60 protein-coding genes, 3 tRNA genes and 1 pseudogene (1 of these 64 cut by a window edge) are annotated in these 54,928 nt (G+C 71.5%); 32 read left to right on the top strand and 32 right to left on the bottom strand.

Going from position 1 to position 54,928, the window contains the following annotated elements:
• From GEV28_RS12470 to GEV28_RS12425, 9 genes are all read right to left on the bottom strand, one after another.
• Positions 1-667, bottom strand: the beginning of a protein-coding gene (locus tag GEV28_RS12470; protein WP_291411844.1) for a PQQ-binding-like beta-propeller repeat protein. The gene continues 953 nt to the left of window position 1, outside the view; 667 of the gene's 1,620 nt are visible here — the first part of the coding sequence; the start codon lies at positions 665-667; its stop codon lies off the left edge, out of view.
• A 117-nt stretch (positions 668-784) separates the two neighbouring features.
• Positions 785-1,252 carry a hypothetical protein gene (locus GEV28_RS12465; RefSeq protein WP_291411843.1) on the bottom strand — a complete coding sequence of 156 codons (468 nt, stop codon included), beginning with the start codon at positions 1,250-1,252 and terminating at the stop codon, positions 785-787.
• A 13-nt stretch (positions 1,253-1,265) separates the two neighbouring features.
• Positions 1,266-1,604 carry an antibiotic biosynthesis monooxygenase gene (locus GEV28_RS12460; RefSeq protein WP_291411841.1) on the bottom strand — a complete coding sequence of 113 codons (339 nt, stop codon included), beginning with the start codon at positions 1,602-1,604 and terminating at the stop codon, positions 1,266-1,268.
• Positions 1,601-2,830, bottom strand: a complete 1,230-nt coding sequence (locus GEV28_RS12455; protein WP_291411839.1) for a beta-ketoacyl synthase N-terminal-like domain-containing protein — start codon at positions 2,828-2,830, stop codon at positions 1,601-1,603. Before GEV28_RS12455 ends, GEV28_RS12460 begins: the two co-directional genes overlap by 4 nt.
• A complete protein-coding gene (locus tag GEV28_RS12450) occupies positions 2,827-4,107 on the bottom strand; it encodes a beta-ketoacyl synthase (RefSeq protein WP_291411837.1) in 1,281 nt (426 codons plus the stop codon). The genes GEV28_RS12455 and GEV28_RS12450 overlap by 4 nt, the downstream gene beginning before the upstream one ends.
• Entirely contained in the window at positions 4,104-4,994 is an 891-nt protein-coding gene (locus GEV28_RS42270) for a cupin domain-containing protein (protein ID WP_367115094.1), read from the bottom strand. Before GEV28_RS42270 ends, GEV28_RS12450 begins: the two co-directional genes overlap by 4 nt.
• A gap of 13 nt (positions 4,995-5,007) precedes the next feature.
• Entirely contained in the window at positions 5,008-5,253 is a 246-nt protein-coding gene (locus GEV28_RS12435; RefSeq protein WP_291411835.1) for a phosphopantetheine-binding protein, read from the bottom strand.
• A 13-nt stretch (positions 5,254-5,266) separates the two neighbouring features.
• Complete coding sequence (locus GEV28_RS12430; protein ID WP_291411831.1) at positions 5,267-5,584, bottom strand: TcmI family type II polyketide cyclase; 318 nt, start codon at positions 5,582-5,584, stop codon at positions 5,267-5,269.
• Positions 5,585-5,810: 226 nt separating this feature from the next.
• Positions 5,811-6,830, bottom strand: a complete 1,020-nt coding sequence (locus GEV28_RS12425) for a medium chain dehydrogenase/reductase family protein (protein WP_291411829.1) — start codon at positions 6,828-6,830, stop codon at positions 5,811-5,813.
• A gap of 170 nt (positions 6,831-7,000) precedes the next feature.
• Between GEV28_RS12425 and GEV28_RS12420 the strand changes: the two genes are divergently transcribed.
• The 3 genes from GEV28_RS12420 (at position 7,001) to GEV28_RS12410 (ending at position 10,092) form a co-directional block, all read left to right on the top strand.
• Positions 7,001-7,489: an ester cyclase gene (locus tag GEV28_RS12420; RefSeq protein ID WP_291411827.1), complete on the top strand. Its 489-nt coding sequence runs from the start codon at positions 7,001-7,003 to the stop codon at positions 7,487-7,489.
• Positions 7,489-8,400: an NAD(P)-dependent oxidoreductase gene (locus tag GEV28_RS12415; protein WP_291411825.1), complete on the top strand. Its 912-nt coding sequence runs from the start codon at positions 7,489-7,491 to the stop codon at positions 8,398-8,400. The genes GEV28_RS12420 and GEV28_RS12415 overlap by 1 nt, the downstream gene beginning before the upstream one ends.
• 153 nt (positions 8,401-8,553) lie before the next feature.
• Positions 8,554-10,092, top strand: a complete 1,539-nt coding sequence (locus GEV28_RS12410; protein ID WP_291411824.1) for a hypothetical protein — start codon at positions 8,554-8,556, stop codon at positions 10,090-10,092.
• Positions 10,093-10,095: 3 nt separating this feature from the next.
• Here GEV28_RS12410 and GEV28_RS12405 read toward each other — a convergent pair whose 3' ends face one another.
• The 4 genes from GEV28_RS12405 to GEV28_RS12390 form a co-directional block, all read right to left on the bottom strand.
• A complete protein-coding gene (locus GEV28_RS12405; RefSeq protein WP_291411822.1) occupies positions 10,096-12,672 on the bottom strand; it encodes an ABC transporter permease in 2,577 nt (858 codons plus the stop codon).
• A 2-nt stretch (positions 12,673-12,674) separates the two neighbouring features.
• On the bottom strand, positions 12,675-13,454 hold the full coding sequence (locus GEV28_RS12400) for an ABC transporter ATP-binding protein (protein WP_291411820.1): 780 nt from the start codon (positions 13,452-13,454) through the stop codon (positions 12,675-12,677).
• Positions 13,455-13,617: 163 nt separating this feature from the next.
• Entirely contained in the window at positions 13,618-14,184 is a 567-nt protein-coding gene (locus GEV28_RS12395; RefSeq protein WP_291411818.1) for a hypothetical protein, read from the bottom strand.
• Positions 14,181-14,696, bottom strand: coding sequence for a DUF1707 domain-containing protein (locus tag GEV28_RS12390; RefSeq protein ID WP_291411816.1), 516 nt, complete (start codon positions 14,694-14,696; stop codon positions 14,181-14,183). Before GEV28_RS12390 ends, GEV28_RS12395 begins: the two co-directional genes overlap by 4 nt.
• A gap of 172 nt (positions 14,697-14,868) precedes the next feature.
• Between GEV28_RS12390 and GEV28_RS12385 the strand changes: the two genes are divergently transcribed.
• The 3 genes from GEV28_RS12385 to GEV28_RS12375 all read left to right on the top strand — a co-directional run bounded on the left by GEV28_RS12385 (position 14,869) and on the right by GEV28_RS12375 (position 17,767).
• Positions 14,869-16,101, top strand: a complete 1,233-nt coding sequence (locus tag GEV28_RS12385; RefSeq protein WP_291411814.1) for a sensor histidine kinase — start codon at positions 14,869-14,871, stop codon at positions 16,099-16,101.
• Positions 16,098-16,763 carry a response regulator transcription factor gene (locus GEV28_RS12380; RefSeq protein ID WP_291411813.1) on the top strand — a complete coding sequence of 222 codons (666 nt, stop codon included), beginning with the start codon at positions 16,098-16,100 and terminating at the stop codon, positions 16,761-16,763. Before GEV28_RS12385 ends, GEV28_RS12380 begins: the two co-directional genes overlap by 4 nt.
• A 335-nt stretch (positions 16,764-17,098) precedes the next feature.
• Positions 17,099-17,767 carry a hypothetical protein gene (locus GEV28_RS12375; RefSeq protein WP_291411812.1) on the top strand — a complete coding sequence of 223 codons (669 nt, stop codon included), beginning with the start codon at positions 17,099-17,101 and terminating at the stop codon, positions 17,765-17,767.
• A 42-nt stretch (positions 17,768-17,809) separates the two neighbouring features.
• Here GEV28_RS12375 and GEV28_RS12370 read toward each other — a convergent pair whose 3' ends face one another.
• The 5 genes from GEV28_RS12370 to GEV28_RS12350 form a co-directional block, all read right to left on the bottom strand.
• Complete coding sequence (locus GEV28_RS12370; RefSeq protein WP_291411811.1) at positions 17,810-18,481, bottom strand: response regulator transcription factor; 672 nt, start codon at positions 18,479-18,481, stop codon at positions 17,810-17,812.
• Positions 18,478-19,179 (bottom strand): histidine kinase, encoded by a 702-nt coding sequence (locus GEV28_RS12365; protein ID WP_291411810.1) that lies wholly within the window; start codon positions 19,177-19,179, stop codon positions 18,478-18,480. Before GEV28_RS12365 ends, GEV28_RS12370 begins: the two co-directional genes overlap by 4 nt.
• A 113-nt stretch (positions 19,180-19,292) precedes the next feature.
• The gene (locus tag GEV28_RS12360) at positions 19,293-20,192 is read right to left on the bottom strand and encodes a hypothetical protein (protein WP_291411809.1); all 900 of its coding nucleotides are present in this window, start codon (positions 20,190-20,192) and stop codon (positions 19,293-19,295) included.
• A gap of 294 nt (positions 20,193-20,486) precedes the next feature.
• A complete protein-coding gene (locus tag GEV28_RS12355) occupies positions 20,487-22,424 on the bottom strand; it encodes a BTAD domain-containing putative transcriptional regulator (RefSeq protein ID WP_291411808.1) in 1,938 nt (645 codons plus the stop codon).
• Positions 22,425-22,579: 155 nt separating this feature from the next.
• Entirely contained in the window at positions 22,580-23,572 is a 993-nt protein-coding gene (locus GEV28_RS12350; protein WP_291411807.1) for a methyltransferase, read from the bottom strand.
• A gap of 323 nt (positions 23,573-23,895) precedes the next feature.
• Between GEV28_RS12350 and GEV28_RS12345 the strand changes: the two genes are divergently transcribed.
• Positions 23,896-24,033: a hypothetical protein gene (locus tag GEV28_RS12345; RefSeq protein ID WP_291411806.1), complete on the top strand. Its 138-nt coding sequence runs from the start codon at positions 23,896-23,898 to the stop codon at positions 24,031-24,033.
• Positions 24,034-24,226: 193 nt separating this feature from the next.
• On the opposite strand, the gene GEV28_RS12340 is transcribed toward GEV28_RS12345, so the two are convergent.
• A complete protein-coding gene (locus GEV28_RS12340; RefSeq protein WP_291411805.1) occupies positions 24,227-25,420 on the bottom strand; it encodes an FAD-dependent monooxygenase in 1,194 nt (397 codons plus the stop codon).
• A 54-nt stretch (positions 25,421-25,474) separates the two neighbouring features.
• Here GEV28_RS12340 and GEV28_RS12335 point away from each other — a divergent pair, with 54 nt between their 5' ends.
• Positions 25,475-26,089: a PadR family transcriptional regulator gene (locus GEV28_RS12335; protein WP_291411804.1), complete on the top strand. Its 615-nt coding sequence runs from the start codon at positions 25,475-25,477 to the stop codon at positions 26,087-26,089.
• On the opposite strand, the gene GEV28_RS12330 is transcribed toward GEV28_RS12335, so the two are convergent.
• A complete protein-coding gene (locus GEV28_RS12330; RefSeq protein WP_291411802.1) occupies positions 26,086-26,988 on the bottom strand; it encodes an NAD-dependent epimerase/dehydratase family protein in 903 nt (300 codons plus the stop codon). The genes GEV28_RS12335 and GEV28_RS12330 overlap by 4 nt on opposite strands.
• 113 nt (positions 26,989-27,101) lie before the next feature.
• Between GEV28_RS12330 and GEV28_RS12325 the strand changes: the two genes are divergently transcribed.
• Both GEV28_RS12325 and GEV28_RS12320 read left to right on the top strand, forming a co-directional pair.
• Complete coding sequence (locus GEV28_RS12325; RefSeq protein ID WP_291411800.1) at positions 27,102-27,806, top strand: TetR/AcrR family transcriptional regulator; 705 nt, start codon at positions 27,102-27,104, stop codon at positions 27,804-27,806.
• Positions 27,807-27,920: 114 nt separating this feature from the next.
• A complete protein-coding gene (locus GEV28_RS12320) occupies positions 27,921-28,088 on the top strand; it encodes a hypothetical protein (RefSeq protein ID WP_291411798.1) in 168 nt (55 codons plus the stop codon).
• On the opposite strand, the gene GEV28_RS12315 is transcribed toward GEV28_RS12320, so the two are convergent.
• Positions 28,061-28,690 (bottom strand): DUF5134 domain-containing protein, encoded by a 630-nt coding sequence (locus GEV28_RS12315; RefSeq protein WP_291411796.1) that lies wholly within the window; start codon positions 28,688-28,690, stop codon positions 28,061-28,063. The genes GEV28_RS12320 and GEV28_RS12315 overlap by 28 nt on opposite strands.
• Positions 28,691-29,145: 455 nt before the next feature.
• Between GEV28_RS12315 and GEV28_RS12310 the strand changes: the two genes are divergently transcribed.
• Together GEV28_RS12310 and GEV28_RS12305 are read left to right on the top strand one after the other, a co-directional pair.
• Entirely contained in the window at positions 29,146-30,441 is a 1,296-nt protein-coding gene (locus tag GEV28_RS12310) for a hypothetical protein (RefSeq protein WP_291411793.1), read from the top strand.
• The gene (locus GEV28_RS12305) at positions 30,438-31,424 is read left to right on the top strand and encodes a glutamate ABC transporter substrate-binding protein (protein ID WP_291411791.1); all 987 of its coding nucleotides are present in this window, start codon (positions 30,438-30,440) and stop codon (positions 31,422-31,424) included. Before GEV28_RS12310 ends, GEV28_RS12305 begins: the two co-directional genes overlap by 4 nt.
• A 406-nt stretch (positions 31,425-31,830) precedes the next feature.
• Here the strand turns inward: GEV28_RS12305 and GEV28_RS12300 are convergent, their stop codons facing one another.
• On the bottom strand, positions 31,831-32,352 hold the full coding sequence (locus GEV28_RS12300) for a hypothetical protein (RefSeq protein ID WP_291411789.1): 522 nt from the start codon (positions 32,350-32,352) through the stop codon (positions 31,831-31,833).
• Positions 32,353-32,454: 102 nt separating this feature from the next.
• Here GEV28_RS12300 and GEV28_RS12295 point away from each other — a divergent pair, with 102 nt between their 5' ends.
• Complete coding sequence (locus GEV28_RS12295) at positions 32,455-34,746, top strand: serine/threonine-protein kinase (protein WP_291411787.1); 2,292 nt, start codon at positions 32,455-32,457, stop codon at positions 34,744-34,746.
• Here the strand turns inward: GEV28_RS12295 and GEV28_RS12290 are convergent.
• Genes GEV28_RS12290 through GEV28_RS12280 form a run of 3 tightly spaced genes read right to left on the bottom strand, consistent with a single transcriptional unit; the run spans position 34,653 to position 37,324 of the window.
• A complete protein-coding gene (locus tag GEV28_RS12290; RefSeq protein WP_291411785.1) occupies positions 34,653-35,510 on the bottom strand; it encodes a GDSL-type esterase/lipase family protein in 858 nt (285 codons plus the stop codon). The genes GEV28_RS12295 and GEV28_RS12290 overlap by 94 nt on opposite strands.
• Positions 35,507-36,733 (bottom strand): metallophosphoesterase, encoded by a 1,227-nt coding sequence (locus GEV28_RS12285; RefSeq protein ID WP_291411783.1) that lies wholly within the window; start codon positions 36,731-36,733, stop codon positions 35,507-35,509. Before GEV28_RS12285 ends, GEV28_RS12290 begins: the two co-directional genes overlap by 4 nt.
• 12 nt (positions 36,734-36,745) lie before the next feature.
• Entirely contained in the window at positions 36,746-37,324 is a 579-nt protein-coding gene (locus GEV28_RS12280) for a PaaI family thioesterase (protein ID WP_291411781.1), read from the bottom strand.
• 68 nt (positions 37,325-37,392) lie between these two features.
• Here GEV28_RS12280 and GEV28_RS12275 point away from each other — a divergent pair, with 68 nt between their 5' ends.
• The 6 genes from GEV28_RS12275 to GEV28_RS12250 all read left to right on the top strand — a co-directional run bounded on the left by GEV28_RS12275 (position 37,393) and on the right by GEV28_RS12250 (position 41,100).
• A complete protein-coding gene (locus GEV28_RS12275; protein ID WP_291411779.1) occupies positions 37,393-37,608 on the top strand; it encodes a hypothetical protein in 216 nt (71 codons plus the stop codon).
• A gap of 108 nt (positions 37,609-37,716) precedes the next feature.
• On the top strand, positions 37,717-38,190 hold the full coding sequence (locus tag GEV28_RS12270; protein ID WP_291411777.1) for a hypothetical protein: 474 nt from the start codon (positions 37,717-37,719) through the stop codon (positions 38,188-38,190).
• The gene (locus GEV28_RS12265) at positions 38,187-39,410 is read left to right on the top strand and encodes a PPE domain-containing protein (RefSeq protein WP_291411775.1); all 1,224 of its coding nucleotides are present in this window, start codon (positions 38,187-38,189) and stop codon (positions 39,408-39,410) included. Before GEV28_RS12270 ends, GEV28_RS12265 begins: the two co-directional genes overlap by 4 nt.
• A 21-nt stretch (positions 39,411-39,431) precedes the next feature.
• The gene (locus GEV28_RS12260; protein ID WP_291411773.1) at positions 39,432-39,728 is read left to right on the top strand and encodes a hypothetical protein; all 297 of its coding nucleotides are present in this window, start codon (positions 39,432-39,434) and stop codon (positions 39,726-39,728) included.
• On the top strand, positions 39,725-40,510 hold the full coding sequence (locus GEV28_RS12255; RefSeq protein WP_291411771.1) for a putative T7SS-secreted protein: 786 nt from the start codon (positions 39,725-39,727) through the stop codon (positions 40,508-40,510). The genes GEV28_RS12260 and GEV28_RS12255 overlap by 4 nt, the downstream gene beginning before the upstream one ends.
• Positions 40,507-41,100 (top strand): hypothetical protein, encoded by a 594-nt coding sequence (locus tag GEV28_RS12250; RefSeq protein WP_291411769.1) that lies wholly within the window; start codon positions 40,507-40,509, stop codon positions 41,098-41,100. The genes GEV28_RS12255 and GEV28_RS12250 overlap by 4 nt, the downstream gene beginning before the upstream one ends.
• Here the strand turns inward: GEV28_RS12250 and GEV28_RS12245 are convergent.
• A complete protein-coding gene (locus GEV28_RS12245) occupies positions 41,097-41,267 on the bottom strand; it encodes a hypothetical protein (RefSeq protein ID WP_291411767.1) in 171 nt (56 codons plus the stop codon). The two genes, GEV28_RS12250 and GEV28_RS12245, sit on opposite strands and share 4 nt — an antisense overlap.
• A gap of 64 nt (positions 41,268-41,331) precedes the next feature.
• Between GEV28_RS12245 and GEV28_RS12240 the strand changes: the two genes are divergently transcribed.
• Positions 41,332-42,072: a helix-turn-helix domain-containing protein gene (locus GEV28_RS12240; protein WP_291411765.1), complete on the top strand. Its 741-nt coding sequence runs from the start codon at positions 41,332-41,334 to the stop codon at positions 42,070-42,072.
• Here the strand turns inward: GEV28_RS12240 and GEV28_RS12235 are convergent.
• The 3 genes from GEV28_RS12235 to GEV28_RS12230 form a co-directional block, all read right to left on the bottom strand.
• The gene (locus GEV28_RS12235; RefSeq protein WP_291411763.1) at positions 42,066-43,001 is read right to left on the bottom strand and encodes an AraC family transcriptional regulator; all 936 of its coding nucleotides are present in this window, start codon (positions 42,999-43,001) and stop codon (positions 42,066-42,068) included. The two genes, GEV28_RS12240 and GEV28_RS12235, sit on opposite strands and share 7 nt — an antisense overlap.
• 104 nt (positions 43,002-43,105) lie before the next feature.
• Entirely contained in the window at positions 43,106-43,432 is a 327-nt protein-coding gene (locus GEV28_RS42265) for a L,D-transpeptidase (RefSeq protein ID WP_367115093.1), read from the bottom strand.
• A complete protein-coding gene (locus tag GEV28_RS12230) occupies positions 43,429-44,316 on the bottom strand; it encodes an Ig-like domain-containing protein (protein ID WP_367115092.1) in 888 nt (295 codons plus the stop codon). Before GEV28_RS12230 ends, GEV28_RS42265 begins: the two co-directional genes overlap by 4 nt.
• A gap of 347 nt (positions 44,317-44,663) precedes the next feature.
• On the opposite strand from GEV28_RS12230, the gene GEV28_RS12225 reads away from it, so the two are divergent.
• Entirely contained in the window at positions 44,664-44,867 is a 204-nt protein-coding gene (locus GEV28_RS12225; protein WP_291411761.1) for a cold-shock protein, read from the top strand.
• An 82-nt stretch (positions 44,868-44,949) separates the two neighbouring features.
• Here GEV28_RS12225 and GEV28_RS12220 read toward each other — a convergent pair whose 3' ends face one another.
• Both GEV28_RS12220 and GEV28_RS12215 read right to left on the bottom strand, forming a co-directional pair.
• On the bottom strand, positions 44,950-45,285 hold the full coding sequence (locus tag GEV28_RS12220) for a hypothetical protein (RefSeq protein WP_291411759.1): 336 nt from the start codon (positions 45,283-45,285) through the stop codon (positions 44,950-44,952).
• Between the two features lie 704 nt (positions 45,286-45,989).
• Positions 45,990-46,202 (bottom strand): heavy-metal-associated domain-containing protein, encoded by a 213-nt coding sequence (locus tag GEV28_RS12215; protein ID WP_291411856.1) that lies wholly within the window; start codon positions 46,200-46,202, stop codon positions 45,990-45,992.
• A gap of 396 nt (positions 46,203-46,598) precedes the next feature.
• On the opposite strand from GEV28_RS12215, the gene GEV28_RS12210 reads away from it, so the two are divergent.
• From GEV28_RS12210 to GEV28_RS12195, 4 genes are all read left to right on the top strand, one after another.
• Positions 46,599-46,847 carry a hypothetical protein gene (locus GEV28_RS12210; protein ID WP_291411757.1) on the top strand — a complete coding sequence of 83 codons (249 nt, stop codon included), beginning with the start codon at positions 46,599-46,601 and terminating at the stop codon, positions 46,845-46,847.
• A gap of 112 nt (positions 46,848-46,959) precedes the next feature.
• Positions 46,960-47,032 (top strand) — tRNA-Glu (locus tag GEV28_RS12205).
• A gap of 13 nt (positions 47,033-47,045) precedes the next feature.
• Positions 47,046-47,119: transfer RNA gene (locus GEV28_RS12200), tRNA-Asp, on the top strand.
• A gap of 204 nt (positions 47,120-47,323) precedes the next feature.
• Positions 47,324-47,397, top strand: a tRNA-Phe gene (locus GEV28_RS12195).
• 58 nt (positions 47,398-47,455) lie between these two features.
• Here the strand turns inward: GEV28_RS12195 and GEV28_RS12190 are convergent.
• Positions 47,456-47,584, bottom strand: coding sequence for a hypothetical protein (locus tag GEV28_RS12190; protein WP_291411755.1), 129 nt, complete (start codon positions 47,582-47,584; stop codon positions 47,456-47,458).
• Between the two features lie 647 nt (positions 47,585-48,231).
• Between GEV28_RS12190 and GEV28_RS12185 the strand changes: the two genes are divergently transcribed.
• The 7 genes and pseudogenes from GEV28_RS12185 to GEV28_RS12155 all read left to right on the top strand — a co-directional run.
• Complete coding sequence (locus GEV28_RS12185) at positions 48,232-49,740, top strand: sugar transferase (protein ID WP_291411753.1); 1,509 nt, start codon at positions 48,232-48,234, stop codon at positions 49,738-49,740.
• Positions 49,737-50,972: a class I SAM-dependent methyltransferase gene (locus GEV28_RS12180; protein WP_291411855.1), complete on the top strand. Its 1,236-nt coding sequence runs from the start codon at positions 49,737-49,739 to the stop codon at positions 50,970-50,972. The genes GEV28_RS12185 and GEV28_RS12180 overlap by 4 nt, the downstream gene beginning before the upstream one ends.
• Positions 50,969-51,757 (top strand): glucose-1-phosphate cytidylyltransferase, encoded by a 789-nt coding sequence (locus tag GEV28_RS12175; protein ID WP_291411751.1) that lies wholly within the window; start codon positions 50,969-50,971, stop codon positions 51,755-51,757. The genes GEV28_RS12180 and GEV28_RS12175 overlap by 4 nt, the downstream gene beginning before the upstream one ends.
• Positions 51,754-52,401 (top strand): PIG-L deacetylase family protein, encoded by a 648-nt coding sequence (locus tag GEV28_RS12170; protein ID WP_291411749.1) that lies wholly within the window; start codon positions 51,754-51,756, stop codon positions 52,399-52,401. The genes GEV28_RS12175 and GEV28_RS12170 overlap by 4 nt, the downstream gene beginning before the upstream one ends.
• A gap of 3 nt (positions 52,402-52,404) precedes the next feature.
• Complete coding sequence (locus GEV28_RS12165) at positions 52,405-53,427, top strand: NAD(P)-dependent oxidoreductase (RefSeq protein ID WP_291411748.1); 1,023 nt, start codon at positions 52,405-52,407, stop codon at positions 53,425-53,427.
• Positions 53,427-54,686 (top strand): DUF4910 domain-containing protein, encoded by a 1,260-nt coding sequence (locus tag GEV28_RS12160; RefSeq protein WP_291411746.1) that lies wholly within the window; start codon positions 53,427-53,429, stop codon positions 54,684-54,686. Before GEV28_RS12165 ends, GEV28_RS12160 begins: the two co-directional genes overlap by 1 nt.
• Positions 54,687-54,691: 5 nt before the next feature.
• Positions 54,692-54,928 (top strand): annotated as a pseudogene (locus GEV28_RS12155) (hypothetical protein); the annotation flags it as partial.

Genomic DNA, 54,928 nt, shown 5'->3' with positions numbered 1-54,928 from the left:
CGACGACCTGGCCGCGGTGCTTGCAGCAGGCGTAGTTCGGGTCCCGTGCGAGTCCGGCCTCCAAGGTGGACACCCCGACGAACAGCCGGTTGCCGACGATCAGCGGCGAGCTGGTCATCGCCGACAGGTCCTGGGTGCTGACCTTCTTCGCCCACCGCAGCTTGCCGGAGCGCTTGTCCAGTGCGAAGATCCGGCCGGTCGAGTCGCCGAAGTACACCTTGTCGCCCGACACCGCCGCACCGTCGCGGATGCCGTTCGGCGCACCGTCGGGCAGCGGACCGGTGAGCTCGTTCGCGTCGTAGCTCCACCTCGTCTCGCCGGTCTTGGCGTCCAACGCCACGAACTCGCCGTCCGGTCCGCCGACGTACAGCACGCCGTCGGCCACCGCGGGCTGGCTGCCGACCCGGGCATAAGGCACGTTGCCGAACGTGTAGGCGTACTTCAGCTCCAACTGCCCCGCGTTGCGCGGGGTGATCTCCCGCTCGTTCGCGTTGTAGCGCGAGCCGACGGTGTCGAGCTGCCAGGTCGGCCAGTCGCTCGAGCGGTGACCGCGGTCGGCGGCGGCCTCCGGCTCGGACGAGGCGACCCCGCACGAGGCTGTCGTGAGCGCGGCGAGGCCGGCGGCTAACGCCAGTGCCTTCCGCCGCACGGTCGGAGAGAACTGCACGGCACCTCCCGGTGCTAGTCCAAAGTGGTCCAGTGAGATAGTCCCCGCCCGGAAGGCCCGGGCGGGGATTGCTCGACTGCCCCCAGGGGACGCCTGTCAGCGATCCTCGAGTCTCGTTCAGACAGTCAGGATCGCGGCGAGGTAGCCGGCCACCGCGAGGATGCCGCCGTAGGTGCGCACCACGTGGGCGAGGTGCCAGGTATGCCGCTTCTGGGCCCACCGCTCGTCGTCGACGGTGTCGGTGCTCCACTTCTCGATCTGGCGCCAGATCGGGCGGTTGACGCCCTCGGACGTCAGACCGACGACGAGCATGCCCACCGAGCCGACGATGAACAGCACGGCGGAGCCGACACCAGGAGCGGCGACCGCGGCGACCACCCCGATGCCGGCCGCGATCACGCCGTTCCACACCGCGATCGGGTGGAACACGTGCATCTTGATCCGCTGGCACGTGCTCACGTACCGGTCGTAGGGCAGGCCGTTGAGCAGCGGCAGGATCGACAGCTTCATGATCCACAAGGTGCCGAGCTGGATGCCGGAGGCGGCCAGCACCCAGACGCTCATGATGGTGAGGGTCTTGTCCATTTCTTCTCCTGTGTCAGCCGGCCAGCCGGGTGGTGGACTTGCTGGTCTCTTCGCGGATCTCGAACTTGATCGACCTCGCCTCGGTCATGCAGGCCCGCATCGGCCCGGCCAGGTCGCGGTGCCCGGGGCTCTGCTCCCAGGCGGTGAAGTGCCCGAGCGACTCCCACTCGCTGGTGATGAGCCACTGCTCCGGGTCCGTCGCGGACTGGCACACCTGGTCCAGGACGTGCCCCGGCACGCCGCCGGCCACCTCGTACCGGATTCGCTCGTACGCGGTGAGGAAGCGCTCGACGTTCTCCTCGGGCACCCGGACCAGGAACACGACCCGGGCCCGCGCCGCTGTGTTGCTCATGCCGCCTCCTCGTAGCGGCCGACGACGAGCGCGGTGTTGTACCCGTCGTAGCCCCGTGCGTTGACCAGTGCGGTCGACGTCCGCTGCGTGGTCGGCTCGGTGACGAAGTTGAGCTCGCACCCCGGCGCCGGCTCGGTGAGCCCCGGCGTGGCCGGCAGCGTGTCGTAGCGCATCGACTGCAGCGCGGTGGCCACGTCGACCGCCGCCCCGCCCTGGTACATCCGGCCGATGCGACCCTTCTGCGTGGTCACCGGCACCTCGTCGCCGAACACGTCGCGGATGGCCCGCGCCTCGACCCGGTCGGCCTCGGGCACCCCGACCGCGTCCGGGAACACGACGTCCACATCGGACGGTTCGCGCCCGGCGCGCTCCAGCGCCATCCGCATGGCCCTGGCGACCTGTTCGCCGTCGCCGCCGTCGCCGGGGCGGCTCGCCCGGCCGTCGTGCGTGGCGGCCCAGCCGAGCACCTCGCCGTGGATCTCCGCGCCCCGCTCGCGGGCGTGGTCGAGGTCCTCGACGAGCAGCACCGCACCGCCCTCGGCCGCCACGTACCCGGCCGCGCCGCCTTCGAACGGCCGGTACGCGGTCTCCGGGTCCGTGCCGGTCGCGAGGCGTCCGGTGGACAGCTGGCAGGTGAGTGCGTACGGCGAGAGGGGGCCCTCGGTGCCGCCGGCGAGCACGACCTTGGTGCCGCGCCGGATGGTCCGCGTGGCCTGCGCGAAGCTGTCCAGCCCGCCCGCGCTCTCCGCGACCAGCACGCTGCACTGGCCCTTCATCTGGTGCAGGATCGAGATCTGCCCGACGCTCGCCGCGTAGAACCAGGCGATCGACTGGTAGACGCTCACCTGGCCGCCAGGCTCGCTCCACAGCGCCTGCAGCTCGCCCTGGCCGAACTCGTTGCCACCGGAGGAGGACGCGAGCGCCACCGCGGTGTCGTAAGGGTCCATCGTGGACAGATCGATGCCCGAGTCGTCCAGCGCCTCCTGGGTGGCCGCGAAGCCGTGCCAGGTCCACCGGTCGGTGGCCACCTTCAACCGCGCCGCGATGTAGTCGTCGACATCGAACTCGGGCACCTCGCCGGCGAGCGTGACCGGGTAGGACGACGGGTCGAACCGGGTGATCCGGCCGAGCCGCGTCGTGCCGTCGAGCACGGTCTTCCAGTGCGCGTCGGCACCGATCCCGGACGGCGCGACCACCCCGATGCCGGTGACCACCGCGCGTGTCATGCCGCCTCCTTCAACCGACTGAACACCATGGCCGACTGGAACCCGCCGAACCCGCTGCCGACCGAGAGCGCCACGTCGACCTTCGCCTCGCGGGCGGTGTTCGGCGTGTAGTCCAGGTCGCACTCGGGGTCCCGCTGCGCCCAGTTGGCCGTCGGCGCGATCGTGTCGGTGTCGATCGTCAGCGCGCACGCGGCCATCTCGATGGCGCCGATCGCGCCCAGCGAGTGGCCGATCATCGACTTGATCGAGCTGACCGGCGTCCGGTACGCGTGCTCGCCGAGCACCCGCTTGAACGCCGCGGTCTCGTGCCGGTCGTTCTGCTTGGTGCCCGATCCGTGCGCGCAGATGTAGTCGACGTCGGTCGGGTCGGTCCGGCCCTGGTCCAGCGACACCCGGATGGCCTCGGACATCTCCAGCCCGTCCGGCCGCAGCCCCGTCATGTGGAACCCGTTGGAGCGGCTGGCATATCCGGTGACCTCGCAGTAGACCTTCGCGCCCCGGCGCAGCGCGTGGCCGAGCTCCTCGAGGACCAGCACCGCGCCGCCCTCGCCCATGACGAAGCCCTTGCGGGTCGCGTCGAACGGGCGGGAGGCGTGCTCCGGGTCGTCGTTCTCCGGCGTGGTCGCCTTGATCGCGTCGAACGAGGAGACGGTCACCGGCGAGATCGGGCTGTCCGACGCGCCCGCGATGATCACGTCGGCCTCGCCGTCCTGCACGAGGTGCCACGCGTAGCCGATGGCGTCGATGCCGGACGTGCAGCCGGTGGAGATCACCTGGGTCGGGCCGTGCGTGCCGTACCGGTGCGCGATGTCCGCCGCCAGCGACGAGGGCACCAGCGCCTGGTAGAGGAACGGACCGCCGTAGGTGTGGTCGACCAGCCAGTCCTTACCGGTGTTGCTGACCGCCACGTAGTCGTCCTCGAGCGCCATCGTGCCGCCGACCGCCGAGCCCATGACGACGCCGGTGTTGTCCAGCGTCTCCTCGGTCAGCTCCAGGCCGGAGTCCGCGAGCGCCTCGGCGGCGCACGCGAGCCCGAACTGGACGTAGCGGTCCGCGCGGCGGATCTCCCGCGCGGACAGGCCGGCGGCGACCGGGTCGAAGTCGGCCTCGGCGGCCACCCTCGAGCGGAACTTGGTGGCGTCGAAGAACGAGATCCTCCTGGTCGCCGTGCGGCCGGCGGTCAGGGTGGACCAGAACTGGTCCCGGGTGACGCCACCGGGGGCGACCACGCCGACCCCGGTGACGACGACCCGCCGTAACCCATTGCCTGGGCTCATGACTGCTTCTCCCGGGCGGCCAGGATCTTCGCGGCCACCGCGGCGGCCTCCTCGCGCGTCTCGGTGTCCACGTGCCCGAGCTCGGGGCGCGGTGCCAGCGGGCCGAGGTGGAAGACCGCGAAGACGTCCTCGGTGCCGACGTTGCGCAACCGGTGGCGGGTCTCCTTCGGCACCAGGATCGCGGTGCCGGCGGGGACCGGGACGACCTCGTCGTCGACGTCGGCCTCGAGCTCGCCGCGGATGCAGAAGACGAACTCCTCGCTGTACGGGTGGTAGTGCTCGGCGATGGCCTCGCCGGGCCGCAGCGTCGCGCCGCCCATGAAGCCCGAGGTGCTGCCGACCGTGCGCGGGGAGAGCAGGGTCTGGATGGTGCCGCCGCGCCGGTGGTCGGCCGGGCAGTCGTGAATGGACACCGTCCTGTGGTCCGAGGCCCGGCGCGAGTGGTACGCCTTCTCGATCTTGTCCTTGATGACCCGCAGCTGGACCGCGGAGTTCTTGTTGATGTTGTCGACCATCCACCCGTCGTCCACCGGCGCGGTGTCCTTCATGTGGAAGTCCTGCACCCAGCGCAGGATGACGCCGCCCTCGACCTCCTCGTAGTGCCAGTCGAGGTTCATGTACTCGAACGGACCGGTCTCGACCCGGTGGCTGTGGGTGCGCTTCTCGTCGAGGTAGCGGGTGCGCTCGCTGACCCAGCTCCAGGAGACGCCGTTGTCGTCGGGGAACATGGTGAGCCGGAACGTGATCGTGTCCCCGCCCTCGCTCACCACCTCGGTCGCGGCGTACTCGGTGAACAGGTTCGGCCAGTTCGGCACGTCGTTGGTGATGTCCCAGACGAGCTGGAACGGCGCCTCGATGCGGATCTGGTTGTCGGTGTGACCGGCCATGGCTCGACTCCCCTTACGCTGCTTGCTCGGCGTTCTTGTTGATGAGCTCCACGATGTCGCCGACGTTCAGCTCACCGGACTCGTCGGGGATCTCCACGCCGTACTGCTTGGTGATCACGATCTGCAGCTCGAGGACGGCCAGCGAGTCGAGGCCCAGATCCTCCAGCGAGTTGTCCGGGGCGTCGGCCAGCGTCTGCGGGGCCAGGCCGACCTTCTTCACCAGGATCGACTCGATGTCGTCGAACGACACGTTCGCCATGTTCGCGGGCTCCTTATTTCTCGTAGGTGTAGAAGCACTGAGCCTGGGCATCCTTCGGCGAACGCCAGGTCGACAGGTAGGGCGAGATGAAGGCGCTGAGCCGGTCGGAGATGTTCACGAACTCGGGGTGGCCCTTGATGCGGCTGATGGTCTCCTGACCGGGCTCGGCCGTCTCGAGGAGCTGGATGTAGACGTCACCGAGGGTCCACAGGGACCGGTGCTCCACCCCGGCGATGCGGGGCAGCTCCGTCGCGTCGGACTCCGCCCAGACCTGGGCGACCTTCTCCTGTGAGTCGGGCATCATTCGAGCGACAATCAATGATCGGTGCACGCTTGTCTCCAGCTTCGACAGCGCTCGCGCATGGGTCTCGCCATATGGTCGAGCGGCACATTTCGGATGGCTTTCTTCCCATCGAGGATGCGGTGCGCCGCGTCCCCAGGTCATGAGTCGGATGTCCCGGCCGGCCGGGCAGGGTGCCCGATTCGAGCGAAGTTCGAGCCGGGCACGAAAAAGCCGGCCCGATCTCCTTCGACCGGGCCGGCTCTCGTTTCCGCCCTTATTCCGTGCAGGTCAGTACGAGCTTTCCGGTGACCCCGCGCTCGAGCTGGGCGAAGGCCTCGGTGGCGTCGCGCAGCGGGAGCGTGGCGATCGAGCGGGGCGCGATCTTGTCCGCGGACAGCAGGTCGAGCACCTGGGCGAGGTCCTCGCCGTAGGCCCGCGGCTGCTTCTTCTCCAGCGCCCACGCGTTGTAGAAGCCGGTCCTGCGCCCGTCCGGCCGCAGGTTCGGCAGGATGATGCCGCCGAGGAAGCCCATCGCGCCCACCGCCATGTTCCGCTTGCCGCCGCGCAGCGCCTCGCTCTGCCCGTACGCGACGAGCCGGCCGCCACGGTTGCGCAGCACGCTGTAGGAGCGCCAGAAGTGCGGGCCGCCGATCGGGTCGAACGCGGCGTCGACCGCGCCCACCGAGTCGCGGATCGCGTTGGCGAAGTCCTCGTTGCGGTAGTCGACGGCCACCGCGCCGTGCCGGCGCACGACGTCGAGGTTGGTCGCGGACGCCGTGCCGAACACCGTCACGCCGCCGATGTGCTCCGCGAGCTGCAGGAACGCGAGGCCGACGCCGCCGGCCGCGCCCTGTACCAGGATGCTCTGCCCGGACCGGACCTTTGCCACCCGGTGCAACATCTGGTAGGCGATGAAGTAGTTCAGCGACACCGCCGCTACGTTCACCGGGTCGACGCCGTCGGGCACCGGGACCAGCCGCTCGGCCGGCAGCGTGATGCCGGTCGTGTAGCCGCCGGACACCACGAGCGCCGCCACCCGGTCACCGGGCCGCAGCGTCGTCACGCCGTCCCCGACGGACTCGACCACGCCGACGACGTCGCAGCCGGGCACGAACGGCGCCTTGGGCCCGCCGGGGATCACGCCACGCTGGAACAGCAGGTCACCGTAGGAGACGCCGGCCGCCTCGACCCGCACCCGCGCGTGCCCGGCCGGGGGTGCCGGCAGCTCCGTGGTGCGGACTTCCAAGCAGTTGGCCTGTTCCCGGTTGACGGCGTATACCTGGGTTGTCTGCATTTCCGCCTCCGTTGTTCACTGCGAAATCAAATGCAAGTCTAGATGTTGCCCGTTCCCGGTTCGCCCGGGAATTGTTCATCAATTACCGGGACGTTCGCGGGAAGACACCGGGAAGCACGCGTGAAACCGTGGCCAGGATGGTGTACTCGTTCTGTGCGCGGAGGTCGTAGATGTCCGAAGAGAACATCGAACTGGTCCGTTTCGCGACCGAAGAAGGACTCAACAAGGGGAACCTCGGATTCATCGACGACGTTTTCTCGGCCGACTACGAGGTGCACACCGCCGGGCTCGCCCTGCCGAAGGGTCCGGCGGCGTTCGCGATGGCGGTCGAGTTCTGGAAGCGCGCGTTCCCGGACTTCACCTGTGGCATCCAGGAGATGTTCGCCTCGGGTGAGCTGGTGGGCCTGCGGTTCCGCACCACCGGCACGCACACCGGGCCGCTGATGTGGATGCCGCCCACCGGCCGCACGTTCGTGGTCGAGGGTGTCGACCTGCACCGGGTGCGCGACGGCAAGGTCGTCGAGTCCTGGATCAGCGACGACTTCCCGCGGATCCTGTTCGAGCTCGGGATCGTGGAGGAGCCCGCGCCACCGGTCGGGGCGGGCCCGCCGGCGGGCGTGGCGATCCCCGGTGCCTTCCCCGAGGCCAAGGCGAGCTGATGGCACCCAAGATCGCCTTCATCGGCCTGGGCGCGATGGGCGGCGGCATGGTGTCGCGGCTGCTCGCGTCCGGCGCGAACGTGACGGTGTACAACCGGACCCGGTCGCGCGGCGAGGTGCTGGCCGAGGAGGGCGCGGTGCTGGCGGACACCCCGGCGGCCGCCGCTTCCGGTGCGGACGTCGTGTTCCTGTCGCTGGCCACCAGCGAGGTCGTCGAGTCGCTGCTGTTCGGTGTGGACGGTGCGGTCGACGGGCTGCCCGAGGGCGCGATCGTGGCCGACATGTCCACGGTGGCACCGGAGTTCGCCACGTCGTTGCAGGCTCGGCTCGCCTCGTCGGGGCACCGCGGCCTGGACGCCTGCGTGCTCGGCAACGCCCAGCACGCCAAGGATGGCGAGCTCCGGTTCATGGTCGGCGGCGAGGCGGAGGACGTCGAGGCGCTGTCGCCGGTGCTCGAGCCGCTGGCCAAGGAGATCGTCCACCTGGGACCTGGCGGCATGGGCGCGACGGCGAAGCTGGCGTTGAACCTGCTGATGGGCGTCCAGATGCAGGCGCTGGTCGAGGCGATCGTGTTCGGCGAGCGGGCGGGCCTGGACCGCAAGGCGCTGATCAAGCTGATCGCCGCGGGCGGGTACAGCAGCCCGATGATGAAGTTCAAGGCCGGCGTGATGGCCAGGCGGGCGTTCGAGAAGCCGGACTTCCGGCTGAAGCTGATGCGCAAGGACCTGGGCCTGGTGCTCACCGAGACCCAGCGCCTGGGCGTCCCGATGCCGACCACGGCCGCGAGCCACGACTGGCTCACGGCGGCGATGAACCGGGGCCTCGGCGAGCACGACGTGGCGAGCCTGCTGGCCTACACGGAGATCGTGTCGGGCCTGAACCAGTACCTCTGGCCCGGCGAGGCAGCCTGACCGCAAGCCCACTGACGGCCGCTCTCCCCTCGGGAGGGCGGCCGTTCGCGTCGCAGCAAGCGGTCGCCTCGGGACCCCTCCCAGCGCCGGTCCGAACAATGGTTACCGCACCTCGTTCGGCAGGTCTGCGAGTGAAGGACTCCGATGCGTCTGATGCCCGAACCGCCCGACGCCGCACCGCACGAGCCCGGCGCGCCCGAGGCACGGTCGCGTGACCCGTTCGCCGTCGCGCTGGGGAACGCGTCGCTGCTCGGGGTCGGGTACGTCCTGCTGGGCAGGCGGGGCCTCGCCGCCGTCGCCGTGACGGTGTCCCTGGGGCTGCTCGCCGTCCTCGCCTTCGTCGAGGGAGCCGGCTGGTTCCAGGGCGTGGTGTTCGCGTGGTGGGCGGCGGTCGCCGTGCACGGCTTCTATCTGGCGACGAGCTCGCGAACCCGACCGAGCGGGGTACGCGCGCAGCGGCTCGTCGCGGCCGCGGCCGCGGTCCCGGTGCTGGCGACGTTCGTGGTGCTGCGGGTCGACGCCGCGCAGAAGGAGAGCGCCGCCGACGAGGCGCACCGCGCGGGCGAGTGTGCGCAGGTTCTGTCCATCGTGGACGGGTTGGGGCCGGCGCAGCGGCTGGCCGACGCACCGCTGGTCGACCGGGCGAACGACGGCGCCGAGGCGTGCGAGCTGGTGGTGCGCGCACGGCGGCAGGCCAAGGACGACCGGCTGCTGGCCGCGCGGACGATCGCGCGCTACCAGGACCACCGGGCGGCGCGGTGGGCCGGTGCCGCCGACTACCGCGCCGACCTCCTGCTCGACCAGGCCGCCGAGAACCTGCGCGCGGCGCTGACCGGCGACGTCGACGCGCTGGGCGCCGGGTTCGACCTCCTGCGGAAGATCCGCGGCGAGTTCCGCGACCGCACCTCCGACGCCGACGGCGTGCTGGCCGACTTCCTCGGCGGCCTGCCGGTCGAGGACCCCTGCGTCACGCTGAAGGTCACGGACTGGATCGGCCGCCAGCAGGCCCGCGGCAGCACCGACCTGCGCCGCGCCGAGGGCATCGTCGACGAGGTGGCCCCCGCCGCGCTCGTCGGCTGCGCTGACCGGCTCCTGGCGGCGAACAACCCGTCGGAGGCGCTCAAGGGGTACCAGCGGCTGGTCACCGACTACCCCGAGCACACCCTCGCGGCTCGGGCCGAGAAGGGGATCACGGCCGCCACCTACGCGATCCAGCTGCGCGACGTGCGGACCCTGCTCACCCCGCCGTACGGCGGCGAGCTGCCCCCGTACTGCACCACCCCGAAGCCTTACGGGGGAGCGAAGCCGTACCGGGGTCGCGGGCCGCATCGCACGATGCTGTTCGGCCAGGACCACCACCGCGACAACCTGCCCGCACCGTGGCGCGCCACCGACGACGCCGCCGCGGTACTGGTGATCTGCGCCGGCGCCGAGCAGCTCGGTGACGTGGTGGAGACGTGCACCTACGAGCCGGTCGACATGCCCGGCGGATACCGGAGCGTCACGTTCCACAAGTACAAGGTCCCCGTGCGCGTGTACGAGGTGCGCACCGGCCGACTCGTGGCCAACACCACGGTGCAGATCGGCGGCACGAGCTGTCCCTACTTCCTGTACGGCTTGCCGGCCGACGAGTACGTCTCCCCGACCACGGCGGACATCCGCGCGGCCTACCAAGGGCTGATCACCCCGTGACGGCTACTCGTAGGCGATGGCCGACAGGACGTTCACCCGCGCGGCCCGGGCGGACGGCGCGAGCGCCGCGATCAGCCCGGCCACCACGGCGAGCCCCAGGAACACCGCCAGCGACGCCCACGGCACGGCCAGCACCGCCAGGTCCGCCACCGAGACGAACGCCGCGCCCGCCAGGCCGCCGAAGGCCAGCCCGAGCAGGCCGCCGAACACCGACATCACCAGCGACTCCGCCACGACCATGTGCACCATGTGCGATCGCCGCATGCCGATGGCCCTGAGCAGGCCCAGCTCACGCGTCCGCTCCAAGATGGACAGTGCCATCGTGTTGATGATGCCCAGGATGCCGATCACCACAGACAGTCCCAGCAGGACGTAGAGCATCGTCTCGGCGATGTCGACCCGGCTCGACGCGTCGGAGGCCAGCTGGGTCTGGTCGGCCACCGTCACCTCGGGGTTGTCGGCCACCAGGTCGGTCACCGCCCGCGTCACGGCCGCCCGGTCGGCGCCCGGCGCCATCAGCACGTAGCCGACGGCCGGCATCGCCGACACGAAGGACGTCTCGGCCGCGGCCGGCGACAGGACCGGGCCGCGCAGCAGGAAGTTCGGCTCGTAGCTCCCCACGATCCGGTACTCCTTCGTCCCGGCCCGCTGGGTCGCGACCTCCACGGAGTCACCGACGGCCAGCGTCAACGTCGACAGCGTGCCGGTGTCCACGGCGACCTCGTCGTCGGCCAGGCGGTCCAGCGAGCCGGCGACGCGCACCAGGCCGAGCACGTCGGACAGCGCGGGCAGGTCACCCGCGTTGGCCGGGCTCGCCGTGCCGTTGACCTGCACGGTGTCGGTGTACTGGTCGGTCGCCTCCGCCACCCCCGGCACGTCGCGCGCCTTCGTGATGACATCGGGCGAGAACGTCGGCATGATCCGGCCGTCCGCCGCGGTGGGCGGGCCGCCCTCCTGGCCGCCGGCCCGCGCGCTCACCCCGTCACCGGAGATCACGAGGTCGGCGGCGAGGTCCGAGGACACCACCGACGACACGTCCGCACGCAGCGACTCCGCCACCACGCCGACGCCGCCGACCAGGCCCAACGTCACCACCAGCGTTGCCACCGTGATCGCCGTCCGGCGCGGGTTGCGCGCCGCGTTCAGCCGGCCGAGCTTGCCCGGCATCGACCAGCTCAGCAGCCGCCCGACCGCCGGCAGCAGCGTCCGGCACGCGACCGGGGTCAGCAGCGCCACCCCGGCGAGGCCCAGCACGATCCCCGCGGCGAGCACGGGCAGCGGACCGCCGCCGACCACCGCCGCGACGATCCCGCCGCCGCCCAACACCGCCGGCACCGCGCCGATGACCGTGATCCGCTTCAGCGACCGCTGTTCCGCCGCCGCCGCGCGCATCGCCGCCACCGGCGGCACCCGCGACGCCCGGAACGCCGGGACGAGCGCCGCGACCAGCGTCACGACGATCCCGAGACCGAACGCCAGCAGCAGCTGCGGGAGCGGCACGGACAGCCCGACCGGGAACTGCGCCCCGCTCTGCGCCTCCATGATCGCTTGCAGCCCGGTCGACACCGCGATGCCCAGCCCTACGCCGACCGCGGACGCGACCACACCCACCAGCAGCGCCTCCACCAGCACCGAGCCGATGATCTGCCGCCGCCGCGCACCGAGCGCCGCGACCAGCGCCAGCTCTCCCGTGCGCTGCGCGATGAGGATCGAGAACGTGTTGAGGATCAGGAAGATCCCGACCAGCAGTGACAACCCGGAGAACGCGAGCAGCACGATCCGCACGATGTCCAGGAACGCCAACCCGTCCGCCGCTGTCTGCTCGGCCAGCTCGTCGCCGGTACGCACCACGTAGTCCGGGCCCACCACGGAAGCCACCGCGTCGCGAAGCTCGTCGGGCGACACCCCGGAGTCGGCGGTCAGCGTGATCGAGCTGAACACGCCGGTCTCACCGAGCATCAGCCGCTGCGCCACCGGCTCGGTGAACGCCACCTCGGTGCTGCCGCCCAGCGTGCCCAGCCCGTTCGTGAACCCGTAGACGCCCACGACCTCGAAGGACTGTCGCGGTTGGAGGGTCAGCACGTCGATCGTGCCGCCGACGGTGAAGCCGCCCTGCTCGGCCAGCCCGGCGTTGATCGCCACCTCGCCGTCCGCCGTGGGCCCGCGGCCGGAGCGCAGCTCGATCAGGCCGGTCTCACCCGGCCACGCGCGGCCCAGCCGCGGCGGTCCGGTCAGGCTGATCACCTTGCCGTCCGGCCCGACCGGCCGGGCACCGTCGGCCGAGACCTCGCCGACCACCGACGCCGCGCCCGGCACGTCCGCCAGCTCGTCGACGAGCGAGGCCGGCACCGGCGGGGTGAACGCCCGCCCGCCGGCCTCGGAGTCCACATTGGAGCGACCGCTGACCGACACGTCCACGTTCGAGGTCGTGGTCTGGAAGATCGCGTCGAAGCCGTTGCCGATCGTGGTGGTCGTGACCACGGCGGCGGACACCGCCATGACCCCGAGCACCACGGCGAGACCGGCGAGCATCAGCCGCAGCTTCCGCGCCAGCAGGCCCTTCAGGGTCGCCTTCAACATGACTACCTCGTCTCGGGCTCGGACCCTGTTGAGTCCAGCGCCTTCATCGTGTCGAGGACCTCGTCCGCGGTCGGGTCGGGCAGCTCGTGCACGAGCCGCCCGTCGAGCAGGAACACGACCCGGTCGGCGTAGGCCGCCGCGTTCGCGTCGTGCGTGACCATGACGATGGTCTGCCCGAACTCCCGCACCGACCGGCGCAGGAAGCGCAGGATCTCGGTGCCGGAGCGGGAGTCCAGGTTTCCGGTCGGCTCGTCGGCGAAGATCACGTCCGGCTTGGGCAGCAGCGCCCGCGCGCACGCGACCCGCTGCTGCTGGCCGCCGGAGAGCTCACTCGGCCGGTGGGTGAGCCGGTCGGCGAGCCCGACCGCCTCGACGACCGTGTCGAACCAGGCCGGCTCGGGCTTGCGGCCCGCGATCGCCAGCGGCAGCGCGATGTTCTCCTCGGCGGTGAGCGTGGGCAGCAGGTTGAACTGCTGGAACACGAACCCCACCCGGTTGCGGCGCAGGTCCGCGAGACCGCGGTCGGACAACCCGCCCAGCTGGACCTCACCTATCCACACCTCACCGGAGTCCACTGTGTCCAGTCCGGCGAGGCAGTGCATGAGCGTGGACTTGCCGGACCCGGACGGGCCCATGATCGCCGTGAACTGGCCGCGCCGGATGTCGGCGGAGATGTCGTCCAGCGCGGTGACCGCGGTGGCGCCGGTGCCGTAGGCCTTGGTCACGCCGACCGCGCGGGCGGCGAGGCCGGTGACGGTGTCCTGAGCGACGGTGCTGGTCATGGCTGGTCCGCCTCCCCGGAATTAACCCTCGTGGTCACCGTGCGTCCAGTTCGACACGTACCGGTGGCTGGGTCGCGTCCCGTTCCCCTTGGGTGCGGTTGGCCGGCAGGCGGTTCGTGCAGGTTCCGGGCTGCTCGACTAGCTGAGGTCGACACAAGGGGTGTCATGCCGACTCCTTGGCGTTGACGGTCCGGGTGCGGTTGCTGACCCGGCCCCACGGCTTGACCACCGACAGCACCAGCGCGAACAGGGTCAGCAGCGCGAGGACGGCGATCATGCCGACGGGTCCGATGCGTGCGCCGTACTCCATCGGCCAGGACCCGGCCGCGCCGGCGCTCTGCTCGATGGTCGAGCCGAGCGTCATCGTGCCGGCGACCACCATCGCGAGGCCGATCACCAGCTTCACGACCACCCAGTAGAAGCGGAACAGCCCCCACTTGGTGCCCAGCGCCAGCACGAGCCCGGTGAGCAGGGCGAGCAGGGTGGCCGGCGCGAAGAACGTGTCGGCGACCATGACCGCGGCGTCATATGCGGTGCGGGCCCTGGCCTGGCTGGCGGTGAAGAGGCCGATCATGCACAGCGCGAGCGTGCTCAGCAGGATGCCGAGCCACCCGACCGCGGCCGTGATGTGCGTGATCTGCCAGACGTGGCGGACGGTTCCGTGCAGTGGCGTGATCCGGATGCCCGGCCTGCTCGGCGTGCCCGTGGTAGTCGTGCGCGTGGTGCTCATGTCCGCCCCTCGGTGCCCTCGTTACTGCCCTCGTTCGTGTTGCCCGTCCATGGTGGCGTCCGGCGCTGACGAACCCATCGATCTCCGGCCCTGCTCGAGCGGGCCACGACCGAGGCGTGCACGGCGAGGCTGCCCCACAGCAGGAACATCGGCCCGGCCGGCCAGAAGAACTCGGCGCCGGAGGCGACGAACCGCATGATCAGGAACACCGACAGCACGACGGCCACGGCCGCGTGCACCCGCAGCCGGCTCGGCAGCCCGGCCGCACGCGTGGCGATCGACGACCGTGGCCCGGCCGCGGTCGCCCGCCCGTTCGGCAGGTCGGCGGTGAACCTGTCCAGCTCACCCCGGTACGTGACGACGTAGACCTGTTCCAGTCGCTCCTCCGCCTCGGCGAGGGTCAACCGACCCTCGCCCGCGGCTTCGCTGACCAGCTTCGCGACGTGCTCCCGCTCGGCGTCGGAGGCGCGCAGGGCGGGGGTCGCGGACTTCGACTCCCGGTTCTCGTTCATGGTGACCAATGTGCTCCCCAGCAGGGGGTTTCGTCGTCGCACAGCCGGCTGAACCCCGGCTACCCTCCCCGGCTACCCCGGCGGGCGGCGCCTGCGCCCCGGGGAGTATTTCGACCCTGGTTCGAGCCCTGTGCGCTGCCAGGGCCACCCAGGGTGATCTAACGTTCGTCTCATGGCAGCACCTCCGCGCGCGCCCAGGGGCCCGATGCTCCTGGCGGCCCTTCCGCCGTACGCGGTCGTGATCCCGCTCGCCGTCATCCAGGTGGGCGCGACCTTCCCTGCCGCCTACTTCCAGGAGCTCACCGGCCACGTCAACGCGCTGACCGTGCTGCTCACCCTGCTCGGCCCACTGTGCCTGCTGCGCAGGCGCAGCCACCCGCTGCCGACGCTCGCCGCGGTCGTCGTGGTGACCGTCGGCTACCTGCTGCTGCGGTTCCCCGTCTTCGGCCCGGTGTACCTGAGCGTCGTGGTGGCGGTGTTCAACGCGGTGCTGCACGGCCCCCGGCTGCTCGCCTGGCTGAGCGCGTGGTGGGGCGTCGCGGTCGTCCTCGTCGTCATGGACCTGGTGTCGGCCACGTACACCCTCGGCGTCGCGCAGGCCGCGTTCGCCTCGGCGTGGCTCACCCTGATCCTGGTGCTCGCGGAGATCGTCAAGGCCCGCAACGAGCGGATGGCGCAGGCCGAGACGGCGCGGGCAGAGCAGACCAAGCGGCAGGCCAGCGAGGAGCGGCTGCGCATCGCCCGCGAGGTGCACGACGTGCTCGCCCACCACGTGTCGCTCATCAACGTCCAGTCCGGGGTCGCGCTGCACCTCATCGACGAGCAGCCCGAACAGGCGCGGCAGGCGCTGTCGGCGATCAAGCAGTCGTCCAAGGAGGTGCTGGTCGAGCTGCGCAACATCCTCGGTGTGCTCCAGGACGTGGACGGCAACGGCCGGGACGACGGCTCCGCGCCTCGGCAGCCGGTCGCGAGCCTGGACCAGCTGGACCGGCTGCTGGAGCGGATGCGCGAGGCCGGGCTGCCGGTGAACCTCGACATCGAGGGCGACCGCAGGCCGCTGCCGAGCGGGGTCGACGCGGCGGCGCTGCGGATCGTGCAGGAGTCGCTCACCAACACCTACCGGCACGCGGGCCCGACACAGGCCACGGTCGTGCTGAGCTACCTGCCCGAGGAGCTGCGGATCCGGGTCGACGACAATGGCCGCGGCGATGCGTCCGCGGCGGCGTCGGCAGCGTCCACCGCAGCGTCGTCGATGGGTTCCGGCCACGGGCTGACCGGGATGCGGCAGCGGACCGAGGCGCTGGGCGGCACCCTGACCGCCGGGCCGCGGCCCGGCGGCGGCTTCCGGGTCGCCGCGGCGATGCCGACGCGCGGTGGACGCAGGACCGAGGGGGAGTCAGAGTGATCCGAGTTGTGCTGGCCGACGACCAGGCGCTGGTGCGCGCCGGGTTCCGCGCCCTGCTGAACGCCCAGCCCGACGTGGAGGTCGTCGGCGAGGCGGGGGACGGCAACGAGGCCGTCGCGGCGGCGCGCGAGCACCGCCCGGACGTGCTGCTGATGGACATCCGGATGCCGGGCCTGGACGGCCTCGAGGCGACCCGGGCGATCTCCTCGGACCCGTCGCTGGCCGACGTGCACATTCTCATTCTCACGACGTTCGAGGAGGACGAGTACGTCTTCGAGGCGATCCGGGTGGGGGCGTCGGGCTTCCTGGTGAAGGACACCGAGCCGGTGGAGCTGGTCCGCGCGGTCCACGTGGTGGCCGGCGGCGACGCCCTGCTCTCGCCCGGCGTGACCAGGCGGCTGATCGGCGAGTTCGCGATCCGCGCGAAGAAGGCCCCCGAGTCGTCCACTTTGGACGTGCTGACCGAGCGCGAGCGCGAGGTCGTCTCGCTGGTGGGCGAGGGCCTGACGAACGACGAGATCGCCGCGCGCCTGGTGGTCAGCCCGGCGACCGCGAAGACGCACGTCTCCCGCGCGATGATCAAGCTCGCCGCCCGGGACCGCGCCCAGCTCGTCGTCCTGGCCTACGAGTCAGGCTTGGTCCGCCCCGGCTGGGCCGAGTAACCCGCCCCGTACCACCCCGCGCCGCCCCCGTGTCGTCCCCTGGCGTGCCCGTGTCGCCCCGTGGCGTCGCTGTGTCGCCTGGTGGCGTGCCCGTGTCGCCCCGTGGCGTCGCTGTGTCGCCTGGTGGCGTGGCCGTGTCGTCTGGTGGCGTGGCCGTGTCGTCTGGTGGCGTGGCCGTGTCGTCTGGTGGCGTCGCTGTGTCGTCTGGTGGCGTGGCCGTGTCGCGTTGGTACTCCCGGCGCGGTAGTCGCGAAGCCTCCTCGGGGTTGAGGCGGTCGTCAGCGCGCGCTGTCAGGCTGAGACCGGCCACGGTCACACCGCAGAAGGGGAGTTCGATGACTGCCACGCAAGCCGCCCGCAGGGAGCTGGGGGTGCTGACCGGATCGTTGTTCGTCGTACTCTGGCTGGCCGGGACGTTCGTGCCGAGCGCGTCGGACGTGGCGTTCCCCAGACCGACCGACGACATGGAGACCGTGCGTGCGTCCGTCGAGGCGTCATCGTCCACTTTGGAGAAGGGCGCGGCGCTGCAGATCCTCGCCGGGATCGCGTTGCTGTGGTTCGCCGCGACGCTGGCCGGCTACCTGCGCCGCCGCGGCGCGAGCCCCGAGCTCGTGCTTGCCGGCGGCGTCACGGCGGCCGTCACGCTGCTGTTCAGCGCGGCCGGCAACGTCGCCATGGGCACGGACCTCGCGACCGACGCGGTGTCCGCGCAGCTGCTCTACCAGCTGTCGTTCTGGACCGGCGGACCCATCCACGTCGCCGCGCTGGGCACGATGATCGTCGCGGGTGCGCTGGGCAGCGGCCTGCCGAGGTGGGTCACCGTGCCCGGCATCGTGATCGGCGGGCTCGGCGTGCTCGCGTCGTTCTCCGCGCTGGTGTCCCCGATGACCATCCTCACCCCGATCGGCCGCTTCCTCGGTTTCCTCTGGATCCTGGTCGCCACGATCATGATCGCGACGAGGCGTCCGGCCACGGTGTCCACGGAGGACTCCGCACAGATCTGACCACGCACGACGAAGAGCCCGGCCGGCCCCGGGCTCTTCGGGTCAGTTGCCGAGACCGGCACGCCGCGCCTGCACCGCGGCCTCGGTCCGGTCCGCGATCTGCAGCTTCGCGAAGATCCGCGACAGGTAGTTGCGCACCGTCTTGATGGACAACCCGAGCCGCCGGGCGATCGAGGCATTCCCCAGACCGTCGGCCACCAGCTCGAGCACCGCCCGCTCCCGGTCGGTCAGCTCCGGGAACGGCTTCGACGACTCGCGCGGCTTGTTCAGGTAGTCCAGCGCCCAGCTCGCCACCTCGGACCCGAACACCACACCACCCCGGCGCACCGTTCCGATGGCCTGCCCGATGTCCTCCGAGCTCGCGCCCTTCACCAGGTACCCGCGGGCGCCGGCACGCATGGCCGCCAGGAACGTGTCGCGGTCCTCCAGCATCGACAGCATGATCACCGACGTGCCCGGGCAGCGGGTGGCGATCGTCTTCGTCACCTCGATCCCGCTCGTACCCGGCATGTTCACGTCCATCAGCGCCAGGTGCGGGCGCAGCCGGTAGATCTCCGACAGCGCCTCGGTCCCGGTCCGTGCCTCGCCGACGACCTCGACCTCACCGATCAGGTCCAGCAGCATGCGCAGCCCGGACAGGTACACCGGGTGGTCGTCGGCGATGACGACGCGGACGGTCTCGCGCGCTGGGCCGAGCTCGATGTTCGCTGTCACAGCAGGGTCTCCTCAACACCTCGGTGGGCCGGGAGGTACGCGGTGACCGAGACCCCGGAACCGTTGTCCGGCCCGATGTCGCCTACCTCGCACCAGCCACCCAGCTCCGCGGCCCGGCTGCCCATCGACGCCAGGCCGACGCCGCGCCGGCCGAGCCCCGCGCCGCCGACCCCGTCATCCACAATGGACAGACGAAGGCCCGCGTCCACGCGGACGCGGATCGCGCAGGTCCTGGCCTTGGCGTGCTTGACGACGTTGGTCAGCGCCTCCTTGGCGATCCAGAACGCGGCGACCTGCGTGGTCCGGTCCACCGCGGCGGCGGCCGGGTCGACGTCGGTCGCGACGGTCAGCGTGCCGCCGGTGGCCCTGCTCATCCGCCTGCCCAGCGCGCGCAACGCGTCGGCCAGCTGGTGCCCGTCCAGCTCGGCGGGGCTCTGGTCGGCCAGCACCCGGCGGAACTCGGTCATGAACACGGCCGCCTCGCGGCGCAGCTCGCGCAGCATCTCCTCGGCGGCACCCTGGTTGGCGGTCATCAGCTGGCCGACGATGTCCGCCCGCATCATGATCCCCGCGAGCCCCGGCCCGAGGCCGTCGTGCAGGTTTCGGCGCAGCCGCACCATTTCCCGGTAGTGCTCGCACGCACCGGACTCGCAGTCGGTGACGTGCTGATGGTCTGCCACGGTGAGCGCGCGGGGCACGGTGACCTCCGACGACTGGACACGGGTGTTCGATTACCCTCCGATGATTGGCCGTGCCTCTGGAGGTCACGTCGAGGCGGGAGCAGGGCCTTTTCGAGCAGGCCGTCAGCCGGTCAGCCCGCTGTCGCCGGGCGGCAGCGCAGGACGACCGGCCCGTGTGTGGCCAGCGCGACGTCCAGCGACAACGGCCGGCCGGCGGTCACGGCGGCGTCGCGGGCCAGCGCGGCGAGCCTGCGGACCGTGCCGCGGCCGAGCGAGTACCGGTAGCGCCAGCTCACCGGCAGGCTCACGGTGTGCGTGCCGCCGTGCGCGACGACGTGCGCGGTCGGCTTCCACGCGAGCTTCTCGCTGATCGTCGTGCCGTCCGCGGGGACCTCGTAGGTGTCCGCGGGCGAGCTGACCTCGGTGAGCCCCCAGCGTCCGTCGATGCGCACCGGCCGGTGCCTGGCCGGGCTGGCGTGCACGACCGCGGACGCGGTGGCCGGGACGAAGTGCTGCAGCAGCAGGACGCAGTTGCCGTGCGCGGTGACGAGCCCGCACCGCCGGCCCGCGGCGACCGCCTCGACGAGCGCCTCGGGCAGCGCCTCGAGGTGCTGGTTGTACATGGCGAGCTTGCCCGCGGTGCCCGAGCGCACCGGCTCGGGGCTCGCGACGCCCAGGGTCAACGCGCCGGTCGGCGGGCCGTGCCGGGTCAGCATCCCGTGCGCGGCCGGGAGGAGCTGGTCGACGACGGCGTCCGCGGCGACCTCGGGCGCGACCACGATCACCACGGTCGGGCCGGTCGGCAGCTGGTCGAGCAGGCTCGCGGTCACCGCCATCTCGGCGCCGACCACCGCGTGCCGCCGCGCCATCCAGCGCCGCAGCGGGAACACCCGCGCGCCCAGCCGCAGCGCCGGGCCGTCCCGCTCGGGTAACGCGCTGGTCAGCACGGAGATGTCGGTGCCACTGGCACTGTCACTCTCGGTGCCGGCGTCCACCGCCGGCCCGGTCGGCCACTCGTCAGGAGCGCGCATCTCGGACTGCACAGCGGTTCCTCTTCTCGTGCCAGCCGACCCACAGTGGCCGCTGAGGCCAACGTAGGCAGCGGAACACGAGATCCGCTCGACGCGCACTAGTGTCGCGTGGTCCTGTGCCTTTGCGTCCGCTGTGGATCCACGTGGTTCCTGGCAAGGCGGAGGAAAGTCGCTCGTACTGGATGTACTTGGGCTTTTCTCCAACGCCGTAACACAGACAGGGGCCGCGTTGGCCGCAGCGGCGTAAAGGTTTCAGGGTCACGCGACACTAGAGGGCGAAACAGGACCAAGCGGTCAGCCGGGAGAACGCTGGCCAGTGGTGTTGCGCCACCAGGAACTGCCGAGCATTCCGGACAGGCCGACCAGCCGGATCAGCGCGGGCACGTGGTGGCGCGGCTCGTCACCCTCGAGCAGCTCCTCCACGAGGTCCGCGTCGACCAGCTCGTCGAGCACGGTCTGCACGGCGGACGGGCTCATGCTCACCCGCTCGGCGATCTCCTCGGTCGTGAGCGGCTCGCCGTCCGCCGCGGCGAGCCGGCGGAACACCCAGCGCTGCCGGGCGGACAGCGTCTGGTAGGCCTCGGCGAGCCGGCCGAAGACGTCGAACCCGGCGTAGCTCAGCTCGTTCATCCGGTTCCGCTCGTCGGTCATCCGGGCGACCATCCGGGACAGGTGCCAGCCCGGCCGGCCGGCGAGCTTCGCACCGATCGCCCGAAGCGCCAGGGGGAGCCGGTCGGAGAGCTCGGCGAGCCGCTCGGCCGCGTCCAGCTCCTGGCTCACCCGGTTCTCGCCCGCGGTGTTGGCGAGCAGCTGCACGGACTCGGCCACCGACAGCGCGGGCAGCCGGAGCCGGACCGCGCCGGAGAGCGCGTCCATCGGCATCCGGCTGACCACGACCAGCGCGCAGCCGGAGCCGCTGGGGAACAGATGGCGCAGCGTGTCGGTGGAGCTCGCCTTGTCCAGCACCACGAGCAGCCGCCGGTCCGCGGTCCAGCTGCGGAACATCAGCGCCGCCTCGGCCACGCTGTGCGGCACGTCCGCCTCGTCGGCGCCGATCGCCTTGAGCATCCCGATCAGCACGTGCCGGGTCGGCATCGGCCGGCCGTCGCCTCCGGTGAGGTCGACGTAGAGCTGGCCGTCCGGGAAGTGCGCGCGGATGGCCCGCGTGGCCCGGACGACGAACGTGCTCTTGCCGATGCCCGGCCGGCCGACCACGTTGATCACGCGCAGGCCTTGCGCGTCGGGGCCGGTGAGCAGCCGGGTGAACCGGTCGATCTCCTGGTGCCGGCCGACGAAGTCGGGGATCTCCGCGGGCAGCTGCGCGGGCGCGGGGTGTGCGATGTGGACGGTCGGGGCGGGTTGCCGCGGGGGCGCGGCCGGCACGCCGGGCAGGTCGAGCTCCGGGTCGGCCTCGAGCATCAGCTGGTGTAGCCGCTGCAGCTCCTGGGCAGGGTCGAGGCCGAGCTCGTCGACCAGCGCGGTGCGGATCCGCTGGTACACCCCGAGCGCGTCGGCCCGGCGGCCGCTGCGGTACAGCGCGATCATGAGCTTGGCGGAGAAGTCCTCGCGGGTCGGCTCGCCGCTGACGAGGCTCGTGAGCTCGCCGATGATCTCCTGGTGCCGGCCCAGCTGCAGGTCCGCCTCGATGCGCAGGGCGAGCACCGTGCGGCGCAGCTCGTCCAGCCGGGTGGTGTGCGAGTAGAGCAGTGGTCCGGTCGAGACGCCCTCGAGGAAACCGCCGCGCCACAACGAGAGTGCCTCGCGGAAGGTGTCCGACGCGGCCTCGGTCCGCTGCGCGAGAAGCTCCGCGCGACCGCGCCGGGCGAGTGCCTCGAACCGGTTGGCGTCGATGTCGTCGAGCGCCGGCAGCTGCAGGATGTAGCCGCCGGGGTGGCTGAGCAGGGTCGGGGTCGCGCGGCCGCCGGTCGGCTTGTCATCGAGTTTGAGCAGCTTGCGCAGCTGGTAGATGTAGGTCTGCACGGTGGTGAGCGCGCTCTGCGGCGGGCTTTCCTCCCACAGCTCCTCGACGAGCTGGTCGACCCGGGTCACCGAGTTGGCCTGGACCGCGAGCAGGGACAGGACCTGGCGCAGCTTCGGCGCGGACGGGGTGACCACCTTGCCGCCGCGGGCGAGCAGCAGCGGGCCGAGCAGGCCGAGCGTGATCGCGCCGGCGAGCTCGTCGTGCGCGTGCTGGGTTCCGGCCGGCCGGCCGGCGAGCTGGAGTGGTAACAACGATGGGGCCTCTGCTCCATTGTGACGATTCTGCATGGACACTCCAGACCCGAGTCCCGACGTGCTTGGTGGCCTTCTCCCGACACCACATGGTGACACCGGGTCCGGCGGGGATCGGAGGTCGTCAGCGTTCTTCGACCACGGTTCGACTCGTGTTAGGGCAGCTTCTGCCCGACCACCAGTGACTCCGTGTCGACGAAGGCGCGTACCTCGATGCCGGTGAGGCCCGCGGCGGCCAGCCAGCCGCGGCAGTCGTCGGTGGTGTTGACCGTCCCGGCCGGACCGATCAGCTGGGTGCTGAGGCTGTGCACCCAGTTCTCGTTGGTGTGCGGGCGATCCGGGTCGATGAGCGGGTCGTGGACGAGCAGGGTGCCGCCGGGTCTGAGCGCTCGTGCGGCCCTGGCCACGAGGTACGCGCACCGGTCGTCGTCCCAGTCGGACAGCAGGTGGCCGAGCAGGTAGACGTCGGCGGGCGGCAGGTCGTCGGTGAAGAAGTCGCCGCCGCGGAAGCGCATTCGATCGGTGAGGCCGAGCCGGGTCGCGTGCTCGTCGAACAGCGGGCGCACCGCGTGCAGGTCGAACGCCGTGCCGGTCAGGTGCGGGTGCGCGTGCAGGATGCTCGCGAGCACGGTCCCCCTGGCGCCACCGAGATCGACGACGTGCGTGGCGCCGGCCGGGTCGATCTCGCGCGCGAGCGCGGGACCGCAACGCGCGGACCGGGCGTCTGCCGCCTCGACGAACCGGCGCAGCGCCACCGAGTCCGGGCAGAAGCCGAGACCGGCGTCGGCGCCCTGCGGCTCACCGGTCTCCAGCAGCGCGCGCAGCCGGGTCCACAGTGGAAACTGCCAGCCGGCGACCGCGAACGGGCCGCCGGTGTAGTCGGGCTCGGTGCGGTCGAGCCGGCTGTCAGCGGGCGCGCGGTTGCGGTAGCGGTCGCCGTCGAGGGCGAGGATCCCCATGGTGCACAGGCCGTTCAACAGCGCCTCGGTCGGCCGCGGGTGCAGCCGGAGCCGGGCACACAGCTCGGTGAGCGTGGCGGGTTCGTCGGCGAGCAAGGAGAACACGTCGAGCTCGACCGCCACCGCGACCATTCTGGACTGCCGGAACGCGGTCGCCACCGCGTAGAGGTCGGCCTGGTCGGTGACCACCGCGGGCTCCTCTCCCTCCCTGGGGTGACGAGGGTGCGGGCGCCCGCTCGAAACCCGCTCGAGAACCGGTCCGGAGCCGTCGTGTCCAGCCGTCCCGACCCGGTCTCGAGCCGTCCTCGAGTGGCCGATCTCACCTTGGGGCCATTGAGAGACAGGAGCGGGCATGAGTCGACAGACCAAGCCAACCACCGTGCTTCGCGCGAATGCCGTCCACGCCGAGCGGAGCGAGGCAGGTGCCACGGCGTGAGCAAACCAACCAACCCAGCCACCGTGCTTCGCGCGAATGCCGTCCACGCCGAGCGGAGCGAGGCAGGTTTCACAGCATGAGCAACCAGCCGCAAGGTGTCGGCGAGGTCCGGCCGGCGAGCACCCCCGCGCCGGCGCGGGAGTCCGGTCAGTCGCAGGTGTCGACCGCGGCCGACCGCTCGTCGGACGATCACCTCATCCGGGGGTACAACTGATGTCTCGCCGCACCCGACTGTGCCGCAACTGCGTGCTGCGCACATTGGCCGGCGTCGCCTGGCCGATGTGGGGCGGCCGTCCCGAGGGCTGGCCCCGGTTGACCCGATGCCGGTCCTGCGCGACCCGGCTACGAGGTTAGCCGGGGTCCCCGGGTGGCGCGGGCGGCCAACGGCGTCCGCCCGCGTCACCCGGTCACGCCGTCGAGACCGGCTCGTTCCACTCGATCCGGTGGTCGTACAGCCAGCCTTGCCTGCTGGAGGTCTTGGCCACGAACTTGAGGATCGTTGGCAGCATCATCCGGCCGATCCGCCCCATCGCCTTGCCGTCGCCGTTGCGCTTTCCTTGTGCCACCACGCGTTCCACCCGCTTGCGGCGCAGGCCCTCGTAGGCCGCGAACGCTTGCGGGATGTCCGGCAGGTCACGCAGGCACTTCGCCAGCGTCACCGCGTCCTCGATGGCCATCGACGCGCCCTGGCCGGACGCCGGCGAGGTGGCGTGCGCCGCGTCGCCGATGATGATCATGCCGTCCCGGTGCCAGACGGGCACCTTCGGGTAGTCGTAGGTGTTCCAGCCGGAGAAGATGTGCTCGGTGGCGTCGATGACCTTCAGTGCTGGGAAGTCGTCGCCGGCGAACAGGTCGCGGAGCTTGGTCCGCCACTGCTCGGGGGTGATCGCGGCCAGGGCCTTCGGCGCGAGCTCGGTCGGCTGCGGCGGGTTCGCGAACCACCACACCTCCCCGTCCGGGCGCGCCACGTAGCTGAAGAAACAGCGCCTGCCGAAGAACATGTGCATCACCCCGGGCTCGCCGGGCAGCGTGACGCCGCGCGCGTAGCCGCCCGCGTTGAGCAGCGGCACGTACCGAGGCGCGGGCGCGTTCGGGTCGATGATCCGCCGGGTGGCCGAGCGCAGGCCGTCCGCGCCGATCAGCAGGTCGCCGCGGGCGGTGCTGCCGTCGGCGAACCGCGCCAGCACACCGTCCGGAGTGGACTCCGCGGAGACGAGTCGCTTGCCGTACTCGATCGGCACGCCGCGGCGCACCGCCTCGTCACGCAGGATCCCGTAGAGGTCGGCGCGGGTGATGGTCTGGTTCCGGGTCCCGTCCGGTAACGGCGCGCCGAAGGAGAACTCGGCCAGCCGTCTGCCGTCCATCTCGGCGACCATCGACGGGGTGTCGACGCCCTTGTCCCGCACCAGGTCGCTCAGCCCGAGCGTGCGCAGGGCGGCCAGCCCGTTGACCGCGAGGGTGAGGAACGCGCCCACGCCGTCCGCGGTCCGGTCGTACGCCTCGTAGACGGTCGAGTCGATGCCCGCCTGCTCGCATGCCATCCCGGTGACCGGTCCGGCCATCCCGCCGCCGATGATCAGTGCCTTCATGGGTATAGTCATAGTATGACTATACATAACATGACTGCTCGCGCAAGAGTTGATTAGGGTGACGCCGTGGCCCGGAGTTCCGATCGACGTTCCCCGCTCGCGCTGGTGCTGCTCGCGCTGCTGGCAGAGGAGCCGATGCACCCGTACCGGATGCGGCAGATGATCAAGGAGCGCGGCAAGGACAAGATCGCCAACGTGGCCGCGCGGAACAGCGTCTACCAGACGATCGACCGCCTGCTGCGTACATCGCTGATCGCCGTGCGGGAGACCTCGCGCGACGAGCGCCGCCCGGAGCGGACGGTCTACGAGCTGACGGGTGCCGGCCGGGACGCGCTGCGCTCGTGGACGCGCGCGATGCTGGCGTCGCCCGCGCGTGAGTTCCCGGAGTTCCCGGCCGCGCTGGCGTCGCTGATGTTGCTGGCGCCGGAGGACGTGCTGGAGCAGCTGTCGGCGCGGGCGGCGGCGTTGGCGGCGGAGATCGCGACGCGGGAGGCGGAGGTCGCGTCCGTGCCCGGCCTCCCGCGCCTGTTCACCCTGGACGACGAGTACCTGCTCGCGGTCCGGGGTGCCGAGCTGCGGTGGGTCGACGGCGTCGTCGCCGCCCTCCGCTCGGGCGAGCTGACCTGGTCCGAGGAGTGGATCAGGGCGATCGCGGAGAAGGTGGAGGGCGGGGGGAACTAGGCGGCCACGTTCTTCAGTGCCGTGTTGAGGTCGGTCGGGGTCAGGCCGAAGGTGTGCTCGGTGAGCGAGGAGTCGATCACGAACGGGCGGATGAACTGGTACCGCGTGGTGCGCAGCTCGCGGATCATCGGGGAGAACAGGCCGGCGGTCCACAGCACCGGGTAGGGCAGGCCGCCCACCTTGGCCGGCGGCAGGCCGTTGACCTCGGTGAACCGGGTGGCCAGTTGGCGGACGGTCAGCGGCGGGTTGGTCGGCACCAGCCACGCCTTGCCCCAGCCGCGCTCGTCGGTGGCCACGGTGGCCAGCGTCCGTGCCACGTCGGCGATCGCGGTCCAGCTGTGCGGCGTGTCCAGCGCGGCCGGCACATTCGCCCGCTTGCCGGCCCGCAGTGGCTTGGCGAGCACCGCGTTGAAGATCGAGTTCGCCTCGATGTAGTCGCTCGAGCGGACCTCGGTGGCCCGGATCTTGCCGGCCTCGTGAGCGGCCAGCGCGGCCCGCCACATGTCCGCGCGAAGCTTGAGCTTGGGGTGGGTCGCCGCGAGCGGGGTGTCCGCGGTGATCGGGGCGTCGACCTCGCCGTAGCCGTAGAGGTTGCTCGCCGCCGCGAGGACCGCGCCGCCGCGCTCGGCCGCCGTCAGCAATGCCGAGGCGATCGGCGGCCAGTCGGTGAGCCAGCGGTGGTACTGCGGGCTCGCGCAGTTGTACAGCGCGACGGCGCCCTCGGCGAGCGAGGACAGCCGGTCGGCGTCGGTGGCGTCGGCCGCCACCCGCTCGATGGCCGGGTGCGCCGGGCCGCTGCCACTTCTCGTGACGACCCGGACCTGCTCGCCGCGGTCGGCCAGCAGGGTCGCGGTGGCGGTGCCGACCGGTCCGGCGCCGACGATGACGTGGAGTGCCATGGCGAGATCCCTCTCTCATTCGAGAGCACTGCTCTCTGTTCGGTTCCATGCTCCGCCAGAGCACTGCTCACTGTCAAGAGCAGTGCTCTCGAATGTGTGCAATACTCTCAACCATGACCGACCGAACCGCGGGGTCGATCCGGGCACGGGTGCGTGCGGAGATGATCGACGAGATCAAGGATGTCGCCCGCCGCCAGCTCGCCGCGAACGGGGCGGACCTCTCGCTGCGGGCGATCGCCCGCGACCTGGACATGGTGTCCTCGGCGATCTACCGGTACGTCAGCAACCGGGACGAGCTGCTCACGGCGCTGATCCTGGACGCCTACAACTCGATGGGCGAGGCGGCCGAGGCGGCCGGCGCGAAGGTTCGGGACCGGACGGACTACTTCGGCCGCTGGCTCGCGGTCGCGCACGGCCTGCGTGCCTGGGCGGTCGCGCGCCCGCACGAGTACGCGCTGATCTACGGCAGCCCGGTGCCCGGCTATGCCGCGACGCAGGACACCGTCGCGCCCTCGATGCGCCCGGTCGTCGTGCTCGGCGCCATCCTCGACGACGCGCACGCCGCCGGCCGGTTGGTGGTCGCAGACCTCCTGCGTCCGGAACCGGTGCTGCGCCCGGAGCTCGCGCAGATCAAGGACGTCGTGGCCCCGGGCATCAGCGAGGCGGTCATGGCCCAGGCACTGATCGCGTGGACCGAGGTGTTCGGCGCGATCAGCTTCGAGCTCTTCGGGCGCTTCAACAACACCATCACCGACCTCGAGGCCTGGTTCGATCACCAGGCCAGGGTCATGGCCGCGTTCCTCGGCCTCACGGGCTGAGCACCAGGGCGTCCAGCAGCCGGTCGAGCCCCCAGCGGAACTGCGCCTCGGAGTTCCACGTCGCCGCGACCGCCGCCGTGCGCGCGCTCAGCGGGAACTCCGCCGGGTCGACTGGTGAGAGCCGCTCTCGTCGCGGTCGGCGTGCTCGTGCCGCTGGACGTGCCGGGCGCGGACACGGCCAACGTCGTCGGGTACGTGCTGTGGAGCGGGTGGCTGGTCTCGCTGGCCGTCGAGCCGGTCAGATCGGCCCGGCGTCAGCCCAGCATCGCCAGCAGCAGGTAGCCGTTGCCCAGCGCCATCGTCGCCTGGCAGGACGCGGTGATCCGCGGGGTCAGCAGTATCGACGGCACCCCGGCCGGCCCCGGCCGCCAGTCCGTGCCGACCACCAGCAGCACCGCGGACACCGCGAAGTAGCCCACCAGCGCCCAGCCGACCACCGGCAGCGCCATGCCCGGCGAGTCGAGCCGACCGGCGAGCCACGGCGCGGTGTCGGGTACGCCGTGCCCGCCGCCGTGGCGCATCGCGCTCAGCATGTAGAGCATCGCCAGCGCCGCCACCGCGTGGTGCAGTCCGGTGCCGTGCCACCCCATGCCGTCCCGCGGCGGCGGTCCGGTCCGCCGCTCCCGCCACCACGAGCCGGCGAACCAGGCCGCCATGATCAGGAAGATCGCCTGCCACCCGGCCATCGGCAACGGGCCACCCGCCGGTGAGGCCATGGCGGCCATGCCGATGCCCATCAGCACGTGTGCGATGTCAACGGCGCGGTGCCGGCCGGGATAGCCGGCCGGAGCCCGGTGTGCGGCGGCGAGCCTGGCCACGCAGTACCCGGCCACCGCGAGGAACGCGGCGGTGCCGGCCCAGCGGAGCCAGACCTCTGCGGTCACCTCGCCGGGCGGAGCGACCCGTCCGGGGTCCAACCGCGGTCGCCGCGGAAGGTGGCGACTTGTTGGAGGTCGGGGCGAGTGTCCATTTTCCTCCACCTGGCATTCCGGGGTGTTCGGGCGCTCGGTTCGAGATTCGCACGCGAGAGCCCGGAATTCCAGAGCGCAACCGAGCGACTACCCAGAGATCAAGTGACCGGGTTTCGTTACAGTGCGTGCCTGTTACGTGGCGTGACGGGACTCGGTCGTGGCGTGCGACAACGACGGTGGCCGACACGCGGCCGCTGGACTAGGTTCGTTTGCGAATCACAGGCCGGTAACTGCGAGGGGAATGCGGACGTGATGAGGGGCTCCGTGGTGTTGACTCTTCTGGCGTGGAGACTGCGCCGGGATCACCGATGGTGACCACTGCGGCACCCGAGTCGGCGACCAGCACGGGGGCACGCAGAGTGTGGGGGATGCCGGCGACCGCTGTCCGGCGTGCCCGCAGGTCCGCGGCGAGCACACCCGGCCGGCTGTTCGTGGTCGGCGTCGGGCTCGTCGTGCTGGCCCTGCTCACCGGGGTCACCGGGGCGATCGCACTGCAGCAGAAGCAGGCCACGATCGACAACCTGATCGACCACCGCGAGCCGCTCGCCGCCGCGTCCCAGCAGATCTACCGCTCGCTGTCCGACGCCGACGCCACCGCGGCCAGCGCGTTCCTCTCCGGTGGCAACCCGCCCGCGGCCCTGCGCGAGCGCTACGAGCTGGACATCGCCCAGGCCGGCGCCAACCTGGCGAAGGCGTCGGCGGACGTCGCCGGCGTGCCCGAGGCCGAGGAGCAGGTAGACCAGCTCGCCCAGCAGCTGCCCGTCTACACCGGACTCGTCGAGACCGCGCGGGCCTACAACCGGCAGGGCTTCCCGGCCGGTGCGGCCTACCTTCGCGAGGCGTCCGGGCTGATGCGCGCGAAACTGCTGCCGGCCGCGCAGGAGCTGTACTCCATCGACTCCCGCCGGCTCGCCGACGAGCAGGCGCAGGCCAGGGAGTTCCCGTGGATCACCGCCGGCCTGGTGCTCGTGCTGCTGGTCGCGTTCGTCGCCACCCAGATGTACCTGACCCGGCGGACCAACCGGCTGCTCAACGTGGGGCTGGTGGTCGCCACCATCGCTGTGGTGGTCGGGCTCGCCTGGGGCACCGTGGCGCTGCTGCTCGAGTCGGCGAAGGTCGCGAACGGGCAGGACAGCGGCACCCAGCAGGTGGAGCTGGCCGTGCAGGCCCGGATCAACGCGCTCAAGATGCGGGCCAACGAGACGCTCACCCTGGTCGCGCGCGGTGACGGCGCAGAGTACGAGGACGACTGGCAGTCCCTCGCGTCCGAGGTCTCCGGCGACGGCGACGAGAACCTGCTGGTGCGCGCCCAGGGGCTGGCGGCGAACCAGGAGACGTCCGACGCGATCGAGGCGGCCAGGGCGAACGTGACCGCGTGGCTCGACGCGCACGACCGGGTCCGCCAGCTCGACGACGACGGCCAGTACCAGGAGGCGGTGGCGCTGGCCATCGGCGACGCCGAGGACGGCGCGGCGGGCGCGTTCAACGAGCTCGACGCCAACCTGCTGCGCGCGATCAACGACGGGCGCGGGGTGTTCGTCGACGAGACCAGCTCGGCGAGCGAGGCGATGACCGGACTGGCGCCCGGGACCGCGGCTCTGGCGCTGCTGGCCGCCGCCGGGGTGACAATGGGAATCAGGGAACGACTTCAGGAGTACCGGTGAGCAACAAGCGCGGCGCGGTGGTGTTGTCGTTGCTGCTCGCCTGCGCCACCGGATGCGCGGGCGGCGGCAGGCCGGTCGATCTGGCCGCAGTGGACTCCGTCGAGCGGCCGGCGCCGGTGGGTGTCGAGGAGAACCCCGCGCCGCCGTCGACCTCCGCCGCACCCACTCCGAACTGCGACCCGGAGGCGAGCTTCCGGCCGCCCGAGTCCATGCCGCAGCCGGGTCGGATGCCCGCGGGCTCGACGATGAAGGCGATCCAGGACAGCGGCAAGCTGATCGCCGGGGTCGACCAGAACACGTTCCTCTTCGGGTTCCGCGACCCGACGACCAACGCGCTCGAGGGCTTCGACATCGACCGGGTGCGCGAGATCGCGAAGGCCATCTTCGGCGACCCGAACAAGGTCCAGTTCAAGGTCGTCACGTCGGCCGGCCGGATCGACGCGCTCAAGAACAACCAGGTGCACATCGTCGTCCGCACGATGACCGCGACCTGCGCGCGCTGGCAGCAGATCAACTTCTCGGCCATCTACTACACCGCGGGCCAGCGGCTGCTGGTCGACCGCGCGTCGAAGGTGACGAGCCTCGACCAGCTGGGCGGCAAGAAGGTGTGCGCCGCAAAGGGATCCACGTCGATCAAGACCATCGCCGAGCACAAGGCCGACCCGATCCCCGTGCAGGTGGACAACTGGTCGGACTGCCTGATCATGCTGCAGCAGGGCCAGGTGGACGCGATGTCGACCGACGACACGATCCTCGCGGGGATGGTGGCCCAGGACCCGAACGTGAAGATGGTCGGGCCGCGGATCACCCGCGAGCCGTACGGGATCGGGATTCCCAAGAAGAATGTGGACATGGTGCAGTTCGTCAACGGGGTGCTGGCGCAGTCCGTGGCGGACGGCGCGTGGGCGGACAGCTACGACAAGTGGTTGGGCCCCACCGGCGAGCCACGGCCGGATCCGCCGACGCCCAAGTACCGGGACTGAGGTGGGGATGACCAGGTGCCCGAGGCCGGGTTGCGCCGGTGAGCTCGTGGACGGCAACTGCACGGTGTGCGGGATGGCCGTCGCGGCCACCGCTGACCAGGAGGCCGAGCGCCTGCGCAGGGAGGCCGAGGAGCAGGCGTCACGGCTGCGCGAGGCCGCGGACAACAGCGCCGACGGCACCGGTTGGTTCCGCTCGGCGGCCGCACTGTCCGGCGAGGAGGAACCGCCGCGACCGTCAGGTGCTCACCGCAGGCCGGACTCCCCGGGCGCGAAGCCCTCCCCGGCGCCGCGCGCACCGGCCGGTGGCACGCCGGCCGCGGGTGGTGCGGCAGCGGGTGTCGGCGGGCCGGGCCGGCCGGGGGCGTCGACGGGGCAGCAGCAAGCAGGGGGGCAACCGGTGGGGCAGTCATCGCAAGGGCAGGGAGCGGGCCGACCGCCCGCGGCACAGACCCAGCAGGGACAGCAGGAACAGGCGCAGCCGGAAGCGCCGCGGCACCAGCCGGCCGGGCAGGCCCAGCCAGGCCAGCCGACCGTGTTCGGCCAACCCGTCGGCCAGCTGCTGCCGGGACAAGATCCGGCGGCCGCGCCGCATCACCAGGTCGGGCAGCCGCAGACAGGGCAGCAACCCTCGGCCCAGCCGCGGGGCGGGCAGTGGCAGCCGGGCCAGCCGCCGGCATCGCACCCGCAGCCAGGGGCGTTCGCCCAACCCCAGCCCAGCCAGCCGGGACCGTTCGGGCAGGCCCAGCCCAGCCAGCCGCAGGCGCCCTTCGGGCCGCCGCAGCCCGGCCAGCCGCAACAAGGTCGGGCTCCGGCCGGGCAGTACGGCCAGGCCCAGCCCGGGCAGCCGCAGCCGGGGCAGTTCGGGCAGGGGCAGCCCAGCCAGTCGCAGCCCTACGCCGGCCAGTCGGGACCGTCCTCGGTCAGCCAACCGCTGCGGTACAGCCAGCCGCTGCCGGCGCAGTACGGGCAACCGAGGCCAGCCGGCCAAGGCGGGCCGCCCCAAGGGATGCAGTGGGGGCAGAACATCCCCATGCCCGACGTCCTCCCGCGGCAGCCCGGAGTTCGCCCGCCCAACGCGCTCGCCGACGACGAGCCACAGCCGACCAGCGTCCTCGGCGAGGTCCCGCAGACGCTCAGCATCGATCCGCCCAAGCCGCCGGAAGCCGCGGCCACCGCGCTGCAGGCGCCGCCGGACAGTACGCACAGCACCGGGTCCAGCTCGTTCCCCGGCACCGGCCGGCGGACCTCCTCCCGCACCTCCGGGCGGGGACGGCTCGGCGCCGGGCTGGTCGAGGTGCCCGTCGTCCCCGTCAAGGACCCGGCCTCGGCCGTCCTGACCGACCCCGCGGTCAGCGAGAACAAGCGGTTCTGCAGCAACTGCGGCGCCGAGGTCGGCCGCGGCAAGGACGACCGGCCCGGCACCACCGAGGGCGAGTGCGCCACCTGCGGCACGCCGTTCAACTTCCGGCCGCGCCTCTTCCGGGGCGACCTTGTCGGCGGGCAGTACGAGGTGCTCGGGTGCCTGGCCTACGGCGGGCTGGGCTGGATCTACCTGGCCAAGGACCACAACGTCTCCGACCGGTGGGTCGTGCTCAAGGGCATGATCGACACCGGCGACGCCACCTCCATGGCGTCCGCGGTGGCCGAGCGCCGCTTCCTGGCCGAGGTCGAGCACCCCAACGTGGTGCGCATCTACAACTTCGTCCAGCACCCGGACCCCAAGACCGGCAACCTCGTCGGCTACATCGTGATGGAGTACGTCGGCGGCCAGTCGCTTCGCCAGCTGGCCCTCGAGCACCACCGGGAGACCGGGCGCGCGGAACCGCTGCCGATCGGCCAGGTCATCGCCTACGGGCTCGAGATCCTGCCCGCGATCGGCTACCTGCACAGCATCACCATGCTCTACTGCGACCTCAAACCGGACAACGTGATCCAGGCCGGCGAGCAGCTCAAGCTCATCGACCTCGGCGCCGTGCGGCAGACCGACGACTACGAGAGCCCGCTGTTCTTCACCCTCGGCTACTCCGCGCCGGAGCTCGCCACCGAGGGCGCCACGGTCGCCTCCGACATCTACACCGTCGGCCGCACGCTCGCCGTGCTGTCGATCGAGTTCGCCGGCTACACCACGCGGCACAAGTACACCCTGCCCGGCTCGGACGAGGAGCCGCTGTTCGCGCTGTTCGGCTCCTACCACCGGGTCCTCAAGCGTGCCACGCACGAGAACGCCGCGCTGCGGTTCACCTCCGCCGAGGAGATGGCCGACCAGCTCACCGGCGTGCTGCGCGAGGTGATGGCGCTCGGCACCGGCCGCCCGCGGCCCGGCACGTCGACCGTGTTCGCGTTGGAGACCAGGACGTTCGGCTCCGGCATGGTCGTCGGCGAGCGCGGGTCGCTGCCGTCGCCGAACCCGCTCGAGGTGGCGTCGATCCTGCCGCTGCCGATGGTCGACACGCACGACCACGCGGCCAGCACCCTCGCGAGCATCACCGCCACCGAGCCCGCGGAGGCGGTGGCCGCGCTCGCCTCCGCGCCGCAGGACTCGATCGAGGTGCGGCTGCGGATGGTCCGAGCCCGGCTCGAGCTGGGTGACCTGCGGGCCGCGGCCAACGAGCTCGAGGCCGCCCGCAGGCTCGTCACCGACCCCGCCGACTGGCGGCCCGACTGGTACCAGGGCCTGATCGCGGTCGCGACCCACCGGCCGGTCGACGCCACGGCCGCGTTCGAGAAGGTCTACGACGCGGTGCCCGGCGAGATCGCGCCCAAGCTCGCGCTCGCGGTCAGTGCCGAGTACGCCGGCAACTACTTCGCCGCCGCGCGGTACTACGAGCTGGTGTGGCGTACCGACCGGGCCTGGGTGAGCGCCGCGTTCGGTCTGGCCAGGGTCTATCTCGCGCAGGGCGCCCGGGCCAGCGCGATCGAGGTTCTCGAGGCCGTGCCGGACACCTCCAGCCACCACGTCGCCGCCCAGGTCGCCGCCATCAAGATCAAGACCAGGGCCGACGAGGTCGCCAAGGTCGGCGAGCACGACCTGCACGACGCCGCCCGCCGGCTCGAACGCCTGGCCCTGGACGCCGAGCGCCGCACGACCCTGTCGGCCGAGGTGCTGGAGGCCGCGTACAGCTGGGTGCGGGCGGGCCGCCCCGGCGCGGCCGCGGACAACTCCGACGCCCGCATGGTCCTCGGCTGCCGGCTGTCCGAAAAGGAGCTTCGGTTCGGCCTTGAACGCTGCTACCGCGCGCTGGCCCGCCTCGCGAGCACCCCGGAACAACGCCACGAGCTCGTCGACAAGGCCAACGCGATCCGCCCCCGCACCCTCACGTAGCCATGAACCGCTCGACCAGGTCCGCGGCGACCCGGCCGGCGTCGCTCGCCAGGTGCAGGCCGTCGGTGTGGATCGCATAGCCGTTGAGGCGGCCGACCCGGTCCAGATCGACGCCCAGTCCCAGGCGCAGCACGCGCCCGGAGGAACGGCCACGACGACTCGGCCAGGCCCTTGCCGGTGGGACCCCGCCGCGCCAGCAGGTCCGTGAGGCGCTCGGGCAAGGGCAGGTAGGCGACGTCCTCGTCGGCGGCGACGCGCCGGACGGCGGCGGCGAGCCGGGCCGCGGCGGCGCCGACGGGCGAGTCGGGTCGCTCACCCGGCGGCTGGAACGACAGCAGCGCGATCCGGGCGCCGGTCGCTCGCAGGCCGGCCACGATGGCCGTGAGGTTGGCGGTGAACGCCTCGAGGTCCAGCGGCTCGTCGCGGGCGAGCAGGTCGTTGCCGCCCACCTGCACCACGACGTGGCCGGGCGTGCACGCGACGACGTCCGGCAGCCGGTCGAGCACCTGCGCCGAGGTCTCCCCGTTGATGCCGGCGTTGACCCACTCGAACGCCGGCAGCCGGCGGGCGAGCTCGTCGACCCAGTTGAAGCTGATGTTGCCGTGCACGGTGCTCGCGCCGAGGCACACGACGCGCGGGCGGCCCGACGAGGCGCGGGCCAGGACCGCGGCCGGGTTGTTGGCCGGCGGGCGCCGGAACCGGGTGAACGCGCGGACGACGACGAGGACCAGCGCCACCGGCACCGTGAGCCAGGCGTACCTCACCGCACCAGCTCGATGACCGTGATGTCCGGCGGCGCGCCGACCCGGACCGGCGGGCCCCAGAAACCCGCGCCGCGGGTGACGTACAGCCAGGTGTCGTCCACTTTGGACAACCCGGCCAGCGAGGGCTGGGCGAGCGAGACGACGTGGTGGAACGGGTACAGCTGGCCGCCGTGGGTGTGGCCGGACAGCTGCAGGTCGACACCCCGCTCGGCGGCGTCGGAGACCTGCACCGGCTGGTGGGCCATCAACACCACCGGCCGATCCTCGGGCCGGCCGTCCAGCGCCTTGCCGAAGTCCGGGCCGTCGTCACGCGAGCGGCCGCTCACGTCGGTGACGCCGGCCAGGTCGAGCGACGCGCCGCCGCGGGTGATCGTCGTCCGTTCGTTGCGCAAGGTGTGCACGCCCAGCCGGTCCAGCTCGCGGATCCACGCGTCCGGGTCGATGAAGTACTCGTGGTTGCCCGTGACGAAGAAGCTGCCCTCGCGCGACACCAGGTCCCGCAGCGGTTCGGCGGCCGGGCCGAGCTCCTCGGGTGTGCCGTCGGCCAGGTCGCCGACGATCGCGACGAGGTCGGGCGACTGCTCGTTGATCATGCGGACGACCCGCTCGGTGTGCGGCCGGCCGAGGATCGCGCTGAGGTGGATGTCGCTGACCACGGCGATCCGGAAGCCGGCGAGGCCGGGGTCCAACCGGCGCAAACCCACCGGCACCCGCAGCAGGTCGGGCGGGCCGAGCGCGTTGCCGATCCCGACGCCGACGAGCGACACCGAGGCGGCCCCGGCGACCAGCCCGGCGCCGCGGGCGAGGAACAGCCTGCGGCTCTGGTTGATCTCGGGCTTGCCGGAACGCGCCGCCTCGGGCAGCGGCTCGGGGTCCGGGGCCGGGGTGACGGGTGCCGCGTCGGTGGTGGCGGTGGCCTCCAGCGGGCGGCGGCGCACCCACCCGCGCAGAGCCAGCCGCGGCAGCTCCAGCACCAGCGTGATGAGGAAGAGGTATACGACCACGGCGAACCAGATGTAGCCCGGCCAGGCGAACCACCGCGCCACGTCCGGCTCGACCGACCGGCCCAGCGTCAGCGTGACGAACACCAGCACCGCGAGCAGGGTGAACGCGACCGAGCCGACCCTGCGCCACACCCCCTTCGCGGTGGTGTCCTTGACCAGCCTCTTCCACACGTAAAAGTGCATGAGCGCGACCAGCGCGCTGAGGATCACGCCGAACATCGAACGCTCCTGTCAGGGGTTGATGTCGAAGCGCCGCCGCAGCAGGCTGGGATCCTCGGCGACCGCGCGCAGGTCCTCCGCGCGGCCGTGCTCGATGAAGTGGCTGAACTCGACGATCACGAACAGCGCCCTGGCCCGGAGCGCGACCGGTCCGTCCGGCGCGTCGAGCCTGCCGTCCGCGCTCGCGTACACCTTGCGCCCGGCGATCCCGTCGAGCTTGCCGACGATGTGCAGGGTCGAGCCGATCGGCACCGGCCGCAGGAAGTCGGTCTCGAGCTTGCCGGTGACCGCGGGCCTGCGGAGCAGGTGGCCGACGGTCGCGCCGAGCGCCTCGTCGAACGCGCAGGCCAGCAGGCCGCCGTGGGCCAGGCCCGGCGCGCCCTGGTGGGCGTCGGTGACGGTGAACTGGGCGAGGATCGTCTGCCCCGCACCGGCCTCGGCATGCAGGTGCAGACCGTGCTCGACCTCGTCACCGCAGCCGAAGCAGTAGGCGTAGTGGGCGCCGAGCTTGCTGCCTGGGGCGGGGGCGTCCGGATGCCGGTCCGGGTGCTCGACCTCGACCGGAGGCCACGGTGGGGGTACGCGACTCACGCGAACAGCGTAGTTCGGGACCGCTGAGAACCTTTCAGCCCGTGATGTTGCCCGGATGAGTCGTGCCCGTGCCCCGCTGTGCAGCCGCGCTGGGGCCGCCGCCTGCCGGGCGGGTGGAATGGAACGGACCGAGGAGGTGCGCCATCGAACAGGACCAGCCGGGCAGGCCCGACGCGGAAAGCATCCCTTCGGTGCTGGACGTGCTGGCGCCGGCGCTGGAACGCTCCTCGGTACTGGCCGACGAGCTGGCCCGGCTCCTGCTCCCGGCGCGCTTGTTCAGCTGAGTCGCGATTGTGACCAGTTGTGCACAAGGCGCTGGATTTGCTGGTCCGCGAGAGTCACTATGGCCAGGCTGATGCCCACAGGGCGAGGGATCCGGGTGGAGGTTGCGCATGGCGCGCGAACGGGTGGACAGCTTCACCGAGGCGAAGGAGCTGTACCGCGAACACAGGCGGGAACGCCACCGGGCGCACCTGACCGACCTCACGGTCGGCGCGACGCCGCAGTTCGGCGCGACCGGCACCAACGTGGACGGCGTCGCCACCGACTTCGCGGCACTCGCCGCCGCCGAGCACAAGCTCGCGGACCTGCACGACGACCTGGAGCGGCAGCTGCGGGAGGCCGCCGAGCTCTCCGAGCCGCTCGGTGACGGCTCGAGCCCGGTGACCGGACCGATGCGCAAGGCGTTCATGCATCGGGTCGACATCGACGGCGGCGTGCAAGGCGCACTGTGGGACTACATGCAGGAGCTGATCGCCGTCCGGATCGCCATCCTCAAGACGCTGGACACCTACCGGGGGGTCGACGGCGACACCGTGGCCCGGCTGCAGCAGCAGATGGCTCGCATGGAAGGGGAGGGCGAGTGACGGACGCGCCCGACGGCTACGACACCGACCGCCTGCACCGCACCAGCCGCGAGGTGCACGGCAGGTCCAAGGCCGACGTCACGCATGGCGAGAAGAACAAGAAGGTGCGGAAGGGCAACCGCAAGGCCTCCCACTTCGGCAAGGTCAACTGGGACGTCTACCAGCACAACGAGCTCTACGACATGATCATGCGGGCCGACCCGGCCAGGATGTCGAACCATGCCGACCGCTGGACGAAGCTCGCCGGCGCGATCGAGCGGACCACGGGTGCGGTGCAGGCCGTCGTCCAGGAGGTCATGGGCACCTGGCAGGGCCAGGCCGCGGTGAGCGCCGCCGAGGCGAACAGCAGGCTGATGACCTGGGCGGGCACCGCGAGCCACACCGCCGACCAGATCGCCGTCGGCATGTCCAACTACACCGACGCGGTCATCCACGCGCAGCGCAAGATGCCGGAGCCGGGCTACGCCACCGCCGAGCGCAACTTCCGCGAGGGCTACACGGTCACGATGACCGGTGGCCCGAGCGACGCGGTGTTCCTCAAGCAGCTGCTCTCGGACGGCATGGTGAGCCACCGGGAGGCGCAGGAGCGCAAGGCCGAGGCCGTCGCGGTGATGGAGAGCTACGAGTCGCGGAGCAAGGACGTCCACGACTCGATGCCGCGGTTCGACGGGGCCGCGCCGCAGCTCCAGGACGCGCCGGCCTGGACGCCGCGCCCGCCCGACCCGGTGGCCGATCCGCCTTCGGGGGGCGGATCGACCCCGCCCGGACCCGGGCCGTCCGACCCGCCGTCATCGCCGTCCACCGTCCCCGGCGCGAACGCCTCGACCGTGGCGGCCGGCTACGTCGACCCGTTCATGTCCGGCTCGGCCGGCCCGGGTGGTCCCGGCGGGCAGGGTGGCACGGGCTACGGCGGTGGGATCGGGAGCTTGTCCGGCGGTGGCGCCGGCGCGGACGCCGTTCGGGGCGGTGTCGGCATCGGTGGCGGCGTCGGCGCGGGTGCGCTCGCCGGCCGGGGCATGCCCGGCGGGTCGGGGGTGATCGGCGGCGTCCCGGGTGGGGCCGCGGCGGGTGCGCGGGGCGGCGCCGGAGCGTTCGGCGGCATGCCGTTCGGCGGCGGCGCGAACGGGGACGAGGACAAGGAGCACAAGAACAAGTACGACGACGGCCTCGACCTGTTGGAGGACCTGCCGCCCGCCTATCCTCCGGTGTTCGGCGCGTAGCGCGAAGCTGAGGAGGCGGCCGTGTCCGGGTTCGAGGCCGATCTGGCCGCCATCGGGGTCACCGCGCGGGTGCTGGGCGCCGCGGCGGAGTCCGTGTCCGGCGCGGTCGACAAGCTCGACGGTTGTGCCGGCCTGGGTCCCGGCCGGCTCGACGCCGTGGTCGGCGAGCTGATCGCCGGCACCCGCGAGGAGCTCACCGCGGTGCTGCGGGCGGTCGGCGACGATGCCGCGCTGGTCGAGTCGATCGGCGGCGGGTATGCCGCGCTCGACGACGCCGCGCTCGACCGGCTGCGCCGCGCCGGCGGTGACCGGTGGTGACCTACCGGGGCCTGGAGTTCGACCCGACGCCCGGCCGGCTGGACTCCGTGCACGCCGCGATCGCGCAGCTGACCTCGGCCGACTCGGCGCTCGGCGCGGTCGAACCGGCGCTGCGGGACGCGGAGCGGCAGTCCGCGGCCTGGCAGGGCGAGGCGGCCGACACGTTCCGCGCCAGGCTGCACGCCACCCCGTCGGACTTCGACGGCACGCGGCGACGCCTGCGCGACGCGGTGGCCGCGCTCGAGGGGTGGGCCCGCACGCTCGTGGCCGACAAGCGGCACACCGAGGAGCTGGACGCGAGAGCGGTGCGGTTGCGCCGCCGGCTCGACGACGCCCGGGACGCCGTGCAGGACAAGCAGAACGCGCTCGACCTCGCCGCGACGCCGTCCGCAGCGGCCGGGGCGAGCATCGAGCTGTCCGGCGCCACGAGCCGGGTCGCCGACCTGGAGACGGCGCTCTCCTCGGTCCTCGACGAGGCGCGTGACCTGGAACGGGAGCACCGGCGGGCGGCCGACGAGGTCGCCGACGCCCTGGCCGTCGCGGGCGGTGCCGCCCCGACGCCCCGCGCGGAGAGCTCGGCGATCCGCGCCCTGGCCGGCGTCCTGGGCTCGGCCTCGCGCACCTCGGCCGCGCTCGGCGGCCTGCTGCGCCCACCCCGGGCCGGCCCGGTCCAGGTGCCGAGCGGCGCGGGCTCGGCCTTCGCCGGGGCGCTGACCGGCGGGCTCAGACCCTCCGGTGAGCTGATCGTCCTCGGCGAGACCCCGCTGCAGGCCGAGTCGTGAAGCTCGCCGCGATCCAGGGGGTCACCCCCGTGTCCGTGCAGTCGGTCGAGGCGACCGAGCGCGCGTTGACCGACTCGATGATCGAGGTCCGCGGTCGCGACTCCGCGCACGACCCCGGCATCGCGCTCGCCGCCCGCGACGCCGCGGAGCTCGCCCACGCGAACGGCGCGGGCCTGGTGGCGGTCGTGACGCACCAGAACGCCGACCCGGCGATCCTCGTCGGCATGGTCGTCACCGCCGACGCCCCGCTCGGCCCGGACGCCGCGGCCGAGCTGCGGCACTACCTCGCCGACGCCGGCAGCGCCGACATCCGTGAGGTGACCGAGTCCCGCACCGAACGCGGCTACCCCGTGGTGATCGCGGAACGGCTCGTGGTGGACGGCCCGTCCCGGACCGGGCTCCCGTCGGGGTGCCAGCTCCAGGCGGTCGTCATCGACCCGACCGGCAAGCGGATGGCGGTGTTCACCCTGCACTCGACCACCGGCCGCGGCTGGCTGGAGCTGGCCACCGTACTCGGCCGGCTGGTGTCATCGGTGGACTTCGAGGTGGCGCCGAACGACCCGAGGATGCGGGTGTCGAGCGGCCGCTAGTGTCGCGGCCGGACAGCGCCAGCAGGCGGTCCAGTGTGGCGCGCCACCTCGTCGTGCACGTACTCGAACTCGGTGCACGGGGTCGGTGCGTCGAGCTGGTCCGGCTCGACGGTGCGGACGATCTCGAGCAGCGGCGTGGCCGCCTGGGCGATGTGCTTCGCGGACATGGCGTCAGGCAAACCAGCCCGCGATCCCGGCCGGCTAGAACAAACGCCACGTAGACTCGGGCCCGTGCCCAGGGACACGCGCGAGCTAGGCAGTGCCTGGTTGACCTACCAGCGGCACGACTTCCCGCTGCCGTCGCCGGAGCTGGAACGGTACGTCTCCTACTACTGGGACGTCTCCTGGGACTACGCCGAGCCCTACCGGCAGAAGATCGTCCCGTATCCCAACGTGCACCTGACCTTCCAGGACGGTGCCGCTTACGTGCGCGGCGTCGCGAGCGGCCACCAGACCAAGGTGCTCGCCGGCCGGAGCGGCGTGTTCGGCGTGGCGTTCCGGCCAGGCTGCTTCCGGCCGTTCCTGCACGCGTCCGTGTCGACGATCACCGACCGGTCCCTCGACGCCCGCGAGGTGTTCACCGACCTCCCGGACCGGCCGAGCGTGGAGACCGTCGAGCGGTGCCTGCTCGCGCGGCGGCCGGCGCCCGACCCGCGGGCGGACGAGGCCGCGGACATCGTCTCGATGATCGTCGCCAAGCCCGACCTCACGAGGGTCGACGACCTGGCGCACGCGAGCGGTATGAGCGTCCGCGGGCTGCAACGGCTGTTCGCCGAGTACGTCGGCATCGGGCCGAAGTGGGTGATCCGCCGCTACCGGCTGCACGAGGTCACCGAGCGGCTGGCGAAAGGCGCGGAGATCGACTGGGCGTCGCTCGCCGTCGAGCTCGGCTACGCCGACCAGGCCCACTTCGTCCGCGACTTCAAGGAGATGTTCGGCGAGACGCCCACCTGGTACGCCGCGCGCTACTGATCGCGCAGGACGCGGTCGCGGTAGTCGCGCGGGGCCTCGCCGACCACCTTGCGGAACGTCCGCGAGAAGTGCGCCGCGTTGGCGAAGCCGCACTGCCGGGAGATCTCGCCGATGCCCTTCACCGCGTGCGCCGGGTCGCCGAGCAGCTCCTTCGCCCGGTCGATGCGCAGCTGCCTGATCCGGCCGGACACCCCGTCCCCGTCATCGAAGAGCTGGTAGAGCCGGCGCCGGGAGATGAACAACGCGTCGGCGATCCGGTCCGCGGACAGCGCGGGGTCGGCCAGGTTCTCCTTGATGTACTCCACCGCGTCGCGCCGCCGGGTCGCGATCGCGTCGGCCCGGTTGAGCTCCGTCCGCAACGCGCTGCGCAGCACCAGCTCGGCGAGCCCGGTGAGGTACGGCTTGATCCCGTGCTGGTCCAGCGACTCGGCCACCACGAGCAGGTGTGCCACCGCCGCGGCGAACAGCGTCTGCAGCGGCCGCTCCACCGGCACCGGGCGGAACAGCAGCGGTCGCAGCTCCCCGAAGCTGATCGACAGCTTGCTCGTGGCCACGGTGAGCAGCACGGTCCCGTGCCGCCCGGCCGGCTGGGCCCGCAGCGAGCACTCGGGGAAGCGGAGGCTCACCCCGGCCGCCGGCAGGTAGCGGGGCAGCGAGGCCCGCATGACCAGCTGGATCTGGTCGGGCTCGACCTTGGCCTTGGCGAGCGAGGGTTGACGGATCGCGTCGATAGCAACCCGCGCCGCGCTCGCCCCGGACGCCCGGACGACGAGATAGCCGGCGGCCACCTCGCCGGCCACCTCGCTGCCGGGTTGCTCGGGCTCGGCGTCCGGCCCGGTGCCCGGGGAGCCCAGCGCGGCGGACAGCGCGGCGAACCGGCGTTCCAGGTCGGCCGGGACCCGCCGGGGTCGAGCCGCCCCACCTTGCATCGCCGCTCCCGCCCTTGACGTCGCCGGCATTATGCCCGCGACGCTCCACCGCGGTCAGCCGAACGGGTCAGCCGGAGGCGTCAGGCGACCGCGGACATCCCGATCTACTGGTCCCACGGGACGGCCCAGTCGTAGTAGTCGCCGTCGGCCGCGTCGAGCTGCTTGTTGCTGCCGGAGATCTCCACCGGGTCGCCGACCAGCGCGCTGTCGAAGTAGGTCTTGGCGTTGCTCGGGGAGAGGTTCACGCAGCCGTGCGAGACGTTCTGGCTGCCCTGCGCCCACACCGACGGCCCGTACCCGTGCACGAACTCGCCGTTGTTGGAGATCCGCACCGCCCACGGGACCACCACGTCGAAGTAGTCGTACTTCGGGTTGGACATCGAGTACGACTCGTGCTTGGACATCACCACGTGCGTGCCGCTGTTGGTCACCCGGCCGGGTCGGAGTCGAGGCCCATGCTGGCCGGGAAGTCCTGGACGAGCTTGCCGCCGCGGAACACCTGCAGCCGGTGGGTCTGCGTGTCGGCCTTCACGACCTGGTTGCGGCCGATGGTGAACTGCGAGGTCATGTCGTCGTTGCCGTAGGAGCCTTCCCCGTAGGGCACGCCGTAGAGCTGGAGGTTCACCGTCACGTGGGTGCCGGCCGGCCAGTAGGCCTTCGGCCGCCAGTGCGCCCGGCGATCGTCGAGCCAGGCCCAGGCGCCCTCGACCGGCACGGACGTCTGCACGGTCATCGACCGCTGCGCGGCGGCCTTGTCGGTGACCGGCCCGTCGAACGTGACCGCGATCGGCATCGCGACGCCGTAGGTCTTGCCGTCCCCCGTGTTGATCGTGGTGTTGACGAGCGAGTCCGGCGTGACCGTGGTGAACGCGCCGGCGATCTGCTTCCGCTCCCCGTCCGCGCCGAGCGCGGTGCCCGCCCAGGTGTAGGTCTTGGCGTAGCCGAGCGGCTCCGCGACCGTCCAGGACGTCTTGTCCGGCGCCAGGGTCCCCTTGACCTGCTTGCCGGTCGGGTTGGTGAGGGTGAGCGTCTCGATGCTGCCGTCGGCGACGGTGACCTTGACCGGCGCCACCGGGCTGACGTTCCGCGCGCCCGCGGCCGGCTGCAGCGCGATCTGCGCGGCCGGCTTGGGCTTGGCCTGGACCTTCGGCGCGTCGTCCGTGCCGCCACCCGCGGGCCGCGCGTCCCCGTCGCCGGAGCTGCACGCCGTCAGCCCCAACGTCGCGACCACCCCGGCGGCCAGCAGGGCCAGCGTCAGGCCGCCAGGTCGGCGGCCTGACGTCCTGCGACCAGATCCACCCCGACGAGCGCTCATCCATCCCCCTGTCGATACCCCGGCGTCCGCACACCTCTTTCGACGCCTTTGGTCGGTGTGACGTTGACTCATTCGGATGTGACACAGATCACAGCTGATCACCCCTCCTCAAGCTGCGTAGATCGGGTGAGGGGCGTAATCCCCTGTGTGCTGGTGGTAGTGCTACGGCTCCTCTCCGCGATAAGCTTTCTCGCGCAGGCCGTAGTTTCTGTGTTCGTGCTTTCCACGCTCGCGGAACGAAAACGCGGGCGTGCGGCTCTTTCGCTGAGGTTGGCGGAGGCAACGCCCGGGGGCTGCCGGGGTTGCACGGTGTAACCCCATGCTGATCCTGCGATGGAGGCAGGTAGATGGCACAGGGCACTGTGAAGTGGTTCAACTCCGAGAAGGGCTTCGGGTTCATCGCCGTCGACGACGGCGATGCCGATGTCTTCGTGCACTACTCGGAGATCCAGGGCAAGGGATTCCGCACCCTGGAAGAGAACCAGCGGGTCGAGTTCGAGGTCGGGCAGGGCACCAAGGGCCCCCAGGCCACGAACGTCCGCGCGCTCTAGTTCTCTCGGCGCGAAACTAAAGGGCCCCGGTCATTGCGACCGGGGCCCTGCTGGCTTGTTCGGGGTTGAATTCGGGGGTTTTCTAGCGTCGGTGGAGGTGCTGGGACTCCCACTCGAGGCGCTGGAGAACCCATTCCTGGGCGAGCGCCATCGGGGAGGTTTGGTGGTGGGCGGCGAGCTCGCGGAGCTGCTCGTTGGCCATGAGGGGGAGGCGCAGCTGGTAGACCTGCGCGCCGCCGAACCGGCGGCCGGACCCGGTGGACTCGGGGTCGCCTTCTGGGGAAAGTGCCGCGAGGTAGGACTCCAGGTCCTCGTCGGGCCGATCTTCCTGCTCCTGGCCCTCGGTGCGATGGCGCCCGGCGTTGGCGGCGTCATCCGCCGCCTTGACACTCGGTCGACTGCGTCCTGTGAAAAGCACATCGAGAGGGTAACGAACTGATTGCGGTCAACCAAGCGAGACAACCCTTTTTCACCGGTAAAGGTACGTGCACCCTCAGTAGTGAGAACAAAACCCCACTTCAGGTAGGCCCCAAAGATCGAACCCCCCAAAAGTGATCGCACAGATCACACCCACCCGCGACCGCCAACACCCCTTCGACGCGCTTCGACACACCCGGCGGAGACCGGCGAGGGCCCCGCGAGATCGATGCCCCCGAGCGCCAACAGCCCGAGAGCCGATGGCGGAAGCCCGAGAGCCGATGGCGGAAGCCCGAGAGCCGATGGCGGAAGCCCAAGAGCCGATGGCGGAAGCCCGAGAGCCGACAGCCCGAACGCTGGTGAATACTCAGAGTGATCACGCTGGGTCCGGAGGAGCTCGCACCGTGGGGGGTTCGGGGGGCTCGGCCCCCCGGAGATACAAGCACCCGGCGAAGGCGCCCAAGCGTCGAGCAGGGTTGGAGAGGCCCCCGCGCCAGGGGGAGGAACGCGGGGGCCGGAGGGGATCTCCACAGGCGCTGACCGGGGGTGTGTCAGCGAAACGATTGTTGCACGCACACGCGCTTCGTGGGAGTGGGTAGGCGGGAAAAATTGGGAGAACTGTTCACCTACTGCTCGCGGCGGAGCGGCACTCTTCAACGGGAACCCGCACGCGCGTGTTGTGGAGCCCGGGGTCTGTCCGAGCGGTCAGTCGGCGAGGTGGTGGCCGGCGTGCGCGAGGGCCGCTTCGACCCGCGGCCGGCTCAGCTCGTCGGCGCTCGCGACCGTCACCGCGCCGGTGTCGAGGTTCACCGCGACATCCGTGACGTGGTCGAGCTCGGACAGCTCCTCGGTGACCGAGGCGGCGCAATGGTCGCAGGTCATCCCGGTGACGTTGAACACGTTGTAGATCGTGTGCATGGGCACTGCAGGTTCCTCCTCATCGGCGAACTCCCCATCCCGTCCTGTCTTCGACGGGCGACACGCCGCGCTTGAGGGATGCGGTGTCCCCCACATGGGTCGGCTTGTCCGAAATGCCGTTACCGCAGGTCATGGCCCAACCATGGGCCAACCCGATGGGCGTTCCCCGTCGGCGGGGTGTCGTCTCGGTGGGCACGCGAGGGGTGCGCAGTGACCGTTTTGCGTCCGTTCGAGTGATCACGGGGGTCCGTCACGCGAATGGTCTCGCTCACTCGAGGGGGCCCGAATCACCCCTGACTACTATCCGTGGGGTCGGGATTCACTCCTCGGGGGGCTGTGGACAGTGCCCTCCGTCTCATAGCCTCTCCGCCAATACCTGATGGTCGGGGAGGCGACATGAGCGGACCGGTCGAAGTTCGTGACTTCCTGCTACAACATGAAACCCGTGACACCTCGCTCGCGTTCGGCACGGGTGGCGTCCCCGCACCGCGCTCAGGCGAGACATCGCGGGTCACCGACGAGCAGGTGCACCGCGCCCAGCTTGCCGTGGCCCGCGGCGCCAAGGACGTGGAGGACTGCCGCGAGCTGCTCGAGATGCTCGGCCTCGCGCCGGGGGACGACGGCGTCCCACCGGTCCGCCGGTAGCCGGCCTTCGGTGGGCCCGGGGTTTCCCGAGGTGGAGCGGTTGGCGATACCCGCTTTGTATGCAGGGCGGGTCGTGTCCTATGCTTTCCGTGCTCCCAAGCGGGCAACCCGGGCTCCCATCGTCTAGCGGCCTAGGACTCCGCCCTTTCAAGGCGGCAGCGCGGGTTCGAATCCCGTTGGGAGCACGTACTACAGCAAGGCCCAGTGGCGCAGTTGGTTAGCGCGTCGCCCTGTCACGGCGAAGGTCGCGGGTTCGAGTCCCGTCTGGGTCGCGGAGGTTCCGGGTGGGCCGTGCCCGCGGAGTGCGCGGGCCGGGTCACCTCCGTGTGAAGTTGGGGGGCCGAGCCCCCCAGACCCCCCACCGGTGCGAGCTCCTCCGGACCCGGCGTGGTTGCGTTGGGGCCGGACCAGCCTCAGACGAAGTTCCGAGGCCGGGGCCAACCTCGGAAGAGGTTGGGCTGGGCCAGCTAGGTCTTGGCCAGGTAGCTCAGTTGGTATGAGCGACCGCCTGAAAAGCGGTAGGTCGGCGGTTCGATCCCGCCCCTGGCCACCTGCAAAAACAGCCCCCGGCGAAGATCACCGGGGGCTGTTGGGTCTCAGTTCGGGTCTCAGTCCTCGTCGTCGGACTCGTCCTCGGGGACGGTCAGGTTCCGGTCGGTGAGGAGCGCTTGGACGGCGCGCTTCAGCCACTTCACGTCGTCTCGGACCTCAACCACCGTCGTGACGATCGCGGTCACGTCTTCCTCGGTCGTTGTGCCCGTGATTCCAGACCGCGCACCCGCGCCTCAAGGTCAGCGAACGTCGTTGCCATGGCCGAGACTCTACCGTCCGCAGCCGTTCTCGTCGGGGTCTCAATGCGGGTCTCAGTACAGGTCGGGTCGGGTCCGTTCAGGCGAGGGCGAAACCGTCTCTGAGCAGGATGACATCAGTCCCACAACCTCCGGTGAACGATCTTCCGGCGAACTGAAAAGCGGTAGGTCGGCGGTTCGACCCCGCCCCTGGCCACTCGATGCCCCGGTGATCCTGTCGCCGGGGTTTTTTGCGCTCCGCCCCCCTCTGCTCCGCCGCCCCTTCGGGCACGGGGTCGTCCGGTTGCGCTCCTTCTGGTGGGGTCGGTCTGCTGCGGAATGTGATCGACTTCGCACGTTGGGAGAGCCTATCGCGCTATCGGTGCTGGTCCACGGTGCGGACCTCCCTCTTCAGGGGGATACGAGTCTCACGTTCCGTGTAACAGTCGCCGTTCGTTCAGCGAATCTCAGAACGCGACCACGGCTCGGCAGGGGCAAACCGATTCGTTGGGTCGCAAGCGAATCGGACCGCACTGGGCTCTCGGGGACGCCCTTCAACCCGTCGTGCGCGCACGCGTGCGGCTGGGGGGACCACAATGAGTGACCAACAGTTGGGCGCCCCACGTCGGAGATCGACGATCTGGCGGGGCTTGTCCGTCAACCGACACACGCTCGCCCTGCCAGTCGGCGAACCAGCGCGGCTTCCCGTTGCCGGCTGGGAGCCCGCCTACCGCAGGTACGTCATCCTCTCCGACGTCCTCGTCACCTTCCTCACCGCACTGATCGTCGGCGGGCTGATCTCGGTCAGCGGCGCCGCGCTCTTCAAGGACCTCGTGCTCGGCGGGCTCACCGTCCTCGTCGTCCTCGTCTCGCTCGCCATGAACAGAGCGTGGCACCTCGTCGTGCTCGGCCAGGGCGCGGAAGAGTACGTCCGGCTCGGCCGCGGCATGTTCGCCGCCGCCGTGGCGCTCGGGCTCGCCGGGCTCGCCACCGGCGTCGTCTCGGCCCGGCCGTGGGTGTTCATCGTCATCCCGGTCGCCGCGCTCGTCGCGCTGCTGTCCCGCTACCTGCTCCGCCAGCTCCTGCACAAGGCCCGCCGCGTCGGCGAGTGCCTGCTGCCGGTCATGGTCGCCGGGGGCGTGGACTCCGTGCGCGACATGATCACCCGTACCAAGGCCGCGCCACACATCGGCTGGCAGGTCGCCGCCGTCTGCACCGCCGACGGCACCGGCACCACCAGCGACCACGTCGACGGTGTCTCCGTGGTCGGCCGGCTCGACGAGGTCGCGGAGCACGTCCGCCGTGGCGGCTACCGCATCGTCGCGATCACCGCCGACCCCTACTGGACCCCACGCCGGCTGCAGCGGCTCGCCTGGAAGCTCGAGGGCTCCGGGGCGGAGATGGTCGTCGCCCCGACGCTCATGGAGGTGGCCGGTCCCCGGCTGCACGTCAGCGGCGTTCTCGGGATGCCGCTGCTGCGGGTCAGCGCACCCGTGTTCACCGGCATGCGCCGCGCGGTCAAGGGCGTGGTCGACCGGGTCGGTGCCTTCCTCATGCTGGCGATCACCGGGCCGATGATGGTCCTCACCGCGCTCGCCATCATGATCGACAGCCGCGGGCCCGTGTTCTACAAGCAGCGCCGGGTCGGCAAGTCCGGCAAGGAGTTCACCATCGTCAAGTTCCGCACGATGGTCCGCGACGCCGACCGGCGCAAGGCCCGGCTCGCCAAGACCAACGAAGGCGCCGGCGTGCTGTTCAAGATGCGCAAGGACCCCCGGATCACCCGGGTCGGCGCGATCCTGCGGCGCTACTCGGTCGACGAGCTGCCGCAGCTGTTCAACGTGCTCACCGGCGCCATGTCCCTCGTGGGACCGCGGCCGCCGCTGCCGGAGGAGTCCGCCCGCTACGAGCCGGACATGCGGCGCCGGCTGCTCGTCAAACCCGGGTTGACCGGACTGTGGCAGGTCAGCGGTCGTAGCGACCTGTCATGGGAGGAAGCGGTCCGGTTGGACCTGCGATATGTGGAGGACTGGTCGCTCGCCATGGACGCGATGATCTTGTGGAAGACCTTCCGAGCGGTGCTCGGCGGGCAGGGGGCGTACTGATGACCTGTCGGCTGTGCGGATCCGCCGACCTCGTGAGCGTCGTCGACCTCGGGGCCACCCCGCCGTGTGAGCTCTTCCTCACCGCGGAGCAGGTCGACGAGCCCGAGATGACCTACCCGCTGCACCTGCGGGTGTGCACCGGCTGCTGGCTCGCCCAGCTGCCACCGCTCATCACGCCCGAGGACACCTTCACCGAGTACGCCTACTTCTCGTCGTACTCGACCTCCTGGGTCGAGCACGCCAAGAAGCTCGTGCTCGACTCGGTGGTCCGCTTCGGGCTCGGCGCCGACTCGTTCGTCGTCGAGGTCGCCAGCAACGACGGCTACCTCCTCCAGCACGTGGCCGCAGGCGGCATCCGCTGCCTCGGCATCGAGCCGTCGGTCAACGTCGGCGCCGCCGCGCGGGAGAAGGGCGTCCCCACGGTCACCGCGTTCCTCGGTCCCGACACCGGTGCCACGGTCCGCGCCGAGCACGGGCCCGCGGACCTCGTGGTGGCCAACAACGTCTACGCGCACATCCCGGACGTCGTGGGCTTCACGAAGGGCCTGCGCGCACTGGTCGCCGACGACGGCTGGGTGTCGGTCGAGGTGCAGCACCTGCTGACGCTGTTCGAGCGCAACCAGTACGACACGATCTACCACGAGCACTTCCAGTACTACACCGTCGCCTCCGCGCAGCGCGCGCTGGCGAGCGGCGGGCTGGCCCTCGTGGACGTCGAGCTGCTCGACACGCACGGCGGCTCGATCCGGCTGTTCGCCCGCCCGGCGGAGATCGCGGGCGAGCCCGGCCGGCGGGTGTCCGACGTGCTCGCCAGCGAGAAGGCCGCGGGGCTGCACGAGCTCGCCGGCTACACCGAGTTCGCCCGCCGGGTGGCCGCGGTCCGCCGCGACCTGCTCGGCTTCCTCACCGTGGCCGCCGCCCAGGGCAGGACCGTGGTCGGCTACGGCGCGCCCGGCAAGGGCAACACGCTGCTCAACCACTGTGGCATCCGCCCGGATCTCCTGGCGTACACGGTGGACAGGAATCCCTACAAGCACGGCAGGTTCACCCCGGGCACCCGGATCCCGATCCTGCCTCCGGAACGGATCGCCGAGGATCGGCCGGACTACGTGCTCGTGCTGCCGTGGAACCTGCGCGCGGAGCTCGTCGAGCAACTGTCCTATGTGGGCGAATGGGGCGGGCGGCTCGTCTTCCCCATTCCGAGCCTGGAGATCGTTGAGGTAAAGCCATGAAGGTCGCTCTCTTCTGCGGCGGGTACGGGATGCGCATGCGCAACGGCACCGCCGACGACGTGCCCAAGCCGATGGCGATGGTCGGCCCGCGTCCGCTGATCTGGCACGTCATGCGCTACTACGCACACTTCGGGCACACCGAGTTCGTGCTGTGCCTCGGCTACGGCGCGCACCACATCAAGAAGTTCTTCCTCGACTACGAGGAGACCGTCTCCAACGACTTCGTCCTGCGAGACGGCAAGGCCGAGCTGCTGGGCACCGACATCGCGGACTGGTCGATCTCGTTCATCCAGACCGGCATCGAGTCGGCCATCGGCGAGCGGCTGCGCCGGGTGCGCGAGCACCTCGACGGCGACGAGATGTTCCTCGCCAACTACGCCGACGTGCTCACCGACGCGCCACTGGACCTGATGATCGACCGGTTCCGCGACTCCGACGCGGGCGCGTCGATGATGGTCGTCCCGCCGCAGTCGTCGTTCCACTGCGTGGAGATGGGCGAGGACAACAAGGTCGGCGCGATCACCGCGGTCAGCGAGATGCCGCTGTGGGAGAACGGCGGCTACTTCGTGCTCCGTCAGGACGTCTTCGACCACATCCCCAAGGGCGGCGACCTGGTCGCGGACGGCTGCGCCGAGCTCGCCAAGCGGGGCAGGCTGCTGGCCTACCCCTACCGCGGGTTCTGGAGGCCGACCGACACGGTCAAGGAACGGTTCGCGCTCGACGAGGGCTACTCGCGCGGTGAGCGGCCGTGGGCGCTGTGGGACAACGAGCGGGTCTCCGCGTGATCCGGTTGGGGAGCGGCCGGCTCGACCGCGTGGTGGCGCTCGGCGCACACTGCGACGACATCGCGATCGGCGCGGGCGGGACGCTGCTCGCGATCTGCGCGGCCCGGCCGGGAGTCCGGGTCGACGCGCTGGTGCTCTCGGGCGGTGGCAGCGAACGGGAGGACGAGGAACTGGCCGCGCTCGCTGCCTTCTGCCCCGGCGCCGACCTGCACCCGACGGTGCTGAAGCTGCCCGACGGGCGGCTGCCCGCGCACTGGGACGAGGCCAAGTCCGCGCTCGAGGAGCTGCGCGGCCGCACCGACCCGGACCTGATCCTCGCGCCTCGCACCGACGACGCCCACCAGGACCACCGGGGCCTCGCCCAGCTGGTGCCGACCGCGTTCCGGGGGGCGCTGGTGCTCGGCTACGAGATCGTGAAGTGGGACGGCGACCTCGGCCGGCCCAACGCCTACCAGCCGATGTCGCCCGAGCTCGCCGAGAAAAAAGTCGAGCTCCTGCAACGGCACTACGCCTCGCAGCGACATCGTCCGTGGTACGACCGGGAGGCCTTCCTCGGTCTGGCCCGGATCCGCGGGATCGAATGCCAGGCCCGTTACGCCGAGGCCTTCCACGTCACCAAGTTCATTCTCGACCTGGAGGGCTGAGAGATGCGCGTCCTGCTGACGGGCCACAAGGGGTACCTGGGCACGGTGATGGCCCCCGTGCTGAAGACCGCCGGGCACGAGGTGGTGGGCCTGGACTCGGGCCTGTTCGCCGACTGCGTGCTGGGCGGGACGCCGCTCGACCCGCCGGGCCACGACGTCGACCTGCGCGACGTCACCCTCGCCCACGTGTCCGATGTGGACGCCGTGATCCACCTGGCGGCGCTGTCGAACGACCCGCTCGGCGCGCTGGCGCCCGAGCTGACCTACGACATCAACCACCGCGCCGCGGTCCGCCTCGCGCGGCTCGCGCGCGACGCCGGGGTCACGCGGTTCCTCTACGCCTCGACCTGCTCGGTCTACGGCGCGTCCGGTGGCGACGACCTGGTCGACGAGGACGCGCCGCTGCGCCCGGTGACCCCGTACGCGGAGTCCAAGGTGCTCGTCGAGGGCGACCTGCACGAGCTCGCCGACGACGACTTCACCCCGGTCTACCTGCGCAACGCCACCGCGTTCGGCTACTCGCCGCGGCTGCGCGCGGACATCGTGCTGAACAACCTGGTGGGCCACGCCTTCCTGTCCGGTGAGGTGCTGGTGCTCTCCGACGGCACGCCGTGGCGCCCGCTGGTGCACGCCGCCGACATCGCGAAGGCGTTCCTCGCCGCACTGGAGGCGCCCCGGGAGGCGGTGCACGACGAGGCGTTCAACATCGGCACCGAGCGCAACAACGTGACCGTCGCCGAGATCGCCGCCGAGGTGGTCGAGGCGGTGCCCGGCTCGCGGCTGCGGATCACCGGCGAGGCAGGCGCCGACCCGCTCTCCTACCGGGTCGACTTCGCCAAGTTCCGCGCGGCGATCCCCGGGTTCGAGTGCGCGTGGACGGTCAAGGACGGCGCGCTCGAGCTGATCGAGGCCTACCAGCGGCACGAGCTGACCGTCGACTCCTTCGAACGACGGTTCACCCGGCTCGCCTGGCTGCGCGACCGCTCCCGCGGCGGCTTGGTCGACGACACCTTGCGGCACTCCTGATGCAGCCCGGTGCGCGGATGCATGCTCTGGTGCGGCGGTTGTACCCGCTGTGCCGGAGCATCACCGGCGACGGCGTGCGCGCCACCCTCGACATCATCGGCGAGCAGCTGCCGCTGACCGTGCACGAGGTGCCCACCGGCACCGAGGTGCTCGACTGGACCGTGCCGCGGGAGTGGAACATCCGGGACGCCTACGTGGCCGACGCCACCGGTCGCCGGGTGGTCGACTTCCGGGAGTCGAGCCTGCACGTGGTCGGCTACAGCGTGCCGGTGCACACCACGATGCCGCTCGCCGAGCTGCGCGGACACCTGCACACGCTGCCCGACCAGCCGTCGCTCGTGCCGTACCGGACCAGCTACTACGCGCCCACCTGGGGCTTCTGCCTTGCCCAGGACACCCTGGACGCGCTGCCGGACGGCGACTACGAGGTGCGGATCGACAGCACGCTCGCCGACGGGCACCTGACCTACGCCGAGCACGTCGTGCCGGGCCAGGTCACCGACGAGGTGATCGTGTCCTGCCACGTCTGCCACCCGGCGCTCGCCAACGACAACATGGCCGCCGTCGCGGTGGCGATCGAGCTCGCGCGGGGCCTCGTGGACCCTTACCACACCTACCGGTTCATCTTCGCGCCCGGCACGATCGGCGCGATCACCTGGCTCGCGTGCAACGCGGAGCAGGTCGAGAAGGTCGCGCACGGGCTGGTCCTCGCCTGCGCGGGCGACCGGGGCTCGCTGACCTACAAGCGGAGCCGGCGCGGCGACGCGGAGATCGACCGGGTGCTCGCACACGTGCTGCGCGACCGTCCACATGAGATCCGGCCGTTCTCGCCCTACGGCTACGACGAGCGGCAGTACTGCTCGCCGGGCTTCAACCTCGGCGTCGGCTGCCTGACCAGGACCCCGTACGCCGAGTACCCGGAGTACCACACGTCCGGCGACAACCCCGACCTCGTCGCGCCCGACGCCATGGTCGACACCCTCGAGGTCCTGCGCACGGCGGTCTCGGTGCTGGAGCGGAACCGGACCTACGTGAACCTGTCCCCGTACGGCGAGCCGCAGCTGGGCAGGCGCGGGCTGTACGACTCGCTCGGCGGGCGCAGCGACGCCAAGCAGGCCCAGCTCGCGATGCTGTGGGTGCTCAGCTACTCCGACGGCGAGCACAGCCTGCTGGACATCGCCGAGCGCGCCGGCCTCCCGTTCGACCCCGTCGTCGCCGCGGCGTCCGCGCTGCACGCCGCCGGTCTGCTGAAGGTGTGAGCCCGATGCGGGGGTTGGCGGGGCGACTCAGCTGGGGACTCGCGGATCAGGCGGTGTCGAGCCTGACCAACTTCGTGGTGGGCGTGTTCGTCGCCCGCGAGCTCGGCGTCACCGCGTTCGGCGTCTTCAGCCTCGCCTGGGTCACCTACGGCGTGCTGCTCAACGTCTCCCGTGGCTTGGCCACCGATCCGCTCGTCGTCCGGTTCAGCGGCGTCGCGGCCGACCTGTGGCGGGCCGCGACG

Source organism: Actinophytocola sp. (assembly GCF_009379765.1).
In the GTDB taxonomy this organism is placed as follows: domain Bacteria; phylum Actinomycetota; class Actinomycetes; order Mycobacteriales; family Pseudonocardiaceae; genus Actinophytocola.
The sequence above is the reverse complement of the archived record's forward strand: the minus strand, read 5'-3'. Positions and strand labels throughout refer to the sequence as shown.

Bases quoted from the DNA above. Each gene is read 5' to 3' on its own strand.
- GEV28_RS12465 (WP_291411843.1), bottom strand. From the start codon at position 1,252: ATGGACAAGACCCTCACCATCATGAGCGTCTGGGTGCTGGCCGCCTCC.
- GEV28_RS12460 (WP_291411841.1), bottom strand. From the start codon at position 1,604: ATGAGCAACACAGCGGCGCGGGCCCGGGTCGTGTTCCTGGTCCGGGTG.
- GEV28_RS12455 (WP_291411839.1), bottom strand. From the start codon at position 2,830: ATGACACGCGCGGTGGTCACCGGCATCGGGGTGGTCGCGCCGTCCGGG.
- GEV28_RS12450 (WP_291411837.1), bottom strand. From the start codon at position 4,107: ATGAGCCCAGGCAATGGGTTACGGCGGGTCGTCGTCACCGGGGTCGGC.
- GEV28_RS42270 (WP_367115094.1), bottom strand. From the start codon at position 4,994: ATGGCCGGTCACACCGACAACCAGATCCGCATCGAGGCGCCGTTCCAG.
- GEV28_RS12435 (WP_291411835.1), bottom strand. From the start codon at position 5,253: ATGGCGAACGTGTCGTTCGACGACATCGAGTCGATCCTGGTGAAGAAG.
- GEV28_RS12425 (WP_291411829.1), bottom strand. From the start codon at position 6,830: ATGCAGACAACCCAGGTATACGCCGTCAACCGGGAACAGGCCAACTGC.
- GEV28_RS12420 (WP_291411827.1), top strand. From the start codon at position 7,001: ATGTCCGAAGAGAACATCGAACTGGTCCGTTTCGCGACCGAAGAAGGA.
- GEV28_RS12415 (WP_291411825.1), top strand. From the start codon at position 7,489: ATGGCACCCAAGATCGCCTTCATCGGCCTGGGCGCGATGGGCGGCGGC.
- GEV28_RS12410 (WP_291411824.1), top strand. From the start codon at position 8,554: ATGCCCGAACCGCCCGACGCCGCACCGCACGAGCCCGGCGCGCCCGAG.
- GEV28_RS12405 (WP_291411822.1), bottom strand. From the start codon at position 12,672: ATGTTGAAGGCGACCCTGAAGGGCCTGCTGGCGCGGAAGCTGCGGCTG.
- GEV28_RS12400 (WP_291411820.1), bottom strand. From the start codon at position 13,454: ATGACCAGCACCGTCGCTCAGGACACCGTCACCGGCCTCGCCGCCCGC.
- GEV28_RS12395 (WP_291411818.1), bottom strand. From the start codon at position 14,184: ATGAGCACCACGCGCACGACTACCACGGGCACGCCGAGCAGGCCGGGC.
- GEV28_RS12390 (WP_291411816.1), bottom strand. From the start codon at position 14,696: ATGAACGAGAACCGGGAGTCGAAGTCCGCGACCCCCGCCCTGCGCGCC.
- GEV28_RS12385 (WP_291411814.1), top strand. From the start codon at position 14,869: ATGGCAGCACCTCCGCGCGCGCCCAGGGGCCCGATGCTCCTGGCGGCC.
- GEV28_RS12375 (WP_291411812.1), top strand. From the start codon at position 17,099: ATGACTGCCACGCAAGCCGCCCGCAGGGAGCTGGGGGTGCTGACCGGA.
- GEV28_RS12360 (WP_291411809.1), bottom strand. From the start codon at position 20,192: ATGCGCGCTCCTGACGAGTGGCCGACCGGGCCGGCGGTGGACGCCGGC.
- GEV28_RS12345 (WP_291411806.1), top strand. From the start codon at position 23,896: ATGAGCAACCAGCCGCAAGGTGTCGGCGAGGTCCGGCCGGCGAGCACC.
- GEV28_RS12340 (WP_291411805.1), bottom strand. From the start codon at position 25,420: ATGACTATACCCATGAAGGCACTGATCATCGGCGGCGGGATGGCCGGA.
- GEV28_RS12330 (WP_291411802.1), bottom strand. From the start codon at position 26,988: ATGGCACTCCACGTCATCGTCGGCGCCGGACCGGTCGGCACCGCCACC.
- GEV28_RS12325 (WP_291411800.1), top strand. From the start codon at position 27,102: ATGACCGACCGAACCGCGGGGTCGATCCGGGCACGGGTGCGTGCGGAG.
- GEV28_RS12310 (WP_291411793.1), top strand. From the start codon at position 29,146: ATGCCGGCGACCGCTGTCCGGCGTGCCCGCAGGTCCGCGGCGAGCACA.
- GEV28_RS12295 (WP_291411787.1), top strand. From the start codon at position 32,455: ATGCCCGACGTCCTCCCGCGGCAGCCCGGAGTTCGCCCGCCCAACGCG.
- GEV28_RS12285 (WP_291411783.1), bottom strand. From the start codon at position 36,733: ATGTTCGGCGTGATCCTCAGCGCGCTGGTCGCGCTCATGCACTTTTAC.
- GEV28_RS12270 (WP_291411777.1), top strand. From the start codon at position 37,717: ATGGCGCGCGAACGGGTGGACAGCTTCACCGAGGCGAAGGAGCTGTAC.
- GEV28_RS12245 (WP_291411767.1), bottom strand. From the start codon at position 41,267: ATGTCCGCGAAGCACATCGCCCAGGCGGCCACGCCGCTGCTCGAGATC.
- GEV28_RS12235 (WP_291411763.1), bottom strand. From the start codon at position 43,001: ATGCAAGGTGGGGCGGCTCGACCCCGGCGGGTCCCGGCCGACCTGGAA.
- GEV28_RS12230 (WP_367115092.1), bottom strand. From the start codon at position 44,316: ATGAGCGCTCGTCGGGGTGGATCTGGTCGCAGGACGTCAGGCCGCCGA.
- GEV28_RS12225 (WP_291411761.1), top strand. From the start codon at position 44,664: ATGGCACAGGGCACTGTGAAGTGGTTCAACTCCGAGAAGGGCTTCGGG.
- GEV28_RS12215 (WP_291411856.1), bottom strand. From the start codon at position 46,202: ATGCACACGATCTACAACGTGTTCAACGTCACCGGGATGACCTGCGAC.
- GEV28_RS12210 (WP_291411757.1), top strand. From the start codon at position 46,599: ATGAGCGGACCGGTCGAAGTTCGTGACTTCCTGCTACAACATGAAACC.
- GEV28_RS12185 (WP_291411753.1), top strand. From the start codon at position 48,232: ATGAGTGACCAACAGTTGGGCGCCCCACGTCGGAGATCGACGATCTGG.
- GEV28_RS12175 (WP_291411751.1), top strand. From the start codon at position 50,969: ATGAAGGTCGCTCTCTTCTGCGGCGGGTACGGGATGCGCATGCGCAAC.
- GEV28_RS12165 (WP_291411748.1), top strand. From the start codon at position 52,405: ATGCGCGTCCTGCTGACGGGCCACAAGGGGTACCTGGGCACGGTGATG.
- GEV28_RS12160 (WP_291411746.1), top strand. From the start codon at position 53,427: ATGCAGCCCGGTGCGCGGATGCATGCTCTGGTGCGGCGGTTGTACCCG.